The sequence below is a fragment of the Bradyrhizobium sp. USDA 3262 genome, from assembly GCF_054060035.1.
In genome coordinates this window covers 1,082,515-1,138,515 of the sequence record NZ_JBSSCT010000001.1, presented here as the reverse complement: position 1 = coordinate 1,138,515, position 56,001 = coordinate 1,082,515, and the positions used below count along the sequence as shown (strand labels likewise).

Sequence of the window (56,001 nt, the reverse complement as noted above, 5' to 3'; positions counted from 1 at the left end):
GAGGCCGGAGGCAGGGTCATGTGGTGAACCGGGCGGTAACGGCGTGGTCGGGCTTTGCGTCATGCTTGTGCCGTTCTCTGACAGGTGCGGGGGGTTGGCTCGAATTTTACCAAATTCGGGAAAGGCTTTTTGAAGCCCTGCATTCTACCTTGCGCACGGGCAAGGGGATAGAATGTCGGGCGTCACTTTCAACCGCAACCGGGTCAGGCTCAAGAAGGTTCTGGGAATTCGTGCCCGGCTGGCCTTGCTTGCGCTGATGCTGGTCGCGCCCCTGATGCTCGACCGCGTCCGCACGCTGGAAGACTCCCGCAGCAAGCAGATTGCGCAGGCCGCGGCCGGCTATGCCAGCCTCACCGCGCATGCCGCCGAGACCCAGCGCGAGGTGGTCTCCTCGGTCGAGACCATGCTGAAATCCGCCGCCTATATCCGCGCCTCCGGCGGCATCGCGCAGAGCTGCGAGGTGCTGCGCGCCAGCCTGCCGACGGTGCTGCCCTGGATCCGCAGCATCATGTTCGTCTCCAGGGACGGGCTGGTGCAGTGCTCGACCCTCAACGTCCAGGTCGGCCTCAATGTCGGCGACCGCGAATATTTCAAGAAGGCGCAGGACAACCGCGGCTTCGTGTTCAGCGACTATCTGCGCGGCAGGACCAACGGCCGCCCGATGATGATGGCCGCCTATCCGGTGGCCGCGATCAATCCGGAGCAGGATGCCGTCGTCGTCGCCGGCATCAACATCGATTGGCTGTCGCAGATCATGGCCAATCTCGGCGGCCAGCCCGGCATGTCGGCCGTTCTCGTCGACAGCACCGGCGTCGTGATCGCCGCGCCCGCGGATCATGCGAGCCTGATCGGCCGCTCGCTCGACACCATCCCCTTGATGGCCGCGATCGCCGAGAAGGCGCTGAGCTATGACGAACCATCCGGCTCGGTGTCGTTCACGGCGTCCGACGGCGCGCAGCGCACGCTGAGCTTCGCGCGCATCGCCGGAACGCAGTCGCGGCTGATCGTGAGCATGGATGAGGCCAAGGTGACCGCGGCGATCAACCGCGAGATCCGCACCGCCTATCTGCAGCTCGGCTTCGTCTGCCTTTTCGTCTTGTTGGGTGCCCTGGTCGGCGCCGAGCGGCTCGTCATCCATCCGATCGAGCTGATGACCGGCATGGCGCGGCGGTTCGGCGAAGGCGACTGGTCGGCACGCGTCGCCAAGCACAAGCTGCCGTCGGAATTCGTGCCGCTGGCGCGCGCCTTCAACGCGATGGCGGCGCAGCTCAGCCAGCGCGAGCGCGAGCTCGTCGCCTCCAACGATCGCCTCACCGTGATGGCCTCGATCGACGCGCTGTCGGGCCTTGCCAACCGCCGCGGCTTCCAGAGCCGGCTCGACTTCGAATGGATGCGGGCGCAGCAATATGAATGCGAGCTGTCCCTGATGATGATCGATGTCGATCACTTCAAGCTCTACAACGACACCTATGGCCATCCCGAGGGCGATGCCTGCCTGACCCGGATCGGCGAGGTGCTGTCCGGGATCGCCGCCGACACCATGGGCTTCGCCGGCCGCTATGGCGGCGAGGAATTCTGTCTCTTGCTACCGAACACCGACGCCGCGCATGCGCTCGCGATCGGCGAGACCGTGCGCACCGCCGTGCTCGGCCTTGCCGTGCCGCACACGTCCTCGAGCCATTGTGTCGTCACCGTCAGCGTCGGCGTTGCCACGACCAAGCCGAACGAGACCCAGCGCCCCGGCGACCTGATCGAAGCCGCCGACGCCGCCCTCTACGCCGCCAAGCGCCGCGGCCGCAACGCCGTGATCGAGCACGGCTTCCTGCAGACGCTGGACGAAGCCGGGATGGCGCTGGCGAGCTGAGATCATGCGTGGCCGAGCCGCGCCATGAGCGCGGAACCATGATGATCGGCGACGCCGCATATTTTCGTCAGGACGTCGAGGAGGCTGCAGACGGCGCCCCTGCGACAGAGGCAGGGCGGCTACGCGACGGGATGGGGCGTTTGGAGGCCCCAAGCCGTTGACCGCGCAGGCGCTTTTGTGGCCTAGTCCGCCGTCCCCGGATGGGACCCGAAAATCACCCAAAGCCACCCAAAATCCTTGCGATTTCATGACCGCCGAACGCTACAACGCCCGTGAATCCGAACCCCGCTGGCAGCGCCTGTGGGACGAAAAGGCGATCTTCGCCTCCAAGAACGACGATCCGCGGCCGAAATACTACGTCCTCGAGATGTTCCCCTATCCGTCGGGGCGCATCCATATCGGCCATGTCCGCAACTACACGCTCGGCGACGTGCTGGCCCGCTTCATGCGCGCCAGGGGCTACAACGTGCTGCACCCGATGGGCTGGGACGCGTTCGGCCTGCCGGCCGAGAATGCCGCGATCGAGCGCAAGGTGGCGCCGAAGGCCTGGACCTACGACAACATCGCCGCGATGAAGAAGCAGCTGCGGTCGATCGGGCTGTCGCTCGACTGGTCGCGCGAATTCGCGACCTGCGACCCCAGCTACTACAAGCATCAGCAGAAGATGTTCCTGGACATGCTGCGTGCCGGCCTCGCCGAGCGTGAAAAGCGCAAGCTGAACTGGGATCCGGTCGACATGACCGTGCTCGCCAACGAGCAGGTGATCGACGGCCGCGGCTGGCGCTCGGGCGCCGTCGTCGAGCAGCGCGAGATGAGCCAGTGGGTCTTCAAGATCACGAAGTACTCGCAAGAGCTCCTGGAAGCGCTGGATGGTCTCGACCGCTGGCCCGACAAGGTGCGGCTGATGCAGCGCAACTGGATCGGCCGCTCCGAGGGCCTGTTGATCCGCTTCGCGCTGGATGCGGCGACCACGCCGGCCGGCGAGAGCGAGCTGAAGATCTTCACCACGCGGCCGGATACGCTGTTCGGCGCCAAGTTCATGGCGATCTCGGCGGATCATCCGCTGGCGGTAGCCGCCGCCGCGAAGAACCCGAAGCTCGCGGAGTTCATCGCCGACATCAAGAAGATCGGCACCGCGCAGTCGATCATCGACACCGCCGAGAAGCAGGGCTTCGACACCGGCATCAAGGCGGTGCATCCGTTCGATCCGAGCTGGAAGCTGCCGGTCTATGTCGCGAACTTCGTGCTGATGGAATACGGCACCGGCGCGATCTTCGGCTGCCCGGCGCACGACCAGCGCGACCTTGACTTCGTCAACAAGTACGATCTCGGCAACGTGCCGGTGGTCTGCCCCGAGGGCCAGGACCCGAAGACGTTCGTCATATCAGACGTCGCCTATGACGGCGACGGCCGCATGATCAATTCGCGCTTCCTCGACGGCATGACCATCGAAGCGGCCAAGGAAGAGGTCGCCAAGCGGCTCGAGGCTGAGTTGCGCGCCTTGCCAGGGGAAGGAAGGTTGGCGCCGGTCGGCGAGCGGCAGGTGAATTTCCGCCTGCGCGACTGGGGCATTTCGCGCCAGCGCTACTGGGGCTGCCCGATCCCGGTGATCCATTGTCCGAAATGCGACGTGGTGCCGGTGCCCGACGACCAGCTGCCGGTGACGCTGCCGGAGGATGTCAGCTTCGACAAGCCGGGCAACGCGCTCGACCATCATCCGACCTGGAAGCATGTGACTTGCCCCAAGTGCGGCGGCAAGGCCGTGCGCGAGACCGACACGATGGACACCTTCGTGGACTCGTCGTGGTACTTCGCGCGCTTCACCGACCCGTGGAACGAGACCGCGCCGACCACGCCCGCGGTCGCCAACCGGATGATGCCGGTCGACCAGTATATCGGCGGCGTCGAGCACGCGATCCTGCATCTGCTCTACAGCCGCTTCTTCACCCGCGCGATGAAGGCCACCGGCCACATCGACATGAGCGAGCCGTTCGCCGGCATGTTCACCCAGGGCATGGTGGTGCACGAGACCTACCAGAAGGCCGACGGCAGCTGGGTCACGCCGGCCGAGGTGAAGATCGAGGTCGGCGGCAACGGCCGCCGCGCGGTGCTGATGGCGACCGGCGAGGACGTCGCGATCGGCCCGATCGAGAAGATGTCGAAGTCGAAGAAGAACACCGTCGACCCCGACGACATCATCGCGAGCTACGGCGCCGACGTCGCGCGCTGGTTCATGCTGTCGGACTCGCCGCCGGACCGCGACGTGATCTGGAGCGACGAGCGCGTGCAGGGCGCCTCGCGCTTCGTGCAGCGGCTGTGGCGGCTGGTGAACGAATCGGCCGAGATCGCCAAGACGGCGCCGGCGGCCCGGCCGGCGACGTTCGGGCCCGACGCATTGGCGCTGCGCAAGGCGGCCCATGGCGCGCTCGACAAGGTGTCGTCCGGGATCGAGCGGCTGCATTTCAACGTGTGTCTCGCCCATATCCGCGAGTTCGCCAATGCGCTGTCCGAGGTGCTGGCGAAAGGCGACAAGCCGGCGCCGGACATGGCCTGGACGGTCAAGGAGGCCGCGACCATCCTGGTGCAGCTGTTTTCGCCGATGATGCCGCATCTGGCCGAGGAGTGCTGGGTGGTTCTGGGCCAGACCGGGCTGGTTTCCGAGGCCGATTGGCCACAAATCGAGCGCGATTTGCTGGTCGAAGACAGCGTGACCCTGGTCGTCCAGGTCAACGGTAAAAAACGAGGTGATGTTACCGTGCCACGGGCGGCGCAAAATGCGGATATAGAGGCTGCCGTTTTGGCGCTCGATGCGGTAAAAGCCGCCTTGGGTGGCAAAGCCGTCCGCAAGGTGATCGTGGTGCCCATGAGGATCGTCAATGTTGTCGGCTAGGATCAGGATCGCCGCCCGGCTCGTGGCCGTGGCTGCCTTGGCCGCGCTGACGGCCGGATGCTTCCAGCCGATGTATGCCGAGCGCACCCTCGACGGCCAGTCGTCCGCCCTACGCGAGAAGCTGATGGGCGTCGAGGTTCCGCCGGTCGACAAGCCGAACGCCTCGCGCGAAGCCCGCGTCGGCGTCGAGGTCCGCAACGCCCTCGCCTTCAAGCTCTACGGCACCGCCACCGGCGCACCGCCGACGCATCGGCTGGTGCTGCGCTTCACCACCAGCCGCTCCTCGCTGATGATCGACCAGGCCACGGCGCTGCCGACCAGCGAGAACTACGGCATCGACGCCCAGTTCAACCTGGTCGAGATCGCGTCGAACAAATCGGTCATGACCGGCACCACGTTCTCGCGCGTGTCCTATGACATGCCCGGCTCCTACCAGCGTTTCGCCCGCGCCCGCGCCTTCCGCGACGCCGAGGACCGCGCCGCGCAGGAGATCGCCGACAACATCCAGACCCGGCTCGCCTCCTTCTTCTCCACCGGAACCTGATCGCCGCATTGGTCGCGCTTCGCGGAAAAGAGATCGACAGCTTCCTCGCCCGGCCTGACGCCGGCCGTCCGATCATCCTGCTGTACGGCCCGGACCTCGGCCTGGTGCGCGAGCGTGCCGACGCGCTGATGGCCTCCGCGGTCGACGATCCCAACGATCCATTCTCGCTGGTGCGGCTCGATGGCGACGAACTCGCCGCCGAACCGTCGCGGCTGGTCGACGAGGCCATGACGATGCCGCTGTTCGGCGGCCGCCGCGCCATCCGCGTCCGCGCCGGCTCGCGCAACTTCTCAAGCGGCGTCGAGACGCTGACCGAGACCACCGCGCTCAGGGATTGCCGCATCGTGATCGAGGCCGGTGAGCTCAGGCCGGAATCGGCGCTGCGCAAGATCTGCGAGCGCGCCAAGAATGCAGTGGCGATCGGCTGCTATCCCGACACCGAGCGCGACCTGACCAAGCTGATCGAGGACGAGCTGCGGGTATCGAATCTGCGGCTCGCGCAGGATGCGCGCGCGGTACTGATGTCGCTGCTCGGCGGCGACCGCATGGCCTCGCGCAACGAGCTGCGCAAGCTTGCGCTGTTCGCGCACGGCAAGGGCGAGATCACGCTCGAGGACGTGATGACCGTGGTGTCCGACGCCTCCGAGCTGAAGCTCGACCCGATCGTCGACGGCGCCTTCGCCGGCAATGCCGCGCTGGTCGAGAGCGAGTTCACGAAAGCAATGGTCGCCGGCACCTATCCCGGCGTGATCATCTCGGCCGCGCAGCGCCAGGCGGCATGGCTGCACAAATCGGCGCTGGCGATCGCGGACGGCACACCGGCGTCAGCCGTGCTCGACGGCGGCTTCCCGCGGCTGCACTTCTCGCGCAAACCTGCGGTCGAAATCGCGCTGCGCAATTTCACGCCGCCGCGGCTGGTGAGCGTGATCGATCAGCTCGCGACCGCGGCGCTCGACATGCGCAAGCAGGCCTCGCTCGCCGCCGTGATCGCACAGCGCGCGCTGCTCTCGATCGCGGCGAATGCGAAGCGGCGGGGTTGATTTGATCGAGTCATTCCGGGGCATGCGAAGCATGAACCCGGAATCCAGCGGTGATCGAAAGAGATTCCGGGTTCGCGCTAACGCGCGCCCCGGAATGACGAAACCGCTAACCGCCCTCGAGCCGCCGCACCACCTCGTCGAGTTGCTCGAGGTTGCGGTAGCTGATCTGGACGGTGCCGCCGGGATCGCGATGGCTGACGGTGACGGCAAGGCCGAGCGCATCGCTGACGCGCTTCTCGAGCGCCAGCGTATCGGCATCCTTGTCGACCTTGGCCGCGCTGCCACTGCGCGCCTTCTGCGGCTTGCGCTCCGGCACGCCCTCCTCATGCGCCAGCGCCTCGGCCTGGCGGACGTTGAGACCTTCGGCGACGATGCGCTTCGCAGCAGTGAGCGGATCCGGCACACCGATCAGCGCGCGGGCGTGGCCGGCGGAGAGATCGCCTTTCGAGATCAGCGCCTGCACCTCGGCGGGCAGCTTGGTCAGTCGCATCATGTTGGCGACATGGCTGCGGCTCTTGCCGACGATCTTGGCGATGTCTTCCTGGCTGCGTTTGAACTCGTCGGCGAGCGCGTGATAGCCCTGCGCCTCTTCCATCGCATTGAGGTCTTCGCGCTGGACGTTCTCGATGATCATGATCTCGAGCGCGTCGGAATCAGAGACCTCGACCGGCACGATCGGCACTTCATGCAGGCCGGCGAGCTGCGAGGCGCGCCAGCGGCGCTCGCCGGCGATGATCTCGTAGCGGTCCTGCGCGCCCTTGATCGCACGCACCACGATCGGCTGGATCACGCCGCGCTGCCGAATTGAATCGGCGAGCTCGCCGAGCTCGGTGTCGGCGAAGCTGCGCCGCGGGTTGCGCGGGTTGGCCTTGAGGAATTCGATCGGCACCTTGCGCTGGTTGCGCGGCCGTTCGACATGCGCGGCCGCCTCGCCGCCGACATCTCCGATCAGGCTTGCCAGCCCGCGCCCCAGTCGCGAACGCGCTTCATCGGCCATTGTTGCGAGCTCCCTTGGATTCACACGCAGTACTCCAGACTTGAATTTCAAAAGAAACGTAGGATGGGTAGAGCGAAGCGAAACCCATCGCGGCTCGCAATGAGAGTGATGGATTTCGCTTCGCTCTACCCATCCTGCGCATCGTCAATGCGCGCGCAGCTCGCGCTCGCGCTGGATCACTTCGGTGGCGAGCTTGAGATACGCATCGCTGCCGGCGCATTTGAGGTCGTAGACCAGGACCGGCTTGCCGTAGGACGGCGCCTCGGAGATGCGCACGTTGCGCGGGATCATGGTGTCGTAGACCTTGTCGCCCATGAACTGGCGCACGTCGGCAACCACCTGGTTGGAGAGGTTGTTGCGCGAGTCGAACATGGTCAGCACGATGCCGTGGATCGACAGGCTTGGATTGAGCGTCGAGCGCACCTGCTCCACGGTCTGCAGCAATTGCGACAGACCTTCGAGCGCAAAGAACTCGCATTGCAGCGGCACCAGGATCGCGTCCGACGCCGCCATCGCATTCACCGTGAGCAAATTGAGCGAAGGCGGGCAGTCGATCAGCACATAGGTGTAGTCGGCTTCCGGCGAGACGTTGTTGTTCAGCCCTGCGATCGCATCGCGCAGCCGGAACGCGCGGCCCGGCGTGGTGCCGAGCTCGAGCTCGAGGCCGGAGAGATCCATGGTGGAAGCCGCGATGTGCAGCCGCGGCACCGCGGTCGCGACCACGGCATCGCGCAGCGGCGCCTCGCCGATCAGCACGTCGTAGGTCGAGCAGCTGCGGTTGCGGCGATCGATGCCGAGGCCGGTCGAGGCGTTGCCCTGCGGATCGAGATCGACGATCAGGACGCGCTCGCCAATCGCAGCGAGTGCGGTGCCAAGATTGATCGCTGTGGTGGTCTTGCCGACGCCGCCCTTCTGGTTGGCGAGCGACAGGATGCGCGGATGGCCAGGCGGCTGGGACGCCTTATCCTCTTGATAAACCTCGTCCATCACAGTCATACCAAAATACCATTTGCTCTCGCGGAGTCCCCTAGCGCCGCTCGATTGACCCGAGTTCGACGATCCAGCCCTGTCCGCCGGTGCGGCTGGCGTGTAGCTTTGGCTCAATAATCCAATATTTAGTGGCCTCGGTCAATTCAGCCTCTACATCTTGCCCCTTCAAAAACAGCGCCTTGGCGCCCTTTTTGACCCACGGCTCCGCAAAGCCGATGAGTTGATGTAACGGAGCCAGCGCCCGCGCGGTGACGCAATCGATGGGCCCCGGGATTCTATCCACAGTATCCCCGATATCAGCCAGATGCACCGTCCCCGGGGACGCCGTCACCCGTATCGCCTCGCGCAAGAATGCCGCCTTCTTGGCGATTCGCTCAACCAAATGAATCGACGCGCCGGGTGTCTCGGCCAGCGCGCAAGCCAGCACGACGCCGGGAAAGCCGCCGCCGCTGCCGAGATCGACCCACGACTTCGCCGTCGGTGCGAGGCTCAGAAGCTGCAGCGAATCGGAGACGTGGCGGGTCCAGAGGGCAGGCAGCGTCGATGGCGCGACGAGATTGGTCTTGGCCTGCCACGCCAGGAGGAGGGCGATGTAGCGGTCGAGCCGCGCCTCTGTTTCACGTGAAACAGGTGTCAGCGCGAGCGCCGCGGCCTTATCCTTGGCGGAGATGTTGGGTTCGGCGGATTGCGAAACTGAAGCCATTCTCTGGAATGTCGGTCGGGCTCGTCATTGCGAGCGAAGCAAAGCAACCCATAGTGCCATCTGAGGAAGCGATGGATTGCTTCGTCGCTTCCGCTCATCGCAATGACCGGGCCGCCTAACGTTTCACGTGAAACGTCAGGCAGATGCCTTCGCAGCCTTCCGCCGCGCCTCGCGTCGCAGATAGGCCGCCAAAATACCCAGCGCCGCCGGCGTCATGCCGTCGATCCGGCCCGCTTGGCCGACCGTCCGCGGCTGCGCCTTCTGCAACTTGGCGCGCGCCTCGTTCGAAAGACCGGGGACATCGGCATAGTCGACGTCGGTCAGAACCAGACCCTCGTCGCGCCGGAAAGCGTCAACATCGGCAGTCTGGCGCTTCAGATAGACATCGTATTTGGCATCGATCTCGAGATGCACCGCAATCGCAGGGTCAATGGCCGACAGCTCCGGCCAGATCGCCTGGACCGCGGGCCACTCGATCTCCGGATAGGCCAGCAATTCGAAGGCGGATCGGCGATGGCCGTCGCGATTGAGCGCGAGACCGTGCTTGGCGGCCTCATTCGGGGTGATCGCGATTGACTTCGCCAGTTGCTTGGCCGCCTCAAGCGCCGCCATCTTGGTCCGATGGCGCTCGGCCCGCGCCGTTCCGACGCATCCGAGCGCAATGCCCTTGTCAGTCAGGCGCTGGTCGGCATTGTCGGCCCGCAGCGTCAGCCGGTATTCGGCACGCGAGGTGAACATGCGGTACGGCTCGGTGATCCCGCGGGTCACGAGATCGTCGATCATCACGCCGAGATAGCCGTCGGCGCGGTCGAACACGATCGGATCGGCACTGCCGGCAGTGAGAGCGGCGTTGAGCCCGGCGACAACGCCCTGCCCCGCCGCCTCCTCATAGCCCGTGGTGCCATTGATCTGGCCGGCCAGGAAAAGCCCGCTCAGACGCTTGGTCTGCAGGGTCGGATCGAGCTCGCGCGGGTCGACGTGGTCGTATTCGATCGCATAGCCCGGCCGGACCATCTTCACCCGCTCGAGGCCGGGGATGCTGGCGAGGATCGCGAGCTGGACCTCTTCCGGCAGCGAGGTCGAGATGCCGTTCGGATAGACTGTGGTGTCGTCAAGCCCTTCCGGCTCCAGGAAGATCTGATGGCCGTCGCGGTCGCCGAAGCGGACGATTTTGTCCTCGATCGAGGGGCAATAGCGCGGTCCGGAGCTCTTGATCTGACCGGAATACATCGGCGAGCGGTGCACATTGGCCCGGATCACCTCATGGGTCGCCGGCGCGGTCCGGGTGATGCCGCACTGGATCTGCGGCGTCGTAATCCGGCCGGTCATGACCGAAAACGGCTCCGGAGGCTCGTCTCCGGGCTGCATTTCAACCGCGGACCAGTCGATCGTGGTGCCGTCGAGGCGCGGCGGCGTCCCGGTCTTGAGCCGGCCGAGCACAAACCCTGCCCGTTCGAAGGAAGCCGACAGGCCCATGGCCGGCGCCTCGCCGACCCGGCCCGCCGGCCAATTCTTCTCCCCGAGATGGATCAGACCACGCAAGAAGGTGCCGGTCGTGATGACAACCGCCCCCGCCGACAGCCGGCGGCCATCGCCCAGGCAAATGCCGGTCACCCGACCATCGACGACGACCAGTTCATCCGCCTCGCCTTCGATGACGCTGAGGTTCGCGGTCTCGGTGATCGCCGCCTGCATCGCCGCGGCGTAGAGCTTGCGGTCGGCCTGGGCCCGGGGGCCACGAACCGCCGGACCCTTCCGGCGATTGAGCATGCGAAACTGGATGCCGCCGGCGTCGGCCACGCGGCCCATCAGACCGTCCAGCGCGTCGACTTCGCGGACCAGATGGCCCTTGCCGAGCCCGCCGATGGCGGGATTGCACGACATCGCGCCAATGGTCGCGAAGCGATGCGTCACCAGGGCGGTCTTTGCGCCCATCCGGGCAGAAGCGCTCGCGGCCTCGCAGCCGGCATGGCCGCCGCCGATGACGATGACGTCAAATGAGTCTGCCCTGGAAATCATGGCGGGACTTCTATCGTGGAGTCATGAAAGCCGGAAGAACGAAGTTGGGATCGCCGCTCTGAGACCGAAGCCCGAGGCAAATATGGACTGGTCCGCGCCGCTCGCAATGACAGACGGAGCTGTTTCACGTGAAACAGTGCGGCTGTCTGACCAGCAATTGTTTCACGTGAAACAGGACGAGGGTTCCATAACCAGATCGAAACCATGTTTCACGTGAAACAGATGGGCGCCCGCTACTTCCCGACGCAGAATTCGCGGAAGATGACGTCCAGAATGTCTTCAACGTCCACCCGGCCGAGCAGACGACCGAGTGAGTAGGCGGCCCGGCGGAGTTCCTCCGCCGCCAGCTCTTCGCCCTGCCCGACCACGTCGATGCTGCGCTGGAGAGATTCGATAGTCTCCTGCAGCAAACCGCGCTGCCGCGTCCGGCTGATCAAGCCACCTTCGCTGGTCCCAAAATAGTCCTGAGCGAACCCGACCAGCGCGGCGATGAGCTCCGACAACCCGTCGCCACGAGCAGCCGAGATCCTGAATTCGGGGTAACTGCCGCCCTCGCCCGCCGTGGTCCTGACCAGGTCGATCTTGTTTCGCACCAGCCAGGTTGGCGTCGCGCCGCCATGTGCCGCCTTTGCATCACCGCTGTCGGCCAGCCATAGCACCAGGTCCGCTTCCGCGGCACGGGCGCGGGCGCGGCGGACACCCTCCTGCTCGACCGGGTCGTCGGTCTCGCGAATCCCGGCGGTGTCGATAACCGTCACCGGATAGCCATCGAGATCGAGCTGCACCTCGATCACATCACGGGTCGTGCCGGCATGCGGCGAGACGATCGCGACCTCGCGCTTGGCGAGCTGATTGATCAGGGTCGATTTGCCGACATTCGGCGGACCCGCAATCGCGACCACAAGGCCGTCGCGCAGCCGCTCGCCTTGCCCCTGCCCTGCAAGGACTTGCTTGATCTCATCATGCAGCGCGCGGATCTTCTCGAGCGCCGGCGCGATCAGCTCGGCCGGCACATCGCCTTCATCAGAGAAATCGATGCCGGCCTCAATCAGCGCCGACGCCGCGATGATCCGCTCGCGCCAGTCGCGCGCGCGGTCGCCGAGCAGTCCCTTCAGCTGGCGCAATGCCTGACGCCTCTGACGGTCAGTGTCGGCGTGGATCAGATCGTCAAGGCCCTCGGCCTCGGTCAGGTCGAGCTTGCCGTTCTCGAAGGCCCGCCGGGTGAACTCGCCCGGCTCGGCCGGCCGCACGTTGTCGAATGCCGCGATCGCATCGAACATCGCCGACAACACCGCGCGTCCGCCATGGACATGAAATTCGGCGACGTCTTCGCCGGTCGCGCTGGCCGGGCCTGGAAACCACAGCACCACCGCGTCATCGATCGGTTGATGGTTCGAATCGTGGAGCAGCGCGCGGGTCGCCAGCCGCGGCATCGGCGTCTTGCCCGCCAGTCCTGCAATGACCGACTCGGCCATTGGACCAGACAGCCTGATGATGGCGATCGCACTCGGCGGCCGCCCCGAGGATAACGCGAAGATGGTCTGGTCGCGTGGATGCATCGCCTATTTGTTCCAGCAAATCGGCAAAGGCAATGCCGCTCCGATTTCGCACCCCATACCGCGAAATGCTGCGACGCAGCACAGCCTGATCTCACCGAAACAGCCGCGCAGCAATTTTGCTGCAGTGTCGTCAGTTACAGCACAAAGCTAGAATAGAAATATAAACAACATCAGATAGTTAAATGAAAAATAGGCGTTGGCGACGGCTCCATTTATGCTGCACTTCGCTGCAGCAAATCCGCAGCATGAAAAAAGGCGCCCCGTTTGTGCGGAGCGCCCTATTCCTTTCGGCCGCGGCCTCAGGTGTTCATGGAATCGAAGAATTCCGAGTTGCTCTTCGTGTTGCGGAGCTTATCGAGCAGGAAGTCGATGGCGTCCATGGTGCCCATCGGATTGAGGATGCGGCGCAGGACGTACATCTTCTTGAGCACCTGCGGATCGGTGATCAGCTCCTCCTTGCGGGTGCCGGAACGGGCAATATCGATCGCCGGGAAGGTCCGCTTGTCCGAAACCTTGCGGTCGAGGATCAGTTCGGAGTTACCGGTGCCCTTGAACTCCTCGAAGATGACTTCGTCCATGCGGCTGCCGGTATCGACCAGCGCGGTCGCGATGATGGTCAGCGAACCGCCCTCCTCGATGTTGCGCGCGGCACCGAAGAAGCGCTTCGGCCGCTGCAACGCATTGGCGTCGACACCGCCGGTCAGCACCTTGCCGGATGACGGCACAACGGTGTTATAGGCGCGGCCGAGGCGCGTGATCGAATCGAGCAGGATCACGACGTCGCGGCCGTGCTCGACAAGCCGCTTGGCCTTCTCGATCACCATCTCGGCGACCTGGACGTGACGCACCGCAGGCTCGTCGAAGGTCGACGACACCACCTCGCCCTTCACCGAGCGCTGCATGTCCGTGACTTCTTCCGGACGCTCGTCGATCAGAAGCACGATCAGATAGCAGTCGGGGTGATTGGCGGTGATGGAGTGCGCGATGTTCTGCATCAGCACCGTCTTGCCGGTGCGCGGCGGCGCCACGATCAGCGCACGCTGGCCCTTGCCGATCGGCGCGACGATATCGATCACGCGGGCGGAAAGGTCCTTCTTGGTGGAATCCTCAAGCTCCATGCGGAAACGCTGATTAGGAAACAGCGGCGTGAGGTTGTCGAAATTGACTTTGTGCTTGGCCTTCTCGGGATCCTCGAAATTGAGCGTATTGACCTTCAGCAGCGCGAAGTAGCGTTCGCCTTCCTTCGGGCTGCGGATGTGTCCTTCGATGGTGTCGCCGGTGCGCAGGCCGAAGCGGCGGATTTGCGAGGGCGAAACGTAGATGTCGTCGGGGCCGGGCAGGTAGTTCGCGTCAGGCGAACGAAGGAAGCCGAAGCCGTCGGACAGCACCTCCACGACGCCCTCGCCGACAATGTCGGTCTCGGCGGCGGCGAGGTTTTTGAGAATTGCGAACATCAGCTCCTGCTTGCGCATGGTGCTGGCATTCTCGACCCCATTCTCTTCCGCAAACGAGACGAGCTCGGCCGGCGTTTTCGATTTGAGGTCCTGGAGTTTGATTTCCCGCATTGGGGTCGTCCTGTGAGGAAGTAAGTAGGGAAGGGGTGCGAGGTGGCTCTGGAAAAAGCGGACGCCAAAGGAAGGTCCGCAGGTCTCAGCCAGGAAAGTGCCGTTTGGGCTTTCAAACCTGATGCGGCGCCGGTCCGAAAAGAACCGGAACGCGACCACATCCGCCTGCGTGGGGTGGGATAAATCCTATATAGAAAATCGATTCGTCCTTCGCAAGAAGGACTGAAGCATGCGTCTTGAGCATCGTGATGTCTAGAACGGCTTCACCACCACCATGATCACGATCAGGATCATCAGAACCGTCGGCACCTCGTTGATAATACGATAGAATTTCTGGCTTCGCCGATTCCGGTCGGCGGCGAAATCCTTCACGCAGCGGGACAAAAAGCCGTGGATACCCGACATGGCGAGCACCAGCGCAAATTTGACGTGAAACCAGCCAGATAGGTACCAGTGTCCGGCCCAGACCAGGAAAAGCCCGGCCAGCCAGGTCACGATCATCGCGGGGTTGATGATCCCCTTCAAAAGCCGCCGCTCCATGACCTTGAAGGTCTCGGACTGCCTGGAGCCGACCTCGGCCTCGCAATGATAGACGAACAGCCGCGGCAGATAGAGCATGCCGGCCATCCACGAGATCACGGCGACGATGTGCAGGGCCTTGACCCAGGCATAGATCGGCAGGGCGTTGATCCAGTCGAACATCGCAGTGACGCCTTTCGGGGGAACAGTTCGGGAGGGCTCAGCGTTGCGCGCAAGGCTTTGCCAGCGAGGGACGGATACATATCCGCACACACGGCTCTCCTAAACCTAATTAATTTTAGAATCTAAGGTTTGAGTCTTAATGGCAGTGAATTTGACTCATGCAATCCGGTCCAGCGGTTCTTGCGGGCTTGTTCACATCCCTCAACATTCCGCTCGACGGCAGCGGATATCCGGAATCTCTCGCAGGACTCAATTGGTTGCGCGCGTCTGTGGCCAGCTTATGAAGAGACAAATCCACACGGGTTCACTATCATCCTGCCGGTGACGTCGACTTATCCTATTGCGGGGTGCTGTGAAGAAAGGGACGAGATATACAGAGCCCGGGCGGCGGACCCGGATTCTTCTCCTCGACCTCCACAGGGATTCACAGGTTAGACAGGGGCTCTGGTGCCGACGACTTCCAATTATTTCCACCTGCATCTGGTGTCGGACTCGACCGGCGAGACGCTGATTACCGTGGCGCGCGCGGTCGCTGCGCAATACGCCAATGTGACCGCGGTCGAGCATGTCTATCCCCTGGTGCGCAGCCAGAAGCAGCTCGACCGCGTGCTCGACGAGATCGAGGAATCGCCCGGCATCGTCCTGTTCACGCTGCTGGAAAAGGATCTGGTCGGCCGGCTCGAGGGCAAGTGCAAGGAGATCAACGTTCCGAGCCTGTCGATCATCGGGCCTGTGATGCAGTTGTTCGAGGCGTATCTGGGTGCCGCGACGACCGGGCGCGTCGGCGCGCAGCATGTGCTGAACGCGGAATATTTCCGCCGCATCGATGCGCTGAACTACACGATGATGCATGACGATGGTCAGCATGTCGAAGGCCTCGAGGAGGCCGATGTCGTGCTGGTCGGGGTATCCCGCACCTCGAAGACACCGACGTCGATCTATCTCGCCAACCGCGGCATCCGAACGGCGAACGTGCCGCTGGTGCCGGGCATCCCGCTGCCGCACCAGCTCGAGACCTTGAAGAAGCCGCTGGTGGTCAGCCTGCATGCGACGCCCGAGCGCCTGATCCAGGTCCGGCAGAACCGCCTGCTCACGATGGGCGACCGCGACAACGACACCTACATCGACAAGCAGTCGGTCGCCGACGAGGTCGCCTTTGCCCGGCGCCTCAGCGCGAAATTCAACTGGGCGCTGCTCGACGTGACACGGCGTTCGATCGAGGAAACGGCTGCGGCGATCATGAAGCTCCATAACGACCGCCAGCGCGCGCGGCCGTCGGAATGATTCTCACGTCATGAGCATCTGGCGCGGCCCACAGAAGCTGATCCTCGCGTCGCAGAGCCGCGCGCGAAAGATGCTGCTTGAAAATGCCGGCCTCGATTTCGAGGCGCTGCCGGCCGACATCGACGAACGCGCGGTGCAGAAGAATTCCGGCCTTGCGGCGCCGGGCGAGATCGCGTTGCTCCTCGCGCGCGAGAAGGCGTTGTTCGTGTCCGGGCAGAGGCCCGGTCAATATGTCGTCGGCGCCGACCAGACGCTGGCGCTGGGGCAACGGATGTTCAGCAAGCCCGCCGGCCGCACGCAGGCTGCCGAGCAACTTAGCCTGCTCGCCGGACAGACCCATGAGCTGCATTCCGCCGTCTCGGTGGCACGCGATGGAAAGGTCCTGTTCGGCGATGTGAGCGTGGCCCGCATGACCATGCGGCGGCTCGCTGCCGGCGAGATCGAGAGCTATCTCGACCATGCCGGGGAGGTGGTGACGACCAGCGTCGGTGCGTACCAGCTCGAGGGCCTCGGCGTGCATCTGTTCGAGCGGATCGAAGGTGACCATTTCACCATCCTCGGCCTGCCGCTATTGTCGTTGCTGGCGTTCCTGCGCGGCGAGAAGCTGCTCGCGGTGTAAGGCGCGGAGGCGTGGCGACGAGAGAGATGCTGAACCGATGTTGATGCGATGCTGACACCATGTTGATTCTTGGACTGACCGGCTCGATCGGGATGGGGAAATCCACCACGGCCAAACTGTTCATGGAGGCCGGCGTGCCGGTGTACGACGCCGATGCGGCCGTGCATCAGCTCTACGAAGGCGAAGCCGCGCCGGCGATCGAGGCCGCCTTTCCCGGCACCACCACCGCCGGCGGCAAGGTCGATCGCGTGAAACTGTCGGCGCGCGTGGTGCACGATCCTGCTGCGATGAAGCAGCTCGAGCAGATCGTGCATCCGATGCTCGGCGCGTCGCGTCAGAAATTCTTCGCCGATGCGGAAGCCGCAGGTAACCCGATCGTCGTTGTCGATGTGCCGCTATTGTTCGAGACCGGCGGCGAGAAGCGTGTCGATGCCGTCGTTGTCGTCACCACCTCGCCGGAACTGCAGCGCGAGCGGGTGCTGGCCCGCGGCACGATGGATGCGGCCAAGCTCGACGCCATCATCGCCAAGCAGATGCCCGACGCCGAGAAGCGCAAGCGCGCGGATTTCATAGTGGATACCTCGCACGGACTCGATCCGGTGCGGGCGCGTATCCGCGACATTCTGGCCGAGGTCGTTAAGATGCCGAAGCGGCGCGCCTGATTCGCCCGCCTTTTCGGATTCATTCACGTCATGCGCGAAATCGTTCTCGATACCGAAACCACTGGCCTCGACCCGCTGCGCGGCGACCGGCTGGTGGAGATCGGCTGCGTCGAGATTTTCAACCGCATGCCGACGGGGCAGACCTACCACGTCTACATCAATCCCGAGCGCGACATGCCGGCGGAAGCGTTCGCCGTGCATGGACTGTCGACCGAGTTCCTGGCCTCCAAGCCGCTGTTCAACGAGGTGGTCGAAGAGTTCCTGGCCTTCATCGGCGATACGCCGCTGGTGATCCACAACGCGTCGTTCGACATCAGCTTCATCAACGCCGAGCTCGACCGCATCAAGCGGAAGGCGATCCCGAAGGACCAGCTGGTCGATACGCTGCTGCTGGCACGGCGCAAGCATCCCGGCGTGTCGAACCGGCTCGACGATCTCTGCTCGCGCTATCAGATCGACAATTCCCGCCGCACCAAGCACGGCGCCTTGCTCGACGCCGAGCTGCTGGCCGAGGTCTATATCGACCTGATCGGAGCGCGGCAGTCGCAGCTGATCCTGGCGTCGGAAGCGTCGGATGCGCGCGCGGGCGGCCATAGTGGCGACACGCCGCGGCGGCAGCGCGAGACCCCGCTACTCGCGCGGGTCAGCGACGCCGATCGAGAGGCCCACCGGGCCTTCATCGCCACGCTCGGCGACAAGCCGATCTGGAACGATTATCTGCCGCCGCCAGCGCCTGCTGCAGCACCGGCGGCTTGATTCAAGATAGGTCGGGGCGCAGTTCCGTCATCCCCGCGCAAAGGCTTCGCCTTTGTCGCTGCAGGTGGGAGCTCTTGCGAGCCTCGAAGGATGCACGGCCCGGCTGGCGGCCGTCGATCCTTCGAGACGCCCGCAAGCGCGGGCTCCTCAGGATGACGGATCACACTTCCGCGCGTGTTACATTTTCTCGAGTTTAGAACTCAGCTCGGCTTGACGCCGGGAGCAGCCTGGGCGGCCGCCTGCCGCTCCATGTTCTGGCGGTAGAGACCGAGGAAATCGACGGGGTCGAGCAACAAAGGCGGGAAGCCGCCGTCGCGGACCGCGGTCGCGACGATCTCGCGTGCGAACGGGAACAGCAGCCGCGGGCACTCGATCATGACCAGCGGGTGCAGGTTCTCCTTCGGCACATTCACGATCCGGAAGACGCCGGCATAGGCGAGGTCGAAGCTGAACATCACCTTGCCTGCGGTCTCGGCCTTGCCCTCGATCGAGAGGATCACCTCGTACTCGTTCTCCGACAGGTTGTTGGCGGAGACGTTGATCTGGATGTTGATCGCCGGCTGCTGTTGCTGCTGGCCGAGCGAGGCCGGCGCATTCGGGTTTTCGAACGACAGGTCCTTGGTGTACTGCGCCAACACATTGAGCTGGGGAGCGGGCTGTTGTTCGACGGGGGCGCCGTTGCCATTGGTCATGAAAATGTCTCCTGGAGCAGCGCTCGATGGACAGAATGTCCGACGGCACGCGTTAAGGTGTTGAGAATGCCGATGCCGGGCGAGTGGCTATCATAGGCCCGGCTCGGTCCACAAGGACGACGAACGGGCGCGTTCCGGCGGGTCCGCGGCAAGTTCTCCCGGCAAAGGGCGGCGCGCGTGAGCCTGTCCAATCTCTTAACAGCTTCCTAAATTATTGAAGATACGCGATTTCCTGAAAGGAACGGTTTCCCCCGGGGGTCAAAACGCGCTACACTTGCCCGTGCCAAAAAGCGCCATTGGCCGGGCATAGTTTCGTGCCTACATCTGCGGACTCTATCGGTGATGTAATCTCTGCTGTTCCCGACCGGGAACGCTTTGACGGCCGGCCCGTTGCCGGCAGAGACCAGAAAGCGAATTCGACGTGGATATCTACACCATCATCTTCCTGGCGCTGGCCGTGTTTATCTTCCTGCGCCTGCGCAGCGTTCTCGGACAGCGCACGGGAAGCGAGCGGCCGCCTTATGATCGCGCCGCGCCCAACGTCGTGCAGCGCGGTCAGGATAACAACGTCGTTCCGATCCCGGGATCGGTGATCGACCAGCCGGCCTCGGCCGCGCCCGCCGAGCCGGTCGAACCGACGGAACACTGGAAGGGCATCGCCGAGCCCGGCACCCCACTGGCGCAGGGTCTCGACGCGGTGGCCGCCCAGGATTCCTCGTTCGATCCGCGACATTTCCTCTCAGGTGCCCGCTCGGCCTATGAAATGATCGTGCTGGCCTTCGCCAATGGCGATCGCCGCGCGCTGCGCGACCTGCTGTCGACCGAGGTCTATGAAAGCTTCGAGGCCGCGATCAAGGATCGCGAGAAGCACGAGCAGAAGACCGAGACGCGGTTCGTCTCGATCGACAAGGCCGAGATCGTCAGCGCGGAGGCGCGCGACCGCTCGACCCAGCTCACCGTCCGCTTCGTGTCGCAGATGATCTCGGTCACGCGCGACAAGGCCGGCACCATCGTCGACGGCAGCCCGGACAAGGTCGCCGACATCACCGATATCTGGACATTCGCCCGCGACGCGACTTCCCGCGATCCGAATTGGAAGCTGGTTGGCACTGGAAGCGCTCACTAAGCATCTCAGCTACGGGCGGCTCGCGGTCGCGTGCTGCGCGCTCGCGGTCTTGTGCTCCACCGCAGCGATCGCCGCGCGCTACAGATCAAGCCGGCACCCTCCGCCGCGGCACGAGCATAGCCACCCGATCCCCTATCCCAATCTGGAAATGCCGCTGCAGGTCAGCGGCAGCCAGTACGAGCCGCTCGCCTGGTCCAACGTCGCCGGCTGGAGCGCCGACGATCATCTCGCGGCCTACAAGGCGTTTCGCACCAGCTGCAAGCCGATCGCGGCCCAGCAGGGCGCGCCTGCCGATTCGAAAGCGCTCGGGAGCTCGCTGCGCGATCCCTGCCGGATCGCCAAGGGACTCGCGCTGAGCGACGGCGTCAAGGCGAAGGACTTCTTCGAGCAGAATTTCGTGCCGCTGCGCATCTCGCGGCTCGGCGAGGACGCCGGCTTCGTCACCGGTTACTACGAGCCGGTGCTCGATGGATCGCGGACCCAGACCGACGTCTACAACGTGCCGGTCTATCGCCGCCCGTCCAACCTGTTCGTGCGCGGCAAGACGCAGAATTCGGTCGGCCTGCCCAATGGCGGCGCGGTGTATCGCAAGATCGGCCGGCGCAAGCTCGTGCCCTATTACGACCGCGGCCAGATCGAGGACGGCGCGATCGCCGGCCGCGGGCTCGAGATCTGCTGGCTGAAGAGCCAGACCGATCTCCTGTTCGCGCAGATCCAGGGCTCGGCGCGGATCAAGCTCGAGGACGGCACCACGCTCCGCATCAATTACGATGCGCATAATGGTTATCCCTATACGCCGGTCGGACGCGTCCTGATCGACCGCGGCATCATCCCGAAGGATCAGATGTCGATGCAGAAGATCAGGGAGTGGATGGAGCAGAACCCCGACGGCGCCAACGACCTGCGGCGGCAGAACCGCTCCTACGTCTTCTTCCGCGAGGTCCCGCTGTCCGACAAGGACGAGGCCGTCGGCGCGCAGGGCGTGCCGCTGACGCCGGGCCGCTCGATCGCGGTCGACAAGGCGCTGCATGTCTACGGCACGCCGTTTTTCATCGCCGGCGAGCTGCCGATCGAATCCGAACAGTCGAAGACGCCGTTCCATCGGCTGATGATCGCGCAGGACACCGGATCGGCGATCGTCGGCCCGGCGCGCGCCGATCTTTATTTCGGTGCCGGCGCGGATGCCGGGAAGGTCTCGGGCCGGCTGCGGCACAACATGCAATTTGTCATGCTGGTGCCGAGGGGTCTCGATCCCGTGGCGCGTGGCCACAAGCTGCCCATCCCGGATGAGCGGCCCTCGGCCAAGATCGCAAAGCTGTTTCCGCAAACCGAGCCGCCGAAGGACAAGCCGGCGGCGAAGGCTGCGGATGTGCCGACCGCCGGCATCGCCAAAAGCGCGGCGAAAGACGCGGCCACCAGCGCCGCCAAGAACCCGGCCGCGAAGGATGTCGCGCCCGCAGCGCCGGCGGCAACGACCCCTGTCGCGCAGGCCGCACCTGTGGCAGAACCGGTGCCGTTGCCGGTCGCCCGGCCCGATATTCCGCAACCGGAGAAGCGGCGCTTCCGGCGCTATCGCCATCACCGCGATCAATGAAACGTCCCGCGCCGATCCCCGATCTGTCCGCTCTGCCGCGGCGCAAGCGCGCGCTGAGCGAAGAGGAGCGTGCGCTCTGGGAGAGCGTTGCAAAGCAGGTCAAGCCGCTGCGCAAGCGGCCCGCCGCCGCGAAGGCCCACGCCGTCGCCTCTGATCTGGCCGTCCATCACGGCACGGCCAAATCCATCCCGGTCAAGCCGGCGACAACGGTCAAGGCTGCGCCGGCGCAACGCCCGCACGTGCCGCCGCTGGCGCCGATCGGCCGCCGCGAACGTGCAAAGCTCTCGCGCGGCCGGCAGGAGATCGATGCGCGGCTCGATCTGCACGGCATGACGCAGATGCGCGCGCATCGCATGCTGTTCACCTTCCTGCAGCGCGCGCACAGCGACGGGCTCACTTTCGTGCTCGTCATCACCGGCAAGGGCAAGGTCGGTGGTCTCGATTCCGAACGCGGCGTGCTGCGCCGCCAGGTTCCGGAATGGCTCAGCCTGCCGGAATTCCGCTCGCTGGTCGTCGGCTTCGAGGAAGCGCATATCGGCCATGGCGGCGAGGGCGCGCTTTACGTGCGTGTCCGGCGCGCGCGCTGAGCATGATCAACGAAAACGTTAGAACGGCCTGACGATCCCGACGCGCGGGATCAGCGTCACGATCCAGCCGAGGATTGTGGTCTTGCTATCGTCTGACGGGATCACCGGCACATCCTTCGATGCCGGCAGCATCCTGGTCGCATGCAGCATCAGGAACATGCAGACCGCCCAGTTCGAGATCCAACGCGAATAGTCGAACACGGTCACGAACATCACGAAATAGCCGGCGCTGATCACAACGAGCGCTCCGAGCACGATCCGGCGATGCAGCTCACTCGCGAGCGCGCCGATCAGTCGCGCGAAATAGCGCCATAGCGGCGTGTGCAGCCAGATCAGCAGCGCAAACACCGGGACGCCCAGGATGTTCGATGGCATGCGCGCCCAGGTGTCGGCGAACTCCTTCGACAGCGGCTGGTACCAGATGTAGCCGAACTGAAGCAGGTCGGTGCGTGCCGGATCGGCCATCCGGCTCTGCAGATGACGGATGAATTCGTCATAGGGCACGTCGACCGTGCCAGCGAATTGCGCGACCAGGAACAGGATGCCGACCGCGGCGAGCGCCGCGATGCCGAAGACGGCGTTCCGCGGCGTCACGCCTTGCACCAGATAAAAGCGCAGCACCACGATCGCCGCGATGGTCGGCACATACATCAGGACGAAGATATGATGGACCAGGATCAGAAGGATCGAGAACAGCGCGGCAATCAGCACATACACCACTGAGCGCGCCGGGATCAGCAGCAGCACGATCGTCAGCGCACAGCCATAGATGTCGAAATGGCCGAGCGTGTGCATGAAGTTCTTCAGGAAGAACGGTGAGCCCGCGATGAAGACAAACAACGGCCAATGCGCGTCGTTGAAGCCGAATGTGCGGCGGAACAGTTTGATGAACAGTCCGAGCGTCAGCAGCCAGATCGCGCCGGCCAGCGCGAACACCAGCCATACGGGCACCTTGTCGGTGAACAGCGACACGATCGCCCCGACCAGCGCGCGCTTGGTGAAGCCGTAATGATAGTCGACGAGCAAGTGGATGTAGGGAACGAAGGGCGGCAGCGCGATCTTGTGCAGGAACACGCCGACCAGCACGGCCACATTGACGGCCAGCATCAGGCGCCAGGGGTTTTGCCACACCCGCAGATTCATCGATCGCCCACTCTCGTCGTCCCGGGCAAGCGAAGCGCGACCCGGGACCCATAACCACCGAAGGCAGTTCTAGAAGGAATGTCGGCCCGAGTCTTTGTCACCGCGGACTGTCGGGGTTATGGGTCCCGGCTTTCGCCGGGACGACTACGGTGGCCGCCTACAAAATAAACCGGCTCAGATCGGCGTTCTTGGCGAGGTCGCCGACATGCTTGGTGACGTAGTCGGCGTCGACCTGGATGGTCTCGCCGTGGCGATCGGGCGCGGTGAAGGAGATCTCGTCCAGCACCCGCTCCATCACGGTCTGCAGCCGCCTTGCGCCGATGTTCTCGACCGTGGAATTCACCGCCACGGCGACATCGGCCAGCGCGTCGATGGCGTTGTCGGTGATGTCGAGCGTGACGCCCTCGGTCTTCATCAGCGCGACATATTGCTTGATCAGCGACGCCTCCGGCTCGGTCAGGATCCGGCGCATGTCGTCGCGGGTCAACGCCTGCAGCTCGACGCGGATCGGCAGGCGGCCCTGCAGCTCCGGCAAAAGGTCCGACGGCTTGGCGATGTGGAACGCGCCCGAGGCGATGAACAGGATGTGGTCGGTCTTGACGGCGCCGTGCTTGGTCGAAACCGTGGTGCCCTCGATCAGCGGCAGCAGGTCGCGCTGCACGCCCTCGCGGGAGACGTCGCCGCCGGCGCGGTTCTCGCGCACGCAGATCTTGTCGATCTCGTCGAGGAACACGATGCCGTTGTTCTCGACCGCGTTGATCGCCTCCTGCACCAGCTGATCGGTGTCGAGCAGCTTGTCGGATTCCTCGTTGACGAGGATTTCGTGCGAGCCCTCCACCGTCAGGCGGCGCGTCTTGCTGCGTCCGCCCATCTTGCCGAAGATGTCGCCGAGCGAGATCGCGCCCATCTGGGCGCCGGGCATGCCGGGGATTTCGAACATCGGCATGCCGCTGCCGCCCGACTGCGTCTCGATCTCGATCTCCTTGTCGTTGAGCTCGCCGGCGCGCAGCTTCTTGCGGAACGACTCGCGCGTCGCCGGGCTCGATCCCGGGCCGACCAGCGCGTCCAGCACGCGTTCCTCGGCGGCAAGCTGGGCGCGGGCCTGAACGTCCTTGCGCTTGCGCTCGCGGGTCTGCGCGATCGCGACCTCGACGAGGTCGCGGACGATCTGCTCGACGTCGCGGCCGACATAGCCGACCTCGGTGAACTTGGTGGCCTCGACCTTGAGGAACGGCGCGCCGGCGAGCTTGGCCAGCCGCCGCGCGATCTCGGTCTTGCCGACGCCGGTCGGCCCGATCATCAGGATGTTCTTGGGCAGAACCTCCTCGCGCAGGGAACCGGCGAGCTGCAGCCGCCGCCAGCGGTTGCGCAGCGCGATCGAGACGGCGCGCTTGGCGTCGGTCTGGCCGACGATGAAGCGGTCGAGTTCAGAAACGATTTCACGGGGAGAGAAGTGAGTCATTGGCTCTAGCTAGGTTGGAATCGCGGTCTCGGCAAGCGGCAGTCCTCCAAGGCATGATCCCCTAAAGGATCGGCGGCCCAGCCTGCCACTGCCGGATCGCCTCGAACGGGTGGATCAGCATGATGATGTTCAGTGTCAGATTGTCGCGAATGTGAAGCAGCAACACGGTTTCGAACAAAACGCCGAGCGCGACGGTCGCGGCGATCGGCAGCTTGCGCGCCAACAGGAAGCCGATAACCATCGCGAGCGTGTCCGACACCGAATTGACAATCGTGTCGCCGTAATAGTCGAGAGAGATCGTGCCGGCGCGGTAGCGCTCGATGATCCAGTTGGAGTTTTCGACGAGCTCCCAGCTGCCTTCGATCAGCATCGCGACAATCAGCCGCCCGGGCCAGGCGAGCCGCGGCAGCAGGAGGAAGGTCAGGCCATAGAACAGCAGGCCATGCAGCACATGCGACAGCGTGTACCAATCGGCGATGTGCTGCGAGTTCTCCGAGCTCTGAACCGTACCATGCCAGAGCTTGACATAGCCGCAGGCACAGATCGGCAAACGGCCCATCGCATAAAGCAGCGCCGCCTGCAGCACGAGCAGCGCTGCCGCGATCGCCAGCCAATGCCACGCTGAAACGCCGGTGACAGGCTTGTGCGCGATCGTCATGCGTCGCGCGCCATCAGCAGCGCCGGCCCGTCCGGCGTATCGACCATGCCCATCCTCTGAAAACCCGCCTTCTCATAGGCGCGGATCGCGCGCGCATTGGCCGGATCGGGATCGGTGACGATGCGTGGCGCGCCTTGTGCCAGCCGGTCGTCGACAAAGGCGCGGATCAGCGCCGAGCCGTGGCCACCGGCCATCATGTTGGGCTCGCCGATAAAGAGATCGATCCCGCGCGTGCCCTCGGGCTGGAGCCCGAAGCCGGAATTCCACGCCGTCAGGTCGTAGCACTGGATGTAGCCCAAATCGGACGCATCGGTTGCGACGATGAACTGGTCCATGGCCGGCTCGTGGAGGTCGCCGCTGACCAGCGCATATTGCTCGGCCGGATCGCCCCACCATTCCCGGACATGCGGCAACGCCAGCCACTGCTTGATCTGCGGCAGGTCGGTCGGCGTCATCGGGCGGAAATGATAGGGGCTGGCCATGCTCAGCCGCCGATCGTCTCGATCGTCACGTTCCGGTTGGTGTAGACGCAGATATCGGCGGCGATATCCAGCGCGCGGCGGACGATGGTCTCGGCGTCCTTGTCGGTATCGACCAGCGCGCGGGCTGCGGCGAGGGCGTAATTGCCGCCGGAACCGATCGCCATGACCCCGGACTCGGGCTCCAAAACGTCGCCGGTGCCGGTCAGCACCAGGGAAACGTCCTTGTCGGCCACGATCATCATGGCCTCCAGCCGCCGCAGGTAGCGGTCGGTCCGCCAGTCCTTGGCGAGCTCGACGGCCGCCCGGGTCAGCTGCCCCGGATATTGCTCCAGCTTGCTTTCCAGCCGCTCGAACAGGGTGAAGGCGTCGGCGGTGGCGCCGGCAAAGCCGCCGATCACGTCGCCCTTGCCGATCCGGCGGACCTTCCTGGCATTGGCCTTGATCACGGTCTGGCCGATCGAGACCTGCCCGTCGCCGCCGATCACCACCTTGCCGCCCTTGCGGACCGTGCAGATCGTGGTGCCATGCCAGACCGGCAGCTCATTTGGGGATGCTTGCATAGGTTACCTCTCTTCCGGGCAGATTTAGGCGGTCGGGCAGGGGGTTACAATCGGGGGATTTTGGAGCGTTTTCGAGCGAAGTGGGTACCGGTTCGCGTGAAGGAAACGCGTCACAACTAAATCGACAAGGAATTCCGGTCACCATGGCCGCAAGTTGGGGCGTTTCGAGGTCATCCCGCAGTAGCGAAGGTGACATCAGCCTGTTAAAAGACCGGCGTTTTCGGCACGGGAAAGCTTAATCTTCATGCGCACCGCAACCATCAAGCGCAAGACCAAGGAGACCGACATCGAGGTGACGGTCAACCTCGACGGAGCAGGCGTATCCACGGTTTCGACCGGGATCGGCTTCTTCGACCATATGCTCGACCTCCTGGCCCGGCATTCGCGCATCGACATCACGGTGAAGGCGGATGGCGATCTCCATGTCGATTACCACCACACCACTGAAGACGTCGGGATCGCGCTCGGACAGGCCGTGAAGCAGGCGCTCGGCAACATGGCCGGCATCACCCGCTACGCCTCGATCCACATGCCGATGGACGAGACGCTGTCGCGCGTCGTGATCGACATTTCCGGCCGCCCCGTGCTGGTGTTCAAGGCCGAATTCCCGCGCGACAAGATCGGCGAGTTCGACACCGAGCTGGTGCGCGAGTGGTTCAACGCCTTCGCGATGAACGCCGGCGTGACTCTGCACGTCGAGACCCTATATGGCGAGAATAGCCATCATATCGCCGAATCCTGTTTCAAGGGTCTGGCGAGGGCGCTACGGACGGCAATTGCGATCGATCCGCGTGCCCAGGGCGAAGTGCCCTCGACCAAGGGTCAGCTCGGCGGCTGATCTCTGGAGCATGATCCGGAAGAGTAGATGCCGGTTTTCCGAAAGATCATGCTTTAAACAAGAGTCCATCCTCGGCGGAGCGTTCGATGCCGGTCTATACAGTGCATGCCCCCGTGGCCAACGGCGCCGATCTTGCGGCGGCCGACAAGTTCGTCTTCGTGCGCGACGGCTTCCATTTCTGGGCCGCGGTTGCGGGCGTGATCTGGCTGGCCTGGCATCGGCTCTGGCTCGCGCTGATCGGCTGGCTCGTTCTTACTTTCGTGATCGATTACGCGCTGACGAAGCTTGGCGTCGGCCGCAGCGCGATCTTCTTCGTCGACCTGGTGCTGATGGTGTTGCTCGGGCTCGAAGCGGCGAGCTTGCAACGCTGGACGCTGTCGCGGCGCAAATGGCGCCAGATCGACATCGTCGTGGGCGACGACGTGGAGGCCGCCGAGCGCCGTTTCTTCGCGCGCTGGACCGCGCGGCATCGCGGCGCCGTCAACGACCAGCGGTCGGTTGATCGCGGCGCGCCGCCGCCGACCCGCGACGTTCCGGGTCAGTCATTCTCAAAACCCCCGTCGATGCCGCAGGGCGGCATCATCGGATTGTTTCCAGAGCCAGGAGGATCGCGATGACCGTTGCAATCATCGATTACGGCTCCGGCAATCTGCATTCGGCGGCCAAGGCCTTCGAGCGCGCCGCGCGCAGCATGGAGGATCCGCAAGCCATCAAGGTGACGCGCGATCCCGACGCGGTATATCGCGCCGATCGCATCGTGCTGCCCGGTGTCGGCGCGTTCGCCGATTGCCGCCGCGGCGTCGACGCGGTCGACGGCATGCTGGAAGCGCTCACCGAGGCGGTGCGGGTCAAGGCGCGGCCGTTCTTCGGCATCTGCGTCGGCATGCAGCTGATGGCGACGCGCGGCAAGGAGCATGTGATCACCGAGGGCTTCAACTGGATCGGCGGCGATGTCGAGAAGATCGAGCCGCGCGATGAGAGCCTGAAAGTCCCGCATATGGGCTGGAACACGCTCGACATGGTGCGCGAGCATCCGGTGCTGGAGCGGCTGCCGCTCGGGCCGAAGGGACGTCACGCCTATTTCGTGCACTCCTATCACCTCAACGCCGCCAATGAGGCGGACGTGCTGGCGCGCGCCGACTATGGCGGGCCGGTGACCGCGATCGTCGGCAAGGACACCGCGATCGGCACCCAGTTTCACCCCGAGAAGAGCCAGCGCTTCGGCCTCGCTTTGATCGCCAATTTCTTGAAGTGGAAGCCGTGATTCTCTTTCCAGCGATTGATCTGAAGAATGGCCAGTGCGTGCGCCTCGAGCAGGGCGACATGGCCCGCGCCACCGTGTTCAATCTCGATCCGGCGGCGCAGGCGGCGAGCTTCGCCGCGCAGGGCTTCGAATATCTCCACGTCGTCGATCTCGACGGCGCCTTCGCCGGCAAGCCGATGAATGCGCATGCGGTCGAGGCGATGCTGAAGGCCGTCACCATGCCGGTGCAGCTCGGCGGCGGCATCCGCGACCTCAAGACCATCGCGGCCTGGCTCGACAAGGGCATCACGCGCGTCATCATCGGTACCGCCGCAGTGCGCGATCCCGAGCTGGTGAAGGACGCGGCGAAGACATTCCCAGGTCGCGTCGCCGTGGGCCTCGATGCGCGCGACGGCAAGGTCGCGGTCGAAGGCTGGGCCGAGACCTCGCATGTGACCGCGCTCGAGATCGCGCAGCGCTTCGAGGATGCCGGCGTGGCCGCGATCATCTTCACCGACATCGCCCGCGACGGCCTGCTCAAGGGCCTCAACCTCGACGCCACCATCGCGCTCGCCGACCGCATCTCGATTCCAGTGATTGCCTCCGGCGGCTTTGCCTCGATCGACGACGTCAAGGCGCTGCTGGAGCCGCGTGCGAAGAAGCTGGCCGGTGCGATCGTCGGCCGTGCGCTCTATGACGGACGGCTCGATCCGGCCGCTGCCCTTCAGCTGATCCGCGGCGCGTAGGAGGAGATCATGTTCAAGGTTCGCGTGATCCCCTGCCTCGACGTCAAGGACGGCCGCGTGGTCAAGGGCGTCAACTTCGTCGATCTGCGCGACGCCGGTGATCCGGTCGAGGCCGCGATCGCCTATGACGCCGCCGGCGCCGACGAGCTCACCTTCCTCGACATCACCGCCACCCATGAAAACCGCGGCATCATGCTGGATGTGGTGCGGCGGACGGCGGAGGCCTGCTTCATGCCGCTGACCGTGGGCGGCGGCGTCCGCACCGTCGACGACATCAAGACCCTGCTGCGCTCCGGCGCCGACAAGGTCTCGATCAATTCGGCGGCCGTCAGCCGGCGCGAATTCGTCAAGGAAGCGGCCGAGAAATACGGCGAGCAATGCATCGTGGTCGCGATCGACGCCAAGCGGGTCAAGCGCGCCGGCGGCTCGGACCGCTGGGAGATCTTCACCCATGGTGGACGGAATGCCACCGGGATCGACGCCATCGAATATGCCCAGGAGGTCGTCGCGCTCGGCGCCGGCGAAATCCTGCTGACCTCGATGGACCGGGACGGTACCAGGCAGGGCTTTGACCTGCCGCTGACCCGGGCGATCGCGGACAGTGTCCCCGTACCGGTCATCGCGTCCGGTGGTGTCGGCAATCTCGACCACCTGGTCGACGGCGTCCGCGAGGGTCACGCCACCGGCGTGCTGGCCGCGTCGATCTTCCACTTCGGGGAATTCACCATCCGCCAGGCTAAGGATCACATGGTGCGCGCCGGCCTGCCGATGCGGCTCGATCCCTAGCGTGAGCGTGGTCAGGAAAAGTGGAGACCGGTTTTCCGTGAAGACCACGCTCAAACAGGGAGAGCTGGGACTCCTTGTCACAAAAATGCTAAGTCCCCACCTAAAGGATGGCACCCGTGCGGTGCCGCTGTGCATGCTTGAGTTGAGTTGATGTCGCGTTTCACGGTCCACGATCTGGCCGCCACCATCGACGCCCGCGCTGCAACGGGCGGTGAGGCGTCCTACACCCGCAAGCTGCTCGACAAGGGCGCGGAGCATTGCGCCAAGAAATTGGGCGAGGAAGCGGTCGAGACCGTGATCGCCGCGGTCGAGAATGACCGCGATCACCTCATCGCGGAAAGTGCCGATCTCGTGTTTCACCTGCTGGTTCTGTTGAAATCCTGCGGCGTGAAGCTGGAGGATGTCGAGGCCGCGCTGGAGAAGCGGACCTCGATGTCGGGACTGGAAGAGAAGGCGTCGCGCAAGCGCGACTAGCGCAAATGATCGAGCGCATCGAGAGGGGCGGCCTCATGGACATCCGGGCACCAGATCAGCAGTACAACCCCTACCGCATCTTCACGCGCCAGCAATGGTCGCATCTGCGTGACGATACGCCGATGACGCTCGAGCCGGGCGAGTTCGACCGCCTGCGTTCGATGCACGACCGCCTCGATTTGCAGGAGGTCGAGGACATCTACCTGCCGCTGTCGCGGCTGCTTTCGATCTATGTCGATGCGACCCAGCGGCTGTATTACTCGCAGCGCCAGTTCCTCAACATCCGCGACCGCAAGATGCCCTACATCGTCGGCGTCGCCGGATCCGTCGCGGTCGGCAAGTCGACCACGGCACGCGTGCTGCAGGCGCTGCTGGCGCGCTGGTCGCCGCGGCCGAAGGTCGATCTGATCACGACCGACGGTTTCCTGTTTCCGAATGCCGTGCTCGAGCGGCAGGGCATCATGCAGAAGAAGGGCTTCCCGGAAAGCTATGACCTGCCGACGCTGCTGTCGTTCCTCAGCGACATCAAAGCGGGGCGGCGCCGCGTGCGCGCGCCGGTCTATTCGCATCTGACCTACGACATCGTGCCGAACAAATGGGTCGAGATCGACCAGCCTGACATCCTGATCGTCGAGGGCGTCAACGTGCTGCAGACCGGGCGGCTGCCGCGCGACGGCAAGGCGGTGCCGTTCGTTTCCGACTTCTTCGATTTCTCGGTCTATATCGACGCCGACGAGGCCGTGCTGCGGGAGTGGTACATCAAGCGCTTCCTGGCGCTGCGCGACACCGCGTTCACCGATCCGAGGTCCTACTTCCACCGCTATGCGCCGCTGTCGGACGAGGAAGCAACGGCGACCGCGATCGCGATCTGGGAGCGCACCAACCTCGCCAATCTCGAGGACAACATCCTGCCGACCCGCCCGCGCGCGACGCTGATCCTGAAGAAGGGCGCCGACCACGTGGTGCAATCGGTCGCGCTGCGCCGGCTGTAGTCGGCACCGCATCCCGGCGAACGCGCCACATCACAGCTGTCGTCCCTGCGAAAGCAGGGACCCATAGCCACAGGTGTCTGTGATTCGCAGGGCTGTGGCCCCAGCGGGCGCAAAACTGGCTTCGGTGGTTATGGGTCCCGGCCTTCGCCGGGACGACGCGGAATTTTTCGCTGCTACGCCGCGATATGCCGCGCGGCGGCGAGGCCCGCGAGCGCTTCTTCCAGCTTCTCGCGGTCGAGCGGCTTGATCAGGAAACCGTCCATGCCGGCTTCGAAGCAGGCATAGCGGTCTTCCACCAGCGTATTTGCCGTCAGTGCCAGGATCGGGGTCCGGCGGACGGATTGCGCCGCTTCATGGGCGCGGATCTGCTTGGTGGTCTCGATGCCGTTGAGGCGCGGCATCTGGATGTCCATCAGCACGAGATCATAGGGCGTGCCGGCTGAGGTCGCCGACAGCCAGGACTCCATCGCCTGCTCGCCATTGGTGGTGATGACCACGTTGTGACCGAGCCGGGAGAGCAGCGAGCGCATCAACAGCGCGTTGATCTCGTTGTCTTCGGCAACCAGGATCGACAGCCCCTTGTCCGGCAACACGGATGCTGGCGCAGTGGGCGCGGACTCGGCGGCCGCCTCGATCGCAAGGCTCGGCGCGGCGATTTCCGGCGATGCGGTCAGCCGTGCGGCGAGCGACGACGCACGCAGCGGCTTCACCAGGTAACCGGTGAACATGGCTGACTCGGAGGCCGAAAGGTCCTGCCGCGTCGCCGGCGTGAACATCACGATGCGATGGGTTGCATGGATGCGGGCGGCGTCGGCAAACGCCTCCATCGCCGGCGTGCCGAGCGTGTGGTCGATCAGCACCGCGTGCCAGCTCCGCTCCGGCAGCAGCGCCTCGGCGACATTGGCATCCGATACGATGCAGGTCTGCGCACCCCAGCGCTGCAACCGCCGCGAGATCAGCGAGACCTCGATGCTGTGCGGCGCCACCAGCATGATCGACTGGCCCGTCAAATCGGGCGCGGCGAAGCTGTTGGCCTCGCCGGTATCGGCCGCGACGAGCGGGATCGACACCTCGAAGGTCGAGCCTGCGCCCGGCGTGCTTGCGAGCGTGATGCGGCCGCCCATCCGCTTGACGATGCGGTCGCTGATCGAGAGGCCGAGGCCGGTGCCGCCATAGCTGCGCGCGATCCGATCGTCGGCCTGCTCGAACTCCCGGAAAATACGCTGCTGCGCTTCCGGCGCGATGCCGATGCCGGTGTCGCGAACCAGGAAGCTGATTTCGTTCGGCCAGATGCCGGGCTCGACGATCAGCGCCACGCCACCGGTCGCGGTGAACTTGATGGCGTTGCCGGCGAGATTGAGCAGCACCTGACGCAGCCGCGCGGCGTCGCCGGTCACCTGCATCGGCAGCCGTTCGTCGACATAGGCGGCGATCTCGATGCCCTTGGTCTGCGCGCGCGGCGCCAGCAGCTCGGTGATGTCCTCGATCAGGCCGGACAGCGCGAAGGCGCGGTGTTCGAGATCGATCTTGCCTGCCTCGATCTTGGAATAATCGAGCAGCTCCTCGATCAGCGCGAGCAGCGCGTCGCCGGACGTCTTGACCGCCTTGACGTAGGTCATCTGCTCCGGCGTCAGCTGCGTATCCATCAGCAATCCGCTCATGCCGATGATGCCGTTCAGCGGGGTGCGGATCTCGTGGCTCGCCATCGCAAGGAAGCGCGACTTGGCGCGGTTGGCGGCGTCGGCCTGATCGCGCGCTTCGGCGAGCGCGTGCTCGCTCTCGGTGCGGTCGGTGACGTCGCGGCCGACGCTCTGCATCTCCGCCGGCGCGCCGGCATCGTTGCGCACGAGGCCTTCACGCCAGGCGATCCAGCGCGGCCCGAGCGGTCCCTCGATCTTCTGGTCGTAGACCCGCGTGCCGTTGGATTCGAGCGCGGTGTCGCCTTGTTCAAGCACCTTCAGCGTTGCGGTGCTGCCGATCAATTCGCTGCGGGAAATCTGCGCCAGCTCGCAATAGGCATCGTTGGCATAGGTGATGAGCCCGTTGAGGTCGCGCAGTACGATCAAATCGTCCTGCGCCTCGAACAGGGTGGAGGCGCGCTGCTCGGCCTCCTGCAGTTCCCAGTTGCGGTCGGCCATCGCTTCATTGTGCATGGCGATGGTGCGCAGCCGCTTGCGCATCAGCCGCAGCCGGATGCCGAGCGTCACGATCCAAAGGCAGGCGAGCGCGAACAGGAAGCTGACCCCGATCGCGAATGCATTGGGATCGTAGCCGCTCTGTTGCGAGAGCGCGCCCGAAATGAACCCGAAGGCGCTCCCGAACGCGACGGAGAAGATCGTGAACGAACGGACGATCGTCGCGACCCAGGAATGGCGCCGGAGGAAGCGGCGAAGGCGCAACTTGATCCGGAAGAAACGCCCCATCAATGGTGACCCTGAAACAGCTTGATCTGGCGCTGACGATGCGTCGGCCAGCTTGCAAAGTGCTTGAAATTGGTGGCCATTTCGCGCTGCCCTCAGAACAAGGTTAGCGGGGGGTTAACTCTGCCATGACCCGGTTCGGAACGCGCGCGTCAGGCGCGGGCGATGCGGCTTCGAGGCGGCGGTGTCCGCCGCGGGCGCTGACGATCAGGGCCGCGGCATCGCGCACCGAGAACGTCTTCGACTGCACGAAGACACGGTAGTCGGACGGACCGTCATCATGCGTCAGATAGATGACGGGGCCGGTTGCCGAGGCGTCGCTGGAAATCCCGATCAGCTGCGCCGCCGCGCTGCGCTCGCAGGCGCCGGCCTCGGCATCGTCGATGTCGTCGATCACGGTGAAGTCGGCGGCGTCGGCGCTGTCGGCGATCTGGACCCGAACGGTGGCCTGGCCGGGGTCGTCAGTGAAGCTGACGTGAAGCTGCGCCAGCCAGGGGATCGATGCGATCTGCATCGTGGCGCCACCCACCTCGATGCAGGGCCGCGGGCCCGGCAGGAACTCGGCGCGGGCAAGGACCGCGGCCACGGCAAGGGGGACCACCGAGGTCAAAATCTTCAAACGCAACATGACACAACTCGCTCGACCCAAGCTTGCCGCCGATCGCGGTGCTTATGGTTTGCGGAGCGTAAACAAAACTCGTTACCGCCGCGTTGACGCGGGGCATTGCGGCACGAATCGGGACAGGGCTTCAGTTAGGTCAGGCGGCGCGGCGCAAATCGTCGGCCAATGCACGATAGGACAGCGCTTCGGCGAGGTGCAGCCGGCCGATCGTGTCGGCGCCGTCGAGATCGGCAAGCGTGCGCGCCACCCGCAGCACGCGGTGATAGCCGCGCGCGGTGAGGTGCATGGTGTCGGCGGCCTCGCGCAGCAGCTTCTGTCCATGCGCGTCGGGCTGCGCGATGGTCTCCAGCAGCGAGCTCGGCGCTTCCGCATTGGTGCGGACATGCGGCATGCCGGCCGCCGCATAGCGCGCGAGCTGGATGTCGCGCGCGGCCGCGACGCGGGCGGCAACCTCGGCCGAGCCCTCCGCCGGCGGCGGCAGGATCAGATCGGCCGCGGTCACGGCGGGCACCTCGATCCGCAGATCGATGCGATCCATCAGCGGGCCGGAGATCCGCATCTGGTAGTCGGCGGTGCAGCGGTCGAGCCGGCCGCGCTTGCAGGAATAGCCGGGTTCATAGGCATGGCCGCAGCGGCACGGGTTCATGGCCGCGACCAGCATGAAGCGCGCCGGATAGGTGACGCGGTGGTTGGCCCTGCTCACCGAAACCTCGCCGTTCTCCAGCGGCTGGCGCAGCGAATCCAGCACGCGCGGATCGAACTCCGGCAGTTCGTCGAGGAACAGCACGCCCTGGTGCGCGAGCGAGATCTCGCCGGGCTTGGCGCGCATGCCGCCGCCGGTCAGCGCGGCCATGCTGGCGGAATGATGCGGGCTGCGGAACGGGCGTCGCGCGGTCAAGGCGCCGTCGCGGATCTCGCCGGCAACCGAGGCGATCATCGAGACTTCGAGCAGCTCCGACGGCGACAGCGGCGGCAGGATCGAGGGCAGTCGCGCCGCCAGCATCGATTTGCCGGCGCCGGGCGATCCGATCATCAACAGATGATGACCGCCGGCGGCGGCGATCTCAAGCGCGCGTTTCGCGCTCTCCTGGCCCTTGATGTCGCGCAGGTCCAGAAGCGTTTCCTCGCGCGCCTCGTTCTGGTCTTGCACCTTCGGCTGCGGGCGCGACAGCACCTGCGTGCCCTTGAAGTGGTTGGCGATCTGGATCAGCGAGTGTGCCGCGATGATCTGGATGTCCGGACTGGCCCAGGCGGCTTCCGAGCCGCAGGCGGCCGGGCAGATCAATCCCTCGTCGCGCGAATTGGCGCCGATTGCCGCGGGCAGCACACCCGCCACCGGCGCGAGCGAGCCGTCGAGCCCGAGCTCGCCGAGCACGGTGAAGCCGTTCAGCGCATCCGGCGGGATCGCGCCGATCGCCGCCATCAGGCCGAGCGCGATCGGCAGGTCGTAATGGCTGCCCTCCTTGGGCAGGTCGGCCGGTGCGAGGTTGACGGTGATGCGGCGGGCGGGAAGCGCGAGGCCGGAGGCGATCAGCGCCGAACGCACGCGTTCGCGGGCTTCCGACACCGCCTTGTCGGGCAGGCCGACGATCGCGAACGCCGGCAATCCCGGCGCGACCTGCACCTGCACGTCGACCGCGCGGGCCTCGATCCCCTCGAATGCGACGGTGGAAACGCGTTGGACCATGCTGCCCCTATCTTCCGCAATCGAGGGTAGCGGAACCGGGCGACGAGCGCAAGAACATTACAGGAACATTCGGGTCGGCTGGCTCGGCTCGTCCGGTACCAAGTCACCACGCGGCGCATCCGCTTCGGGCCGGTGCGGAAGCGTTAGGCGTCGCTCGCGATGACGCGCGCTTCGCGCGATCGAACACAGCTCGCGCCGTCGACAACTGCAGGAATCATTCTCAAGAATCATTCCAGCACGACGAGCATCGCGCGCTTATTGTCGCAGCGCGTCGTCGATTTCCTTGCTGTTTCAGCGATCGCACACGGATCGCGCGCGCAGTCTCGATCTATTCCAACTGCCGAGGTCTGTACTCGCGAGCCCCGCGCTGTAGAGCCGGATCACAAATCCATCCAGGCTGATATCAGGGGCGCCTTCGCGTGATCGATCGACTTGCTTCGCATTCCACCTATCAACATCCAGCGCTGCGAACGATCGGTCTATGTACCGCCGCCGTCCTTGCCGCAGGAGTCACGATCGAACGTGCTGACGCGCAATCGGAACTACCGCCGGTGAGCGTGGACGCGCCTCAGCAGCGCGCGATCACTACGAACGCAGAACCGGTTCGTCGTCCGGTGACCGCACGCACGAGCCGCGCCAACCGCGCGGCTCGATCCCAGCAGGCGACGCCGCCAGCGGCGGCACGATCCGGTGCCGGCGCCGGCGAGCGCGCCGGCGGTCCGGTGGTCGGGTTCGTTGCCACGCGTTCGGGCACGGCGACCAAGACCGACACGCCGCTGATCGAAATCCCGCAATCGATCTCGGTCGTCACCACGGAGCAGATCAGGAACCAGGGTGCGGAATCGGTGGGCGCGGCATTGCGCTACACCGCAGGCGTCAGCGGTGACGTGAATGGCGGCTCGGACACCCGCTTCGGCGGTCTGCAGATCCGCGGCTTCGACATGACGATGCCGGGCCTCTATCTCGACGGCTTGTGGCTGCCGAGCAGCAACTATGTGCACTTCCTCGGGCTCGATCCGTACGGGGCCGAGCGCCTCGAGGTCCTGAAGGGGCCGTCCTCGGCGATGTTCGGCGGCAGCGGCACCGGCGGCATCCTCAACTATGTCAGCAAGCTGCCGACCGCGCGCGAGTTCGGGGAAGTGTCGCTGTCCGGCGGCAGCTTCAACCGCTATCAGGGCGAGTTCGATATCGGCGGCCGCGCCAACAAGGAAGGGACGGTGCTGTGGCGCCTGACCGGCGTCGCGCGCGATGGCGAGACCCAGGTCGACTACACCAAGGACAATCGCGTCTTCATCGCGCCCGCCGTCACCGTGAAGCCGAACGAGGACACCACGATCACCTTCCTCGCGAACTACCAGAAGGAACGCACCGGCTGGGGCCTGCAATTCCTGCCGCCGTCAGGCACCGTCTGGGCCAATAACGGCCGCTACATTCCGAACACGCGCTTCGTCGGCGAGCCCGGCTTCAACCAGTTCGACACCGAGCAATCCTCGGTCGGCTACATGCTGTCGCACGACTTCAACGAGGCGCTGACCTTCCGCCAAAACCTGCGCTATTCGTGGATGCACAACGAGCAGAAGAGCTTCTACGGCACCGGCTATGCATCGGCGGCCGACGAAGCCGCGGGCCTATTGTCGCGCGGCGGCGCCGGCGGCAGCTCGACGATCGATTCTTTTGCGGTGGACAACCAGCTGCAGGGCAAGTTTGTCACCGGCATGCTGAGCCACACGACGCTGTTCGGCGTCGATTACCGCAACACCTCGTTCCGCGACATGGCCTCCAGCTACAGCACCGGCAAGCTCAACGTCTTCGCGCCGGTCTATACCAACAGCTGGACGAACAACGGGCCGTATGACGACACCGGCATCAAGCAGTCGCAGGCCGGCCTCTATCTGCAGGACCAGATCAGGCTCGGCCGGCTGTCGTTCCTGCTTGGCGGGCGGCAGGATTTCGTCACCACCGACCTCGACAACAATCTCGCGAAGACGTCGACGTCGACAGACGCCTCGGCATTCACCGGCCGGGCCGCCGTCATGTACAATTTCGACAACGGCATCGCGCCCTATTTCAGCTATTCGGAATCATTCCTGCCGGTGCTGAGCATCAACGCCGCCGGCGAGCTGCTGAAGCCGGAAAGCGGTGTGCAGTACGAAGTCGGCGTCAAATACCAGCCGGTCGGCATCAATGCGCTGATCACGCTGGCCGCCTTCGACCTGACCCGATCCAACGTCGTTACCTACGCCCCGCCGTCCTATTTCGCGGAGCAGACCGGCGAGGTCAGGTCGCGCGGCATCGAGCTCGAAGGCACCGCGACGCTTGTCGAGGGCGTCAATATCCGCGGCGGCTACGCCTATGTCGACGCGGTCGTCACCAAGGATCCCGTCAATGTCGGCAAGGCACCGACCACGGTCCCGCTCAACCGCTTCTCGCTGTGGGGCGATTACACCGTTCAGGGTGGCCCGCTCGCCGGCGTCCAGTTCGGGGCCGGCGTCCGCTATGTCGGATCGACGTTCGGCGACGACGCCAACACCTTCAAGGTGGGGGCATCGACGGTCGTCGATGCGCTCGTCGCCTATACCAGGGACAATTATCGCCTCTCGCTCAACGTCACCAACCTCGCCGACAAGCGCTACGTGGCAGCCTGCTACGGCAACACCAGCTGCTTCTACGCGGAGGGTCGCAAGGCGATCGCGAAGCTGACCTATCGCTGGTGATCACCCCGAACAACCTGCTGAAATCCCCATGAGACCCATCTTCGGACGACTGCATCGCTGGGCGGGTCTTCTCACCGCGGCCTTCCTGTTCTTCTCGGGCGTCACCGGCGCGATCATCTCGTGGGACCATGAGATCGACGATGTGCTCAACAGGAAGCTGTTCGAGGTGACGAGCTCCGGACCGGCGATCCCGTCGGTCGAACTCGCCCGGCTGATCGAGCAGCGCGATCATCGCGCCCGCGTCGTCCACATGTTCATGACCGCGGAGAAAGGCGAGTCGCTGTGGTTCTTCGTGCTGCCGCGGATCGATCCGGCGACCGGCAAACGTTACACGCTCGACTACAACCAGGTCTTCCTGGATCCCAACACCGGCGCCGAGCTCGGACGCCGCTATTGGGGCGCGGTCTGGCCGGTGACCCGCGAAAACTTCGTCTCGTTCCTCTACAAACTGCACTACACGATGCATATCCCCGAATTCTGGGGCAGCGATCGCTGGGGCATGCGCTTCCTCGGCATCATCGCCGTCATCTGGACGATCGATTGTTTCGTCGGCTTTTACCTGACCCTGCCGTCGCGGCGGCGCGCAAGGGCGGAGCGGGCGTCGGCGATATCGGGCCCGCGCGGCAAGGGTTTCTGGACCCGCTGGGCGCCGGCCTGGAAGATCAAGACCTCAGGCAGCGCCTATCGAATCAATTTCGACATTCATCGTGCCTTCAGCCTGTGGACCTGGGCCTTGCTGTTCGTGATTGCATTCACGGCATTCTCGCTGAACCTCTATTTCGAGGTGTTCTCGCCGCTAATGAAGACCGTGTCCAACTACACGCCGACACCCTACGAGCAGCGGCCATACCGTCATCTCGACGATCCGATCGAGCCAAGGATGACCTATGCGGAGATCGCCGCGCGGGCCGCGGCCGACGGCAAGGCGCGCGGCTGGACCACGCCGATCGGTTCGATCAATTATGGTCCGGCCCACGGCGTCTATGCGGTCGCATTCTTCGAGCCGGGCGACGAACATGGCGCCGCTGGCGTCGGGCCGGCGCAGCTTTACTACGACAGCGAGGACGGCCGTCCGCTCGGCGAGCGGCTGCCATGGGTCGGCACCGCGGCCGACGTGTTCGCGCAGATGCAGTTTCCATTGCATTCCGGCCGGATCGCCGGCTTGCCCGGGCGCATCCTGATCTCGCTGATGGGATTGGTGGTTGCGGCGCTGTCGGCGACGGGCGTCGTGATCTGGTGGCGCAAACGTCGTGCGCGGATTGGCGCGCGAGAGACGATGCGCACACGCCCCGAGAGCCGCCTTGCGCCGGCGGAATAGGCCGGACACCCCGTGGGCTCCTTGCACCGGATGACAAATGCATTCGGGAGCGGCGGCGGCCGCTCCCGAGGTAGTCCGTCTTCGCAATCAGTCCGTCACAGGTTCATCTGCATCGGCTCTGGATAGTAGTGGAAGCCTTCGCCGACCTTGGCGACGTGGCCGTAGCCCGGCCAGGCGAAGTGATAGGACATCACGGCCGTCTTGTTCGCGGCCAGCATCTCCAGCAGCTTGACCCGCGAGTTCGCCGCCTGCTTCGGATCGGTGTCGTAGGAGAACTCCATCCGCGGACGCTCCAGCAGCAGCACCGCGTGATGCGAGAGGTCGCCGAGGAACGCGAAGGATTTGCCGCCCGAGCTCACCATGAAGATGGTGTGGCCCACGGTGTGGCCGGGCGCTGCGATTGCCGTCACGCCGGGCAGGAATTCCTGGCCGTCCTTGAAGAACACGATGCGGTCGCGCACCGGCAGCAGGTTCTTGCGGGCATGCACGATGAAATCCTTCAACGGGCTGCCCATCTTGCCTTCGTCGGTCCAGAACTCGAGATCGCTCTGCGCGATGTAGTATTGCGCATTCGGAAACAGCGGCTTGTCGTCGGCACCGACAATGCCGCCGATATGATCGATATGCGCGTGCGACAGCACGACGGCGTCGATGTCTTCCGGCTTGATGCCGGCTTCCTTCATGCTCTTCTGCTGTCGGCCGGTGGTCTTGCCGAACAGTTGCGAGGTGCCCATGCCGGTATCGAACAGGATCAATTTGTCGCCGGTGTTGACGATCGGCGAGTTCTGCTCGAGCACGACATTGTCGGGCGAGAGGAAGTTGTCGGAGAGCATCTTCTTCACCTCCTCCTTCGGCACACCGGTGAAAGTGCCGGAGGGATCGCCGAGCGGAAGCGGCCCGTCGGATACGACGGTCACTTCGGCTTCGCCGAGCATGAAGCGGTGCCAGTAGGGTGTCTGCGTGCCGAGCTTCGGCGCGCGTGCCTGTGCGGTGCCCCCGAGCAGGGTGCTGGCGCCGAGACCGGCACCGAGCGCGAGCAAGGATCGTCGTGAGACATTGAGCGTCATAACGTCTTCCTCCACATTTTTTATGATATTTCGCGTTGTTGCCCGCGCGTTGACCCGCCGCTTGACCTGACGCAGGCGAGCGGATGCTGCCCTCGCCCGCGCAAGCTGGCAAGAAGAATAAGGAGAACGCATGCGCGATCGAATGCTGGCTAAATTTCAGCCGGCTGTGCGGCGCACAAGGGAGGGTTATCTGGCGGCGCGCTTCTTCTCGATGGTATCCCAGATCATCGCCGCGACGTCGGGGCCATTGAGCCGTTGGATTGCGCGGATGCCGGTCGGCGAAGTGACGTTGATCTCGGTCAAATTGCCGTCGATCACGTCGAGGCCGACGAACATCAGACCAAGTTCGCGCAACGAGGGCCCAACGGTGGCGCAGATTTCGCGCTCGCGATCCGAGAGCTCGGTCGCCTTGGCCGCGCCGCCGCGCACCATGTTGGAGCGCAGATCGTCCGCCGCCGGCACGCGGTTGACGGCGCCGGCGAACTCGCCGTCGACCAGGATGATGCGCTTGTCGCCATGCTTCACCTCGGGGAGGAAGCGCTGGATCACCCAGGGCTCCTTGAACGTGACGGAGAACATGTCGAACAGCGAGCCGAAGTTCATGTCCTGCGGCATCACGCGGAACACGGCGGCGCCGCCATGGCCGTGCAACGGCTTCATGACGACGGCGCCATGCTGGTCGCGGAATGCGTTGATCTCGTCGAGATCGCGCGAGATCAGGGTTGGCGGCATCAGCTGCGGGAAGTTCATCACGAACAGCTTTTCCGGCGCGTTGCGCACGCTGGCCGGGTCGTTGACGACCAAGGTCTTCGGATGGATGCGCTCGAGCAAATGGGTCGAGGTGATGTAGGCGAGGTCGAACGGCGGATCCTGGCGCAGCAGCACGACGTCGAAGCCGTTGAGCGGCTCGCGCTTCGGCTCGCCCAGCGTGAAGTGATTGCCGACCTCGTCGCGCACGGTGAGAGGTTGCACCGGCGCCACCAGCTCCTCGCCGCGCAGCGACAGCTTGTCGGGCGTGTAGTAGGAAATGCCGTGGCCGCGCTTTTGCGCCTCGAGCAGCAGCGCAAACGTCGAATCGCCGCGGATATTGATGCGCGCGATGGGATCCATCTGGACGGCGATCTTCAATTTCATAAGCGTGTCCCGCGAGGTCTTGAGGTTAATTAGGGCTGGCGTCGAATGCCGCTAACAGATGGCGCGGCAGGCTCTTCGGCGCAATCAGCACGGCGTCGAATCTGAGATCAAATTCGGCATGTTCGGGATGCGCCATCAGCCAGGCCTGGGCGGCATTGATGATGCGCAGCTGCTGCCGTGGCGTCACCGCATAGGCGGCGTCGTCGAGGCTGGCACGGGCCTTGACCTCGACGAAGGCCAGCAAGTTGCGCCGGCGCACCACCAGGTCGATCTCGCCGAAGGGGGTACGGAAGCGTCGTGCCAGGATGCGATAGCCCTTGGCGATCAGAAGGGCTGCGGCGCGGCTCTCGGCCGAGATGCCGGTCCGGAACGCCGCGACGCGCTCCGGCGAGGCGCTGTCAGTCTTCGCCATTTCCGTCCCCGGTGGTCTTCGCAAGCTCGAGGGCGCGGGCATAGACCTCGCGGCGCGGTCGGCCCGACAGCTCGACCGCATGGGCGACCGCATCCTTGACGCTGCCGCGGGCGAGCTGCGCCCGCAGCAGATCGTCAAGTTTATCCTGGTCCATCACCCCGGCATCATCGGCCGGCGGTCCGATGACCAGCACGAACTCGCCGCGTGTTTCCAGCGCGTCCGCGCTTGCCGCCAGCTCGGCGACCGGCGCGCGCGTGATCTGCTCGTGCAGCTTGGTCAGCTCGCGGCAGATCGCGGCATCGCGGCCGGCCATGATCGCAGCGAGATCGCGCAGCGTGTCCTGTACGCGATTGCCCGATTCGAACATCACGAGCGTCGAATCGACCCTCGCCAGCTCGTTGAGCCGTGCCCGGCGCGCGTGCTCCTTCGCGGGCAAAAATCCCTCGAAGAAAAACCGGTCGGTCGGCAGGGCCGCGACCGACAGCGCCGTCAGCACCGACGATGGCCCCGGCACCGCGATGACGGCATGCCCGGCGGCGCAGACGTCGCGCACCAGCTTGAAGCCGGGATCGGAGATCAGCGGCGTGCCGGCGTCCGAGACCAGCGCGATCGCGGCGCCCTGCGCCAGCCGCTCCAGAATTTTGGGACGGGCCTGGACCGCGTTGTGCTCGTGGTAGAGCGCGAGCTCGGCGGCGATCGCGTAACGCTCGGTCAGCCGGCGGGTGATCCTTGTGTCCTCGCAGGCGATGACGTCGACACCGGCCAGCGTCTCCAGCGCGCGCAGGGTGATGTCGGCGAGATTTCCGATTGGGGTCGCGACCAGATGGAGCCCGGGTGCGGCCCTTGGCGCGGCCAATTGCTGGCCGCCGATCGAAAAGGTTCTGGCCGCAGCGCCTGTCGTGGCATCCGAATGGTGGAGGGAACTGGCTTTTGCGCGCATAATGCCAATCTAGAGCGTTTTCGAGCGAAGTGGGTACCGGTTCGCGTGAAGAAAACGCGTCAAACCGAGAATCTAGAGCCCCGTTCCGATTCAATCGGAACGGGATAAGCTCTAGAGGGATGGCAGCGCTTGCGCCACATCCGCAAACGGCGGTGACGGAACGCGGCCTGACGGGGGAAATGGAGGCCGCGGCAAGGGCGCCGCGGGGCCATAATCCTTTTGTTTTAGTTAACTATTCGCCGAGAATATGCCTGAATCCACCCGCCTCATCAGAGCCGGATGGAGTCCTGGCTGATCACGGTCGGCCAAGAGAAGAGAGACGATGGAAGGCCCGCATCACCGCAAGTCCCCGCCGTCGGGCACCACCCGGCGGACCGCGCTCGGCCTCCTCGTGGGCGCGCCGCTGCTGACGGCCTGTTCCGGCGTGCAGCAAAGCTTGAGCCAGTTTTCCAGCCCGCTCGGCGGCAACCAGGAAGGCGGTCCCGCCGGCCCGCAGCAGCAGCCGCAGGCGGTCGGCACCGGGCAGGTCAAGATCGGGCTGATCCTGCCGCTGTCGGCGTCCGGCAATGCCGGGCTTGCCGCCCAGTCGATGCGGAACGCGGCCGAAATGGCGCTGGCGGAATTTCAGAACCCGAACATCCAGCTCCTGATCAAGGACGATGGCGGCAGCCCGCAGGGCGCATCGCAGGGTGCCCAGCAGGCACTGTCCGAAGGCGCCGAGATCATTCTGGGACCGCTGTTCGCAGGCTCGGTGCCGGCCGTCGCGCAACTGACGCGGCCGCGCGGAACCTCGGTGATCGCGTTCTCCACCGATTCGAGCGTGGCCGGGCGCGGCGTCTATCTGCTGAGCTTCCTGCCGGAATCCGACATCAATCGCATCGTCGACTATTCCGCCGGGATCGGAAAGCGCTCGTTCGCCGCGATGGTGCCTGATAACGCCTATGGCAACGTGGTCGAGGCCGCGTTCAAGCAGGCGGTCGGCCGCAAGAACGGCCGCGTCGTCGCATTCGAGAAATATGGCGCCGATCGCGCGACGCCGGCGCGAACCGTGGCGCAGGCGCTCGGCCAGGCCGATGCGCTGCTGATCGCCGACGATGGTGATTCGGTCGTCGCGACCGCCGATGCCTTGACCGCGGCGGGCGCCAATCTGCGCAACATCCAGCTGCTCGGCACCGGGCTGTGGGACAATCCGCGGGCCTTCGCGAGCCCCGTCTTGCAGGGCGGCCTCTACGCCGCGCCCGATCCGTCCGGCTTCCGCAGCTTCGCCGGCCGCTACCGCAGCAAATATGGCGGCGAGCCGGTGCGCACTGCAACGCTTGCCTATGATGCGGTGGCGCTGATGGCGGCGCTCGCGCGCACGCAAGGCGCGCAGCGCTTTGCGCCGGAGACGCTGACCAATCCATCCGGCTTCGCCGGTATCGACGGTCTGTTCCGCTTCCGCTCCGACGGCACCAATGAGCGCGGCCTTGCGGTCATGAAGGTGGCTTCGGGCGGCGCTACTGCGGTTGCAGGTTCGCCGAAGAGTTTTGGGGCTTAATTTTCGTCAGGCGGCGGCCTGAAATCGCGCTAAAGCACCCGCCAGCTACTGTGCATGGGGTTGTTTTCGATATTTTGGCGCCGTGCAGCTAGGCCGCGAGATCCGCGACGACGGCGTCGAGCACCGGGAATCCCGACTTGGTCACGCGCAGCCGTCCGTCGGCATCGACGGCGATCGCGCCTTCCTCGCGCAGCATCGCGATCCGGTGCGGATCGAGCTGGCGGCCGGAGAGCTTCGCATAGCGCTTTGGATCGATCCCCTCGGCGAGCCGCAGCCCCATCAAGAGAAACTCGTCGGCGCGTTCTTCGCTGTTGAGGCTGTCATCGCTGACGACGCCATGGCCGCGCTCCTCGACGTTCAACAGCCAGGCCTCGGGGCGCCGCTCGGTTGCGGTCGCGTGCCTGACGCCATCGATGTCGAGCCTTCCATGTGCACCGGGGCCGATGCCGGCATATTCCTCACCGCGCCAGTAGACGAGGTTGTGCTTGCACTCGGCGCCGGCGCGGGCGTGATTGGAGATCTCGTAGGCCGGCAATCCCTCGCGGGCACAGACCTCCTGTGTCACGTCGTAGAGCGCGCGCGCGGTCGCTTCGTCCGGCGTCTGCAATTTGCCGGCGGCATGCAGCCCGAAGAACGGCGTGCCTTCCTCGATCGTGAGCTGATAGAGCGACAGATGCTCGGCCGCTTCCGAGATCGCCTGCTTCAGTTCATCGGCCCACATCCGCGGCGTCTGGTCGGGGCGGGCATAGATCAGATCGAACGAGTAACGGTCGAATGCAGAGCGCGCGATCGCGACCGCGTCGAGCGCCTCGCGCGCGGTGTGCAGGCGGCCCAGTGCCTTCAGCGAGGCGTCATCGAGCGCCTGCACGCCGAGCGAGACGCGGTTGACGCCGGCTGCGCGATAGCCGCGAAAGCGCGTCGCCTCGACGCTGGTCGGATTGGCCTCGAGCGTGACCTCGACATCGCGCGAGACCTGCCAGTGCTTGCCGATGGCATCGAGCACGGCACCGACGGTTTGCGGCTGCATCAATGACGGCGTGCCGCCGCCGAGGAAGATCGAGGACACCTGACGCCCCGGCACGCGCGCGGCCGTCGTCTCGATCTCGCGGGCGAACGCGCGCACGAAGCGCTCCTCGTCGACCGGTGCATGCCGCACGTGGCTGTTGAAATCACAATACGGGCATTTCGAAAGGCAGAACGGCCAGTGCACGTAGACGCCGAAGGCTTCTCGGTCAGCGTGGCTCAAGGCAGATCTCCGCGAGCTTCACGAAGGCGCGGGCGCGATGCGATAGGCCGAGCCCGAGCGGCGGCAGGCCGTGCTTCTCGATGCTGCTCATCTCGCCGAAGGTCCGTGTGTAGCCGTCGGGCAGGAAGGCCGGATCATAGCCGAAGCCGGCACTGCCACGCGGCGGCCAGACCAGGGTTCCATCGACGCGGGCCTCGACCTCCTCGAGATGGTCGTCGGGCCAGGCCACGCACAACGCCGAGACGAAGTGCGCCTTGCGCCGGTCCGGTGCGGTGGCGCCGCGTTCCTGCAGCAGCCGCTCGATCCGCGTCATCGCCGCCATGAAATCCTTGCCCTCGCCGGCCCAGCGCGCCGAGTAGATCCCGGGCGCGCCGTCGAGCGCGTCGACCACGATGCCGGAATCGTCGGCGAAGGCGGGCAGTCCGGTCGCCTTCGCTGCCGCGATCGCCTTGATCGCCGCGTTGGCGCGAAAACTGTCGCCGGTCTCCTCGGGCTCGGCGAGGTCAAGCTCGCCCGCCGACACCACCTCCACGCCGTGCGGCGCCAGCAGTTCCCGCATCTCGGCAAGCTTGCCGGGATTATGGGTGGCGATGACGAGCCTTCCGGTGATTCGGCGGTGCATGACCAATCTGACTACGCCACCGCGATCTTTTGCAAGTCGACCAGACGCGCGACACCTTTGCGCGCCAGGGCCATCAGCGCCAGAAACTCGCCTTCCGAGAACGGCGTCTTCTCGGCGGTACCCTGCACCTCGATGATCCGGCCGTCACCGGTCATGACGAAATTGGCGTCGGTGTCGGCTTCGGAATCCTCGGCATAGTCGAGATCGAGCACCGGCGTGCCCTGGTAGATGCCGCAGGAGATCGCCGCCACGTTGTCGCGCAACACATTGGTCTTCAGCATGTTGCGGGTCTTCATCCAGTTGATGCAGTCGGCCAGCGCCACCCAGGCACCGGTGATCGAGGCGGTGCGGGTGCCGCCGTCGGCCTGGATGACGTCGCAATCGACCGTGATCTGGCGCTCGCCGAGCGCCTCGAGATCGACAGCCGCGCGCAGCGAGCGGCCGATCAGCCGCTGGATCTCGACCGTCCGGCCGCCCTGCTTGCCGGCCGAGGCCTCGCGGCGGGTGCGTTCCAGGGTGGCACGCGGCAGCATGCCGTATTCGGCAGTGACCCAGCCGCGGCCCTGGCCCTTCAGCCACGGCGGCAACCGCTCTTCCAGCGTGGCGGTCACCAGCACATGGGTGTCGCCGAACTTCACCATGCAGGAACCCTCGGCATATTTGACGACGCCGCGTTCCAGCGACACGGGACGCAGTTCATCGGGTGCACGGCGGCTTGGCCGCATGAAATCCTCCAGAAATCCGAGAAAATTGGCTGGCCGTGCTTGTAGGAGGGGGAAGGGGCAGCGGCAAGGGTTTTCGGCCCCGGTATGGTCCGGTACGAGGGGGCCGAATGCATGCTTGTCATCGGCCTCCCGGATCGACAAATTATGCAGTAATTGTGAGGGACTGGAGTGTGACTCACCACGATCCGATCGGCCTGATCGCGCCGCATGCCGGGCTCGCCCAGCTCAACGAGCGTTCGCGCGACATTTTTCGTCAAATCGTCGAAAGCTATCTCGCGACCGGCGAGCCGGTCGGTTCGCGCAACATTTCGCGCCTGATCGCATTACCGCTGTCGCCGGCCTCGGTCCGCAATGTGATGTCGGATCTCGAGCAGCTCGGCCTGATCTATGCGCCGCACACCTCCGCCGGACGGTTACCGACCGAACTCGGGCTGCGCTTCTTCGTCGATGCGCTGATGCAGGTCGGCGACCTCACCGAGGCCGAGCGTCAATCGATCCAGACCCAGCTTGCGGCCGTCGGCCGCGCGCAATCCGTCGAGGCCGCGCTTGGCGAAGCCCTGACGCGGCTGTCGGGACTGACCCGTGCCGCGGCGGTGGTGCTGACGCAAAAGTCGAATGCGCGGCTGAAGCACATCGAGTTCGTCCGGCTGGAGCCGGAGAAGGCGCTGGTCGTGCTGGTCGGCGAAGACGGCCAGGTCGAAAACCGCGTGCTGGCGCTGCCGCCGGGTGTTCCATCCTCGGCCCTGACCGAGGCGACCAACTTCCTCAATGCGCGGATCCGCGGCCGGACGCTGGCTGAAGCGCGGCTCGAGCTCGAGACGGCATTGACACAAAACCGCGCCGAGCTCGATCAGCTCACGCAAAAGGTGGTCGCGGCCGGCATCGCGAGCTGGTCCGGCGGCGAGAACGAGGACCGTCAGCTGATCGTGCGCGGTCACGCCAATCTGCTCGAGGACCTGCATGCGCTCGACGATCTCGAGCGCATCAAATCGCTGTTCGACGATCTCGAAACCAAGCGCGGCGTGATCGATCTGCTCGGCCGCGCCGAACGCGGCGAGGGCGTGCGGATCTTCATCGGCTCGGAGAACAAGCTGTTTTCGCTGTCGGGTTCCTCGACCATCATCGCGCCCTACGGCGATGCCCAGGGCCGGATCGTGGGCGTCCTCGGCGTGATCGGACCGACGCGGCTGAACTACGCGCGGGTGATCCCGACCGTCGATTATGCCGCGCGCATCGTCAGCAAGATGCTGGGCGGCTGACCGGAGGGCGATTTCGCTTTCATTTGACGGGTTTTCTTTACCCAAGCCGGAGATCCCAGTTCCCGAGACCGGTATGTTGCGCTTGATTTTCGCCGCCCAAAGCACGATATCCCGGCAAGCAATCCCCAAGATTTGAACCGACGCGAGTTTTCGAGAAGGCAAGCCATGACCGATCCGAACCGGGCCAATGACAACACCGAGAATTCGGCGCCGACGGGTGAGCCCGTGGTCTCGAAGCCCTACATCATGCCTGACGAGCCCGAGGCCGGATCGGCCGAGGCGCTGACCAAGGAACTCGCCGAGGCGCGCGACCGCACGCTGCGCACGCTGGCCGAGATGGAGAATCTCCGCCAGCGCACCCGCCGCGAGGTCGCCGACGCCAAGACCTACGGCATCACCGGCTTTGCCCGCGACGTGCTCGATATCGCCGACAACCTGCAGCGCGCGCTCGATGCGGTGCCGGCCGAGACCAAGGAAGCCGCCGATCCCGGCCTGAAGGCGCTGATCGAAGGCGTCGAGCTGACCGAACGTTCGCTGCTCAACGCGCTAGAGAAGAACGGCGTCAAGAAGTTCGACCCGATCGGCGAGAAGTTCGATCCGAACTTCCAGCAGGCGATGTTCGAGGTGCCTGATCCGTCGGTGCCGTCGGGCACCGTGGTGCAGGTCGTGCAGGCCGGTTACATGATCGGCGAGCGCATCCTGCGTCCGGCCCTGGTCGGCGTCTCCAAGGGCGGCGCCAAGGCCGCCCCGACCGCGGACATCACCGCCTGATCCATCCGATCCCGGCTGCCCGTGAGTTCGCGGATTGCGCGGGCTCACGGTCGCGGCTTCTCGTGGGCCTTCGGCCAATAGGTGCCGAAGCTCCAGAGATTTCCTTCCGGATCGCGGCAGGCGAAGTCGCGGCTGCCATAGTCGGTGTCTCGCAGTTCCATCTCGATCTTGGCGCCGGCAGCCTTGACCTTTGCGTGCAGCGCGTCGGGATCGTCGACGGCGATATAGATCGAGTCGGTGCGGCGGTTGTCGAGGTCGCCGACCAGCCGGCCATATGCGTCGTCGCGGCTCTGGCCTAGCATCAGCATCGAGGAACCATAGGCGAGCTCGGCGTGATGGATCACGCCGCCATCGCGGTAGACGACGTGTTCGGTGAACCCAAGCACCGTCGTGAGCCAATTGGTCATCGCCTCGGCGTCCCTGCAGCGCAGGGTCGGGTAGATGCGGGGCGGTTCGATCTCGTGCGTCATGGTCATTCACCTCCTTGGCTGACGGCGCCATCCTGCACGAGGCAACGCGGCGTCGGCTTGAAGGTTTGTTACCAGTCCGCCAGCCCATCGCCGGCGTGAACCAGCCGGCGGTCGGTCAGCGCCTGGCGGCGCGCCCAGGCGGTTGGCGGTTCGCCCGCGAATTCGACGAACTCGCGGGCGAGATGGGCCTGATCGGCATAGCCGCTTTCCGCCGCGATCCCCGCCCAGCCAAGCGCGGCGCCGCTTTGTGCCAGCCGGCTCGCCCGGTGAAACCGCATCATGCGCGCGAGCGATTTGGGGGCGAGGCCGAGCTCGGACCGAAACCGGCCGGCCAGATGCTTGCGGCTCCAGCCGATCTCATCGGCCAGTGCCGTGATGCTGACAGCACCGGCCGAACGCGCCAGTTTTCGATAGGCGAACGCGACTTCGGGAGACGGCATGTGGCCGGCGCGGCGCAGCACGAACGCCTCGATCAGGTCGAAGCGGCGCTGCCAGCACGCCACGGCGCCGAGCTGCTCGCGCAGACGACGGCCATCATGGCCGAGCACATCGTCGATATCGACCATGCGCCCGGCCAGGTCGGTCACGGCGCCGCCGAAGTAGCTGTAGGCGCCAAGCGGGGTGAAATCGACCTGCACGCAGGCAGCGTGCCCGTCGGACTCGATGTAGACAGGCCCGGCATGCAGGCCGGCGGCGAAGCTGAGCTGACGATCGGCCGCACTGGGCTCGCGCGACAGCGCGATCAGGAACGGCGAGCCGAAACTGATGATCAGCGGGACGATCAGCGGCGCGGCTTGTCGTTGTGCGAACCGGCCGGTCGCGGTCTCGCGATAACCGGTGATCCGGACGATCAGGCCTGCCAGGCGCGGCGATGGCAGGCGCTGGGCGAGATCGAATGCAAGAGGTGACGCAGACGCGGCCATGCGAACTCGCGAGGCTGCGTCTTACGCGATATCCGAGGACTGGATGCGCTTGACGCCGGCCTTGGCCATGTCGTCCCAGGCCTTGGCGAGCGATCCCTGGGTGTCGATGCCGCGGCAGGCATCTTCCACCACATAGGTCTCGAAGCCGGCCTTGCGCGCATCGAGCGCGGTCCATGCCACGCAGAAGTCGGTGGCGAGCCCGGCCACGAAAACCCGCTCGACGTTGCGCGCCTTCAGATAGGCGGCGAGCCCGGTGGTGGTCTTGCCGTCGGCCTCGGTGAAGGCGGAGTAGCTGTCGACGTCCTTGTGAAAACCCTTGCGGATGATCAGCTCGGCCTGCGGGATCGCGAGCTCCTTCGACAGCGAGGCGCCATCGGTGCCCTGGACGCAGTGGTCGGGCCACAGCACCTGCTTGCCATAGGCAAGGTCGACGGTCTCGAACGGCTTCTTGCCGGAATGGGTCGAGGCAAAGGAGATGTGCCCGGGCGTGTGCCAGTCCTGCGTCATCACCACATTGGCAAAGCTCTTGGCGATCCGGTTGATCACCGGCACCACCTGCTCGCCGTCCTTCACCGCGAGGCTGCCGCCGGGCAGGAAGCAGTTCTGGACGTCGATGACGAGCAGCGCGGAGCCGTCGTCGGGCTTGATCGCAGCTGCCCAGAGATGTTTTGGAACCAGCGCGGCAAGCGCCAGCGTACCGAGCCCTGCAACGACCTGTCGTCGATCCAACATCGCGCCCCTCCTCGCTTTGATAGCCGCGGCGAGGAGGCTAGTTCCGTTCGTGGAGCTGCGAAAGTCCGATTTTTCGGCGGGCCTGTCAGCCGCGCGGCTGGATGCCGTCGCGCACCGCGCGAAAGCGCGGGAAGGCCTTCTCCCAATCGGTGCGCGGGGAGCTGCCGATGATGCGCATCGATGTTTGCGCGCCGAACCGTAGCCACTGCACGATGGTCACCGGGGTATTGTCCTTGCCGCTGACGGCGTCGATGCGCGTCTCGAAGCCGGGCTGGCCGTCGATCCGGATCGGTTCGGACATGGTGATCCGCCCATCGCGCACGCCGGGGATCGTGGTGGCGATCTGCTGGGCGAAGCGACCGCGATCATCTGGTGTGGCCGGGGCCGAGCCGATGATGCCAAGCAGCATGAAGGGCTTGGTCTCAAGGCCCTTGTCGTCGCCATCGGCCATCAGCAGCGCCGCGCCCGGCGCCAGCATGCGGACATTCTTGAAGCTGCTGAGCTCGGTGACCTTGAACGGCATCATGCCGAGCTGTTCGTCGACCGGCACCTCGTTGCGGATCTGGGCGGTGGCGAACATCTGCCGCACGGCGTCGTCGGTGTAGATCTTGCTCGCGTTCTCCGGCACCTGCACCGCGACATAGCCGGAGAAGGTCGGTCCCGGCAGGATCATGGAATAGCGCCGCACATTGGTGGTGCCGTCGCGCGCGCTCTCCACGGTGTAATAGGCAAGGCCGGCCGGCGTCTCGAGGCTCTCGGGCTTGATGTTTCCGCTACCGGCCGGGTTGGCCTTGAAGGCGCTCACGACCTCGTTGTAGGCGTCCGCGGGCAGATCGGCGATCAAGACCTTCACGCCCTGGTCCTCGGTCTCGAAGCCGATGAACGACTTGGCGCGGTTGAGGCCCACCAGCGGCTTCATCCCGACATGCGCGCCCGGCGGAAACACCACGTCGGCGGCAAAGCCACGACAGGTGGCAGCAAGCAGCAAGGCAACCGCAACGAGAAGTCGAAAAGGCGTCATGGGGGATCTACCGGTTTTGCTTGGTGGCCGCGCAACGGGGCCGGTGCAGGGCTGGATGGCCTCTTTCAGTCGGACCGCTTTTAGCGGTTTTGATGACCCTGCAACAGGTCGCCAAAGCCCCGCTTCGGACCTGCAGGCCCGATTCCGTGGGCTTTTCGTCCCGATTGGCTGGCACTTTCCAGTTTCCCGACGTTTCCGACGATCGGCCGCCAGCGGCCAAACAGCGCGCCTTGGCCTGCGCCCGCTTCCGCATACGACGTTTGTGAGTGTTCACTCAACAGCGCCGACGTCGTGTAGCGGATGTTCGCGGTCGACGGCGGGCCGCATCATTGCCGATTTGTTAACTTGGATCGGGCTTGAACCGGCGCCGCAGTCGGGCTGACACAATCTTTCAAACGTCAGTCTTTTCAGGCCTCAACGTTGCGTCCAGTCCTTGCGGGCAGGACCCTCTCTCCTATATCAGGCTCACCGTCGCAATATCGCGAGTATGTGAACGTCTGGGGGTTCGGTACGGAGCGCCGTCAGGGCCCAACCAACCTGCCGTAGCAAAGAGGATATGAAAACCATGGGTAAGGTCATTGGGATCGACCTCGGCACCACGAATTCGTGCGTCGCCGTAATGGATGGCAAGAACGCCAAGGTGATCGAGAATGCCGAGGGCATGCGGACGACGCCGTCGATCGTTGCCTTCACTGACGATGGCGAGCGCCTCGTCGGCCAGCCGGCGAAGCGCCAGGCGGTGACCAATCCCGAGCGTACGTTCTTTGCGGTGAAGCGCCTCATTGGCCGCCGCTATGACGACCCGATGGTCGAGAAGGACAAGAAGCTCGTTCCCTACAAGATCGTCAAGGCATCGAACGGCGACGCCTGGGTCGAAGCCGATGGCAAGACCTATTCGCCCTCGCAGGTCTCGGCCTTCATCCTGCAGAAGATGAAGGAGACCGCTGAGGCGCATCTCGGCCAGAAGGTCGAGCAGGCTGTCATCACGGTTCCTGCCTATTTCAACGACGCGCAGCGTCAGGCCACCAAGGACGCCGGCAAGATCGCCGGCCTCGAAGTGCTGCGCATCATCAACGAGCCGACGGCTGCCGCGCTCGCCTACGGTCTCGACAAGTCGAAGTCCGGCACGATCGCCGTGTACGACCTCGGCGGCGGCACCTTCGACGTCTCGATCCTCGAGATCGGCGACGGCGTGTTCGAGGTGAAGTCGACCAACGGCGACACCTTCCTCGGCGGTGAAGATTTCGACATGCGCCTGGTCGGCTATCTCGCCGACGAATTCCAGAAGGAGCAGGGCATCAACCTGCGCAACGACAAGCTTGCCTTGCAGCGCCTGAAGGAGGCTGCGGAGAAGGCCAAGATCGAGCTGTCGTCGACCACGCAGACCGAAATCAACCTGCCGTTCATCACGGCTGACCAGACCGGTCCGAAGCATCTGACGATGAAGCTGACCCGCGCCAAGTTCGAGGCGCTGGTGGCCGACCTCGTCGAGAAGACCATCGAGCCGTGCCGCAAGGCGCTGAAGGATGCCGGCCTGACCGCCGGCGAGATCGGCGAAGTGGTGCTGGTCGGCGGCATGACCCGCATGCCGAAGATCCAGGAAGTCGTGAAGCAGTTCTTCGGCAAGGAGCCGCACAAGGGTGTCAATCCCGACGAGGTCGTCGCGATCGGCGCTGCGATCCAGGCCGGCGTGCTGCAGGGCGACGTCAAGGACGTGCTGCTGCTCGACGTGACCCCGCTGTCGCTGGGCATCGAGACGCTGGGCGGCGTGTTCACCCGCATCATAGACCGCAACACCACGATCCCGACCAAGAAGAGCCAGGTGTTCTCGACCGCCGAAGACAATCAGGGCGCCGTCACCATCCGCGTCTTCCAGGGCGAGCGTGAAATGGCGGCCGACAACAAGATGCTCGGCCAGTTCGACCTGATGGGCATTCCGCCGGCTCCGCGCGGCATGCCGCAGATCGAGGTGACCTTCGACATCGACGCCAACGGCATCGTCAACGTGTCGGCCAAGGACAAGGCGACCGGCAAGGAACAGCAGATCCGGATCCAGGCATCCGGCGGTCTGTCCGAGGCCGACATCGACAAGATGGTCAAGGACGCCGAGGTCAACGCCGCCGAGGACAAGAAGCGCCGCGAGGCTGTCGACGCCAAGAACCATGCCGACGGTCTGGTTCACTCGACCGAGAAGGCTCTGGCCGAACACGGTTCGAAGATCGCCGACACCGAGCGCCGCGCGATCGAAGACGCCGTCAGCGACCTCAAGGAAGCGCTGAAGGGCGACGACGCCGAGGCGATCAAGGCCAAGACCAACACGCTGGCGCAGGCTTCGATGAAGCTCGGCGAGGCCATGTACAAGCAGCAGGCCGAGGCCGATGCGGCCAAGGACGCTGCCAAGGATGACGTTGTCGACGCGGAGTTCACCGAGGTCGATGACGACAAGAACAGCAAGAAGTCTGCTTAAGCGGATTTGCGATCATGACCCTCACACCAATGAGCACGCGCCGCGTCTCGGAGGAGTGGGGGTCATTTTTCTTTAGGGCGATCGCTGCATCTTCCAGACAGGCGCAATCCTTGACGCGATCCTGAGCGCAAGTTTCGGCGATCGCGATGAACTTCGGACGGAATTGAAGGATGTCCACCAAGCGCTGCTATTACGAGACCCTCGAGGTTGAGCGGAACGCGGACGAGACCAAGCTGAAATCGGCTTTCCGCAAGCTCGCGATGAAATGGCATCCGGACAAGAATCCGGGCGACGCCACCAGCGAAGTCCGGTTCAAGGAAATCAACGAAGCCTATGA

Annotated in this window: 54 protein-coding genes (2 of these 54 cut by a window edge); 26 read left to right on the top strand and 28 right to left on the bottom strand. The window is 65.0% G+C overall.

The window, feature by feature from the left end; all coding sequences use genetic code 11:
• Window positions 1-63, bottom strand: partial view of a YggS family pyridoxal phosphate-dependent enzyme gene (locus ACVWYP_RS05295; protein ID WP_304497986.1) — the 5' end (the start) only. The gene continues 654 nt to the left of window position 1, outside the view; the window shows 63 of its 717 coding nt (coding positions 1-63); its start codon is at window positions 61-63; its stop codon lies beyond the left edge, outside the window.
• Between the two features lie 109 nt (window positions 64-172).
• Between ACVWYP_RS05295 and ACVWYP_RS05290 the strand changes: the two genes are divergently transcribed.
• From ACVWYP_RS05290 to holA, 4 genes are all read left to right on the top strand, one after another.
• On the top strand, window positions 173-1,864 hold the full coding sequence (locus ACVWYP_RS05290) for a sensor domain-containing diguanylate cyclase (protein ID WP_411782565.1): 1,692 nt from the start codon (window positions 173-175) through the stop codon (window positions 1,862-1,864).
• A gap of 247 nt (window positions 1,865-2,111) precedes the next feature.
• On the top strand, window positions 2,112-4,754 hold the full coding sequence (gene leuS, locus ACVWYP_RS05285; RefSeq protein ID WP_304497985.1) for a leucine--tRNA ligase: 2,643 nt from the start codon (window positions 2,112-2,114) through the stop codon (window positions 4,752-4,754).
• Window positions 4,741-5,298 (top strand): LPS assembly lipoprotein LptE, encoded by a 558-nt coding sequence (gene lptE / locus ACVWYP_RS05280; RefSeq protein ID WP_028342005.1) that lies wholly within the window; start codon window positions 4,741-4,743, stop codon window positions 5,296-5,298. The genes leuS and lptE overlap by 14 nt, the downstream gene beginning before the upstream one ends.
• 8 nt (window positions 5,299-5,306) lie before the next feature.
• Entirely contained in the window at window positions 5,307-6,338 is a 1,032-nt protein-coding gene (gene holA / locus ACVWYP_RS05275; RefSeq protein WP_304497984.1) for a DNA polymerase III subunit delta, read from the top strand.
• Window positions 6,339-6,444: 106 nt separating this feature from the next.
• On the opposite strand, the gene ACVWYP_RS05270 is transcribed toward holA, so the two are convergent.
• From ACVWYP_RS05270 to mnmE, 5 genes are all read right to left on the bottom strand, one after another.
• On the bottom strand, window positions 6,445-7,335 hold the full coding sequence (locus ACVWYP_RS05270) for a ParB/RepB/Spo0J family partition protein (RefSeq protein WP_304497983.1): 891 nt from the start codon (window positions 7,333-7,335) through the stop codon (window positions 6,445-6,447).
• Window positions 7,336-7,479: 144 nt separating this feature from the next.
• Window positions 7,480-8,331: a ParA family protein gene (locus ACVWYP_RS05265; RefSeq protein WP_304497982.1), complete on the bottom strand. Its 852-nt coding sequence runs from the start codon at window positions 8,329-8,331 to the stop codon at window positions 7,480-7,482.
• Between the two features lie 31 nt (window positions 8,332-8,362).
• Window positions 8,363-9,028, bottom strand: coding sequence for a 16S rRNA (guanine(527)-N(7))-methyltransferase RsmG (rsmG, locus tag ACVWYP_RS05260; RefSeq protein ID WP_304497981.1), 666 nt, complete (start codon window positions 9,026-9,028; stop codon window positions 8,363-8,365).
• A 135-nt stretch (window positions 9,029-9,163) separates the two neighbouring features.
• Window positions 9,164-11,047, bottom strand: coding sequence for a tRNA uridine-5-carboxymethylaminomethyl(34) synthesis enzyme MnmG (gene mnmG, locus ACVWYP_RS05255; RefSeq protein WP_304497980.1), 1,884 nt, complete (start codon window positions 11,045-11,047; stop codon window positions 9,164-9,166).
• Window positions 11,048-11,280: 233 nt separating this feature from the next.
• A complete protein-coding gene (mnmE, locus tag ACVWYP_RS05250) occupies window positions 11,281-12,606 on the bottom strand; it encodes a tRNA uridine-5-carboxymethylaminomethyl(34) synthesis GTPase MnmE (protein ID WP_304497979.1) in 1,326 nt (441 codons plus the stop codon).
• On the opposite strand from mnmE, the gene ACVWYP_RS05245 reads away from it, so the two are divergent.
• Window positions 12,506-12,757: a hypothetical protein gene (locus ACVWYP_RS05245; protein ID WP_304500461.1), complete on the top strand. Its 252-nt coding sequence runs from the start codon at window positions 12,506-12,508 to the stop codon at window positions 12,755-12,757. The two genes, mnmE and ACVWYP_RS05245, sit on opposite strands and share 101 nt — an antisense overlap.
• A gap of 148 nt (window positions 12,758-12,905) precedes the next feature.
• Here ACVWYP_RS05245 and rho read toward each other — a convergent pair whose 3' ends face one another.
• Both rho and hemJ read right to left on the bottom strand, forming a co-directional pair.
• Complete coding sequence (gene rho / locus ACVWYP_RS05240; protein ID WP_028341998.1) at window positions 12,906-14,171, bottom strand: transcription termination factor Rho; 1,266 nt, start codon at window positions 14,169-14,171, stop codon at window positions 12,906-12,908.
• Window positions 14,172-14,423: 252 nt separating this feature from the next.
• Window positions 14,424-14,846: a protoporphyrinogen oxidase HemJ gene (hemJ, locus tag ACVWYP_RS05235; protein ID WP_304500441.1), complete on the bottom strand. Its 423-nt coding sequence runs from the start codon at window positions 14,844-14,846 to the stop codon at window positions 14,424-14,426.
• 474 nt (window positions 14,847-15,320) lie between these two features.
• Here hemJ and ACVWYP_RS05230 point away from each other — a divergent pair, with 474 nt between their 5' ends.
• The 4 genes from ACVWYP_RS05230 to dnaQ are packed head-to-tail and all read left to right on the top strand — an operon-like array spanning window position 15,321 to window position 18,194.
• Window positions 15,321-16,157 carry a pyruvate, water dikinase regulatory protein gene (locus ACVWYP_RS05230; RefSeq protein WP_028341996.1) on the top strand — a complete coding sequence of 279 codons (837 nt, stop codon included), beginning with the start codon at window positions 15,321-15,323 and terminating at the stop codon, window positions 16,155-16,157.
• Between the two features lie 10 nt (window positions 16,158-16,167).
• Window positions 16,168-16,776 carry a Maf family protein gene (locus ACVWYP_RS05225; RefSeq protein WP_304497978.1) on the top strand — a complete coding sequence of 203 codons (609 nt, stop codon included), beginning with the start codon at window positions 16,168-16,170 and terminating at the stop codon, window positions 16,774-16,776.
• A 59-nt stretch (window positions 16,777-16,835) separates the two neighbouring features.
• Entirely contained in the window at window positions 16,836-17,438 is a 603-nt protein-coding gene (gene coaE / locus ACVWYP_RS05220) for a dephospho-CoA kinase (RefSeq protein WP_304497977.1), read from the top strand.
• A 30-nt stretch (window positions 17,439-17,468) separates the two neighbouring features.
• Window positions 17,469-18,194 carry a DNA polymerase III subunit epsilon gene (dnaQ, locus tag ACVWYP_RS05215; protein WP_304497976.1) on the top strand — a complete coding sequence of 242 codons (726 nt, stop codon included), beginning with the start codon at window positions 17,469-17,471 and terminating at the stop codon, window positions 18,192-18,194.
• A gap of 200 nt (window positions 18,195-18,394) precedes the next feature.
• On the opposite strand, the gene secB is transcribed toward dnaQ, so the two are convergent.
• Window positions 18,395-18,886: a protein-export chaperone SecB gene (secB, locus tag ACVWYP_RS05210; protein ID WP_028341992.1), complete on the bottom strand. Its 492-nt coding sequence runs from the start codon at window positions 18,884-18,886 to the stop codon at window positions 18,395-18,397.
• A gap of 421 nt (window positions 18,887-19,307) precedes the next feature.
• On the opposite strand from secB, the gene ACVWYP_RS05205 reads away from it, so the two are divergent.
• From ACVWYP_RS05205 to ACVWYP_RS05195, 3 genes are all read left to right on the top strand, one after another.
• Window positions 19,308-20,012: a Tim44/TimA family putative adaptor protein gene (locus ACVWYP_RS05205; protein ID WP_304497975.1), complete on the top strand. Its 705-nt coding sequence runs from the start codon at window positions 19,308-19,310 to the stop codon at window positions 20,010-20,012.
• 148 nt (window positions 20,013-20,160) lie between these two features.
• Entirely contained in the window at window positions 20,161-21,606 is a 1,446-nt protein-coding gene (gene mltA / locus ACVWYP_RS05200) for an MltA domain-containing protein (protein WP_439711232.1), read from the top strand.
• Complete coding sequence (locus ACVWYP_RS05195; protein ID WP_304497974.1) at window positions 21,603-22,193, top strand: Smr/MutS family protein; 591 nt, start codon at window positions 21,603-21,605, stop codon at window positions 22,191-22,193. Before mltA ends, ACVWYP_RS05195 begins: the two co-directional genes overlap by 4 nt.
• Window positions 22,194-22,211: 18 nt before the next feature.
• Here the strand turns inward: ACVWYP_RS05195 and ACVWYP_RS05190 are convergent, their stop codons facing one another.
• The 5 genes from ACVWYP_RS05190 to hslV all read right to left on the bottom strand — a co-directional run bounded on the left by ACVWYP_RS05190 (window position 22,212) and on the right by hslV (window position 26,498).
• Entirely contained in the window at window positions 22,212-23,336 is a 1,125-nt protein-coding gene (locus ACVWYP_RS05190) for a hypothetical protein (protein WP_304497973.1), read from the bottom strand.
• A gap of 157 nt (window positions 23,337-23,493) precedes the next feature.
• Window positions 23,494-24,798, bottom strand: coding sequence for an ATP-dependent protease ATPase subunit HslU (gene hslU / locus ACVWYP_RS05185; RefSeq protein WP_016841472.1), 1,305 nt, complete (start codon window positions 24,796-24,798; stop codon window positions 23,494-23,496).
• A 61-nt stretch (window positions 24,799-24,859) separates the two neighbouring features.
• Window positions 24,860-25,456 carry a DUF2585 domain-containing protein gene (locus ACVWYP_RS05180; protein WP_028341987.1) on the bottom strand — a complete coding sequence of 199 codons (597 nt, stop codon included), beginning with the start codon at window positions 25,454-25,456 and terminating at the stop codon, window positions 24,860-24,862.
• Window positions 25,453-25,938 carry a GNAT family N-acetyltransferase gene (locus ACVWYP_RS05175; protein ID WP_304497972.1) on the bottom strand — a complete coding sequence of 162 codons (486 nt, stop codon included), beginning with the start codon at window positions 25,936-25,938 and terminating at the stop codon, window positions 25,453-25,455. The genes ACVWYP_RS05180 and ACVWYP_RS05175 overlap by 4 nt, the downstream gene beginning before the upstream one ends.
• A gap of 2 nt (window positions 25,939-25,940) precedes the next feature.
• The gene (gene hslV, locus ACVWYP_RS05170; RefSeq protein WP_028335798.1) at window positions 25,941-26,498 is read right to left on the bottom strand and encodes an ATP-dependent protease subunit HslV; all 558 of its coding nucleotides are present in this window, start codon (window positions 26,496-26,498) and stop codon (window positions 25,941-25,943) included.
• A 244-nt stretch (window positions 26,499-26,742) separates the two neighbouring features.
• Between hslV and hisB the strand changes: the two genes are divergently transcribed.
• The 7 genes from hisB (at window position 26,743) to coaA (ending at window position 31,577) form a co-directional block, all read left to right on the top strand.
• Window positions 26,743-27,336 carry an imidazoleglycerol-phosphate dehydratase HisB gene (gene hisB, locus ACVWYP_RS05165; protein ID WP_016841476.1) on the top strand — a complete coding sequence of 198 codons (594 nt, stop codon included), beginning with the start codon at window positions 26,743-26,745 and terminating at the stop codon, window positions 27,334-27,336.
• An 86-nt stretch (window positions 27,337-27,422) separates the two neighbouring features.
• Entirely contained in the window at window positions 27,423-27,953 is a 531-nt protein-coding gene (locus ACVWYP_RS05160) for a DUF2628 domain-containing protein (RefSeq protein WP_304497971.1), read from the top strand.
• The gene (gene hisH / locus ACVWYP_RS05155) at window positions 27,950-28,600 is read left to right on the top strand and encodes an imidazole glycerol phosphate synthase subunit HisH (protein ID WP_028341984.1); all 651 of its coding nucleotides are present in this window, start codon (window positions 27,950-27,952) and stop codon (window positions 28,598-28,600) included. The genes ACVWYP_RS05160 and hisH overlap by 4 nt, the downstream gene beginning before the upstream one ends.
• Window positions 28,597-29,325 (top strand): 1-(5-phosphoribosyl)-5-[(5-phosphoribosylamino)methylideneamino]imidazole-4-carboxamide isomerase, encoded by a 729-nt coding sequence (gene hisA / locus ACVWYP_RS05150; RefSeq protein ID WP_304497970.1) that lies wholly within the window; start codon window positions 28,597-28,599, stop codon window positions 29,323-29,325. The genes hisH and hisA overlap by 4 nt, the downstream gene beginning before the upstream one ends.
• Window positions 29,326-29,334: 9 nt before the next feature.
• Entirely contained in the window at window positions 29,335-30,111 is a 777-nt protein-coding gene (gene hisF / locus ACVWYP_RS05145; protein WP_028335794.1) for an imidazole glycerol phosphate synthase subunit HisF, read from the top strand.
• Window positions 30,112-30,261: 150 nt separating this feature from the next.
• The gene (locus ACVWYP_RS05140; protein ID WP_304497969.1) at window positions 30,262-30,585 is read left to right on the top strand and encodes a phosphoribosyl-ATP diphosphatase; all 324 of its coding nucleotides are present in this window, start codon (window positions 30,262-30,264) and stop codon (window positions 30,583-30,585) included.
• Window positions 30,586-30,620: 35 nt separating this feature from the next.
• Window positions 30,621-31,577, top strand: a complete 957-nt coding sequence (coaA, locus tag ACVWYP_RS05135) for a type I pantothenate kinase (RefSeq protein WP_026192056.1) — start codon at window positions 30,621-30,623, stop codon at window positions 31,575-31,577.
• Window positions 31,578-31,750: 173 nt separating this feature from the next.
• On the opposite strand, the gene ACVWYP_RS05130 is transcribed toward coaA, so the two are convergent.
• The 3 genes from ACVWYP_RS05130 to ACVWYP_RS05120 form a co-directional block, all read right to left on the bottom strand.
• Window positions 31,751-34,000, bottom strand: coding sequence for a PAS domain-containing hybrid sensor histidine kinase/response regulator (locus ACVWYP_RS05130; protein ID WP_304497968.1), 2,250 nt, complete (start codon window positions 33,998-34,000; stop codon window positions 31,751-31,753).
• Between the two features lie 103 nt (window positions 34,001-34,103).
• Window positions 34,104-34,625 carry a hypothetical protein gene (locus tag ACVWYP_RS05125; RefSeq protein ID WP_304497967.1) on the bottom strand — a complete coding sequence of 174 codons (522 nt, stop codon included), beginning with the start codon at window positions 34,623-34,625 and terminating at the stop codon, window positions 34,104-34,106.
• Between the two features lie 130 nt (window positions 34,626-34,755).
• On the bottom strand, window positions 34,756-36,306 hold the full coding sequence (locus tag ACVWYP_RS05120) for a YifB family Mg chelatase-like AAA ATPase (RefSeq protein ID WP_304497966.1): 1,551 nt from the start codon (window positions 36,304-36,306) through the stop codon (window positions 34,756-34,758).
• A gap of 722 nt (window positions 36,307-37,028) precedes the next feature.
• Between ACVWYP_RS05120 and ACVWYP_RS05115 the strand changes: the two genes are divergently transcribed.
• A complete protein-coding gene (locus tag ACVWYP_RS05115; protein ID WP_304500439.1) occupies window positions 37,029-39,020 on the top strand; it encodes a TonB-dependent siderophore receptor in 1,992 nt (663 codons plus the stop codon).
• 28 nt (window positions 39,021-39,048) lie between these two features.
• Complete coding sequence (gene fsrB / locus ACVWYP_RS05110; protein ID WP_304497965.1) at window positions 39,049-40,338, top strand: siderophore utilization protein FsrB; 1,290 nt, start codon at window positions 39,049-39,051, stop codon at window positions 40,336-40,338.
• A 95-nt stretch (window positions 40,339-40,433) separates the two neighbouring features.
• Here the strand turns inward: fsrB and ACVWYP_RS05105 are convergent, their stop codons facing one another.
• The 4 genes from ACVWYP_RS05105 to rsmI all read right to left on the bottom strand — a co-directional run bounded on the left by ACVWYP_RS05105 (window position 40,434) and on the right by rsmI (window position 43,891).
• Complete coding sequence (locus ACVWYP_RS05105; protein ID WP_028341770.1) at window positions 40,434-41,405, bottom strand: MBL fold metallo-hydrolase; 972 nt, start codon at window positions 41,403-41,405, stop codon at window positions 40,434-40,436.
• Between the two features lie 186 nt (window positions 41,406-41,591).
• Entirely contained in the window at window positions 41,592-42,539 is a 948-nt protein-coding gene (gene gshB, locus ACVWYP_RS05100) for a glutathione synthase (RefSeq protein ID WP_304497964.1), read from the bottom strand.
• 25 nt (window positions 42,540-42,564) lie between these two features.
• Entirely contained in the window at window positions 42,565-42,951 is a 387-nt protein-coding gene (locus ACVWYP_RS05095; RefSeq protein ID WP_038382707.1) for a YraN family protein, read from the bottom strand.
• Complete coding sequence (gene rsmI, locus ACVWYP_RS05090; RefSeq protein WP_304497963.1) at window positions 42,938-43,891, bottom strand: 16S rRNA (cytidine(1402)-2'-O)-methyltransferase; 954 nt, start codon at window positions 43,889-43,891, stop codon at window positions 42,938-42,940. The genes ACVWYP_RS05095 and rsmI overlap by 14 nt, the downstream gene beginning before the upstream one ends.
• Before the next feature lie 322 nt (window positions 43,892-44,213).
• On the opposite strand from rsmI, the gene ACVWYP_RS05085 reads away from it, so the two are divergent.
• Complete coding sequence (locus ACVWYP_RS05085; protein ID WP_304497962.1) at window positions 44,214-45,428, top strand: penicillin-binding protein activator; 1,215 nt, start codon at window positions 44,214-44,216, stop codon at window positions 45,426-45,428.
• 88 nt (window positions 45,429-45,516) lie between these two features.
• Here the strand turns inward: ACVWYP_RS05085 and hemW are convergent, their stop codons facing one another.
• Genes hemW through rph form a run of 3 tightly spaced genes read right to left on the bottom strand, consistent with a single transcriptional unit; the run spans window position 45,517 to window position 48,021 of the window.
• Entirely contained in the window at window positions 45,517-46,674 is a 1,158-nt protein-coding gene (gene hemW / locus ACVWYP_RS05080; protein WP_304497961.1) for a radical SAM family heme chaperone HemW, read from the bottom strand.
• Window positions 46,661-47,296 (bottom strand): RdgB/HAM1 family non-canonical purine NTP pyrophosphatase, encoded by a 636-nt coding sequence (gene rdgB, locus ACVWYP_RS05075; protein WP_304497960.1) that lies wholly within the window; start codon window positions 47,294-47,296, stop codon window positions 46,661-46,663. Before rdgB ends, hemW begins: the two co-directional genes overlap by 14 nt.
• 11 nt (window positions 47,297-47,307) lie before the next feature.
• Window positions 47,308-48,021, bottom strand: coding sequence for a ribonuclease PH (gene rph / locus ACVWYP_RS05070; protein ID WP_016841497.1), 714 nt, complete (start codon window positions 48,019-48,021; stop codon window positions 47,308-47,310).
• 170 nt (window positions 48,022-48,191) lie between these two features.
• On the opposite strand from rph, the gene hrcA reads away from it, so the two are divergent.
• Window positions 48,192-49,280 (top strand): heat-inducible transcriptional repressor HrcA, encoded by a 1,089-nt coding sequence (hrcA, locus tag ACVWYP_RS05065; protein ID WP_016841498.1) that lies wholly within the window; start codon window positions 48,192-48,194, stop codon window positions 49,278-49,280.
• A 165-nt stretch (window positions 49,281-49,445) separates the two neighbouring features.
• Complete coding sequence (gene grpE, locus ACVWYP_RS05060; protein WP_028341763.1) at window positions 49,446-50,051, top strand: nucleotide exchange factor GrpE; 606 nt, start codon at window positions 49,446-49,448, stop codon at window positions 50,049-50,051.
• Between the two features lie 44 nt (window positions 50,052-50,095).
• Here grpE and ACVWYP_RS05055 read toward each other — a convergent pair whose 3' ends face one another.
• From ACVWYP_RS05055 to ACVWYP_RS05040, 4 genes are all read right to left on the bottom strand, one after another.
• Window positions 50,096-50,521: a VOC family protein gene (locus ACVWYP_RS05055; RefSeq protein ID WP_304500438.1), complete on the bottom strand. Its 426-nt coding sequence runs from the start codon at window positions 50,519-50,521 to the stop codon at window positions 50,096-50,098.
• 68 nt (window positions 50,522-50,589) lie between these two features.
• Entirely contained in the window at window positions 50,590-51,444 is an 855-nt protein-coding gene (locus ACVWYP_RS05050) for an AraC family transcriptional regulator (protein WP_304497959.1), read from the bottom strand.
• 21 nt (window positions 51,445-51,465) lie between these two features.
• Entirely contained in the window at window positions 51,466-52,176 is a 711-nt protein-coding gene (pncA, locus tag ACVWYP_RS05045) for a bifunctional nicotinamidase/pyrazinamidase (protein WP_038382697.1), read from the bottom strand.
• An 85-nt stretch (window positions 52,177-52,261) separates the two neighbouring features.
• Window positions 52,262-53,197: a hypothetical protein gene (locus tag ACVWYP_RS05040; protein WP_028341759.1), complete on the bottom strand. Its 936-nt coding sequence runs from the start codon at window positions 53,195-53,197 to the stop codon at window positions 52,262-52,264.
• 565 nt (window positions 53,198-53,762) lie between these two features.
• On the opposite strand from ACVWYP_RS05040, the gene dnaK reads away from it, so the two are divergent.
• Both dnaK and dnaJ read left to right on the top strand, forming a co-directional pair.
• Entirely contained in the window at window positions 53,763-55,664 is a 1,902-nt protein-coding gene (dnaK, locus tag ACVWYP_RS05035; RefSeq protein WP_026192053.1) for a molecular chaperone DnaK, read from the top strand.
• 170 nt (window positions 55,665-55,834) lie between these two features.
• Window positions 55,835-56,001, top strand: the start of a protein-coding gene (dnaJ, locus tag ACVWYP_RS05030) for a molecular chaperone DnaJ (RefSeq protein ID WP_028341758.1). Its footprint extends 961 nt past the window's final position; the window shows 167 of its 1,128 coding nt (coding positions 1-167); it begins with the start codon at window positions 55,835-55,837; its stop codon lies off the right edge, out of view.

Bases quoted from the DNA above. Each gene is read 5' to 3' on its own strand.
- ACVWYP_RS05290 (WP_411782565.1), top strand. From the start codon at position 173: ATGTCGGGCGTCACTTTCAACCGCAACCGGGTCAGGCTCAAGAAGGTT.
- leuS (WP_304497985.1), top strand. From the start codon at position 2,112: ATGACCGCCGAACGCTACAACGCCCGTGAATCCGAACCCCGCTGGCAG.
- lptE (WP_028342005.1), top strand. From the start codon at position 4,741: ATGTTGTCGGCTAGGATCAGGATCGCCGCCCGGCTCGTGGCCGTGGCT.
- ACVWYP_RS05270 (WP_304497983.1), bottom strand. From the start codon at position 7,335: ATGGCCGATGAAGCGCGTTCGCGACTGGGGCGCGGGCTGGCAAGCCTG.
- ACVWYP_RS05265 (WP_304497982.1), bottom strand. From the start codon at position 8,331: ATGACTGTGATGGACGAGGTTTATCAAGAGGATAAGGCGTCCCAGCCG.
- rsmG (WP_304497981.1), bottom strand. From the start codon at position 9,028: ATGGCTTCAGTTTCGCAATCCGCCGAACCCAACATCTCCGCCAAGGAT.
- mnmG (WP_304497980.1), bottom strand. From the start codon at position 11,047: ATGATTTCCAGGGCAGACTCATTTGACGTCATCGTCATCGGCGGCGGC.
- ACVWYP_RS05245 (WP_304500461.1), top strand. From the start codon at position 12,506: ATGACCGACTCGGCCATTGGACCAGACAGCCTGATGATGGCGATCGCA.
- mnmE (WP_304497979.1), bottom strand. From the start codon at position 12,606: ATGCATCCACGCGACCAGACCATCTTCGCGTTATCCTCGGGGCGGCCG.
- rho (WP_028341998.1), bottom strand. From the start codon at position 14,171: ATGCGGGAAATCAAACTCCAGGACCTCAAATCGAAAACGCCGGCCGAG.
- ACVWYP_RS05225 (WP_304497978.1), top strand. From the start codon at position 16,168: ATGAGCATCTGGCGCGGCCCACAGAAGCTGATCCTCGCGTCGCAGAGC.
- coaE (WP_304497977.1), top strand. From the start codon at position 16,836: ATGTTGATTCTTGGACTGACCGGCTCGATCGGGATGGGGAAATCCACC.
- dnaQ (WP_304497976.1), top strand. From the start codon at position 17,469: ATGCGCGAAATCGTTCTCGATACCGAAACCACTGGCCTCGACCCGCTG.
- secB (WP_028341992.1), bottom strand. From the start codon at position 18,886: ATGACCAATGGCAACGGCGCCCCCGTCGAACAACAGCCCGCTCCCCAG.
- mltA (WP_439711232.1), top strand. From the start codon at position 20,161: ATGCCGCTGCAGGTCAGCGGCAGCCAGTACGAGCCGCTCGCCTGGTCC.
- ACVWYP_RS05195 (WP_304497974.1), top strand. From the start codon at position 21,603: ATGAAACGTCCCGCGCCGATCCCCGATCTGTCCGCTCTGCCGCGGCGC.
- ACVWYP_RS05190 (WP_304497973.1), bottom strand. From the start codon at position 23,336: ATGAATCTGCGGGTGTGGCAAAACCCCTGGCGCCTGATGCTGGCCGTC.
- hslU (WP_016841472.1), bottom strand. From the start codon at position 24,798: ATGACTCACTTCTCTCCCCGTGAAATCGTTTCTGAACTCGACCGCTTC.
- ACVWYP_RS05180 (WP_028341987.1), bottom strand. From the start codon at position 25,456: ATGACGATCGCGCACAAGCCTGTCACCGGCGTTTCAGCGTGGCATTGG.
- ACVWYP_RS05175 (WP_304497972.1), bottom strand. From the start codon at position 25,938: ATGGCCAGCCCCTATCATTTCCGCCCGATGACGCCGACCGACCTGCCG.
- hslV (WP_028335798.1), bottom strand. From the start codon at position 26,498: ATGCAAGCATCCCCAAATGAGCTGCCGGTCTGGCATGGCACCACGATC.
- hisB (WP_016841476.1), top strand. From the start codon at position 26,743: ATGCGCACCGCAACCATCAAGCGCAAGACCAAGGAGACCGACATCGAG.
- ACVWYP_RS05160 (WP_304497971.1), top strand. From the start codon at position 27,423: ATGCCGGTCTATACAGTGCATGCCCCCGTGGCCAACGGCGCCGATCTT.
- hisH (WP_028341984.1), top strand. From the start codon at position 27,950: ATGACCGTTGCAATCATCGATTACGGCTCCGGCAATCTGCATTCGGCG.
- hisF (WP_028335794.1), top strand. From the start codon at position 29,335: ATGTTCAAGGTTCGCGTGATCCCCTGCCTCGACGTCAAGGACGGCCGC.
- ACVWYP_RS05140 (WP_304497969.1), top strand. From the start codon at position 30,262: ATGTCGCGTTTCACGGTCCACGATCTGGCCGCCACCATCGACGCCCGC.
- coaA (WP_026192056.1), top strand. From the start codon at position 30,621: ATGGACATCCGGGCACCAGATCAGCAGTACAACCCCTACCGCATCTTC.
- ACVWYP_RS05130 (WP_304497968.1), bottom strand. From the start codon at position 34,000: ATGGGGCGTTTCTTCCGGATCAAGTTGCGCCTTCGCCGCTTCCTCCGG.
- ACVWYP_RS05125 (WP_304497967.1), bottom strand. From the start codon at position 34,625: ATGTTGCGTTTGAAGATTTTGACCTCGGTGGTCCCCCTTGCCGTGGCC.
- ACVWYP_RS05120 (WP_304497966.1), bottom strand. From the start codon at position 36,306: ATGGTCCAACGCGTTTCCACCGTCGCATTCGAGGGGATCGAGGCCCGC.
- fsrB (WP_304497965.1), top strand. From the start codon at position 39,049: ATGAGACCCATCTTCGGACGACTGCATCGCTGGGCGGGTCTTCTCACC.
- ACVWYP_RS05105 (WP_028341770.1), bottom strand. From the start codon at position 41,405: ATGACGCTCAATGTCTCACGACGATCCTTGCTCGCGCTCGGTGCCGGT.
- gshB (WP_304497964.1), bottom strand. From the start codon at position 42,539: ATGAAATTGAAGATCGCCGTCCAGATGGATCCCATCGCGCGCATCAAT.
- ACVWYP_RS05095 (WP_038382707.1), bottom strand. From the start codon at position 42,951: ATGGCGAAGACTGACAGCGCCTCGCCGGAGCGCGTCGCGGCGTTCCGG.
- rsmI (WP_304497963.1), bottom strand. From the start codon at position 43,891: ATGCGCGCAAAAGCCAGTTCCCTCCACCATTCGGATGCCACGACAGGC.
- ACVWYP_RS05085 (WP_304497962.1), top strand. From the start codon at position 44,214: ATGGAAGGCCCGCATCACCGCAAGTCCCCGCCGTCGGGCACCACCCGG.
- rdgB (WP_304497960.1), bottom strand. From the start codon at position 47,296: ATGCACCGCCGAATCACCGGAAGGCTCGTCATCGCCACCCATAATCCC.
- rph (WP_016841497.1), bottom strand. From the start codon at position 48,021: ATGCGGCCAAGCCGCCGTGCACCCGATGAACTGCGTCCCGTGTCGCTG.
- grpE (WP_028341763.1), top strand. From the start codon at position 49,446: ATGACCGATCCGAACCGGGCCAATGACAACACCGAGAATTCGGCGCCG.
- ACVWYP_RS05055 (WP_304500438.1), bottom strand. From the start codon at position 50,521: ATGACGCACGAGATCGAACCGCCCCGCATCTACCCGACCCTGCGCTGC.
- ACVWYP_RS05050 (WP_304497959.1), bottom strand. From the start codon at position 51,444: ATGGCCGCGTCTGCGTCACCTCTTGCATTCGATCTCGCCCAGCGCCTG.
- pncA (WP_038382697.1), bottom strand. From the start codon at position 52,176: ATGTTGGATCGACGACAGGTCGTTGCAGGGCTCGGTACGCTGGCGCTT.
- ACVWYP_RS05040 (WP_028341759.1), bottom strand. From the start codon at position 53,197: ATGACGCCTTTTCGACTTCTCGTTGCGGTTGCCTTGCTGCTTGCTGCC.
- dnaK (WP_026192053.1), top strand. From the start codon at position 53,763: ATGGGTAAGGTCATTGGGATCGACCTCGGCACCACGAATTCGTGCGTC.